This window comes from Christiangramia sp. 3-2217-3z (assembly GCF_051195275.1).
In the GTDB taxonomy this organism is placed as follows: Bacteria; Bacteroidota; Bacteroidia; order Flavobacteriales; family Flavobacteriaceae; genus Christiangramia; species Christiangramia marina.
This window is the reverse complement of the sequence record NZ_JBNJLI010000008.1, coordinates 1-57,671: the sequence shown is the minus strand read 5'-3', so window position 1 is coordinate 57,671 and position 57,671 is coordinate 1. Positions and strand designations below refer to the sequence as shown.

Genomic DNA, 57,671 nt, shown 5'->3' with positions numbered 1-57,671 from the left:
ATAATGAAGAGGAATTAAAGGCTCAGCTGGAATTCAATCCTTATTCATTTCTACATATCATAAATCCCGGGTATAAATTTCAGCATGAGATTGGCGGTGAAAAGCGATTTGGAATGGTCAAGAACCGTTACCTCGAGTTTCGCGAAGACTGTACTTTTATACAGGATGAACTTCCCTCCTATTATATCTATAAGATACATACCCGCGATGGCGATTGCTGCGGAATCATTGCAGCGGCGAGTGTTCAAGATTACGAAAACAATGTAATCAAACGGCATGAAGATACCATCGCGCACAGGGAAGAATTATTTAAGGAATATCTGAAGGTCGTTGGCTTTAATACAGAACCGGTACTGCTTACCTATCCAGATGATCCCGTGATCAATGAGTTGCTGGAAGAAAGAATGAGATCAAGACCTGAATATGAATTTGCCACGGCGAATAAAGAAATACATTCGCTATGGCTTATCGACGAGCCAGAGAACATCGAGAGGATCAGGCAACAATTCGCTGCGATAGAACAATTATATATCGCAGATGGTCATCATCGTAGTGCATCCTCCTGGTTACTGGCGAAGGAAAGCAGAGATCAAAACCCTGATCATACAGGAAAAGAAGCCTATAATTTCTTTATGAGCTACCTCATCTCTGAAAGCAACCTTCGAATTTTCGAATTCAGCCGACTTATAAAAGACCTGAACGGACATTCAAAAGAAGAATTCCTGATCCTGCTGGATGAATGGTTCAGAATAGAAAATCGCGGAATCGATATTTACAAACCTTCCAAAAAACATCATTTTAATATGTATCTGGATGGCGAGTTCTATTCTTTATACCTTCGGAAGCATAACGCCGAGTTTACAGATTCCTTGAGTGAGCTGGATTCCTATATTTTGTATGAGAAGATTCTGAAGCCTATTTTGGGAATCGAAGATCTTCGTTACGACAAACGTATCGCGTATATTCATGGCCGCAATGATCTAATAGAATTAAAAACAAGGGTAGATAGCGGGGAATTTGAAGTCGGATTTGGGATGTTACCTGCCGGTATCGAAGAAATCAAGCAAATTGCCGATGAAAATTTGACCATGCCGCCAAAAAGTACTTATATTGAGCCGAAATTGCGAAGTGGTCTTACCATTTATGAATTTTGACTTCAGCGCGATAACCAACCTGCCCTACCAGGGATTTTATATCCTTAATTAAAGTTATAAAGGATGAGTGTTTCAGAAAATATAAAAAAATACAGAAGTGAACTTCCTGAGGATGTAAAGCTGGTCGCTATTTCAAAGACCAAGCCTAACGAGGATCTTATGGAAGCTTACGAAGCTGGTCAACGAATTTTTGGAGAGAACAAGATCCAGGAGATGACCGATAAGTGGGAAGAACTTCCCAAAGATATTGAATGGCATATGGTTGGTCACGTACAGCGCAATAAAGTGAAGTACATGGCACCTTATGTAAATTTAATTCACGCGGTGGATAGTCTCAAATTATTAAAGGAGATCAACAAACGCGCGAAACAGAATGAACGTTCCATCGATTGTTTATTACAGATAAAGATCGCTGAAGAGGATTCAAAATTCGGGATAAGCAGGCAGGAAGCTCGTGAGATTCTGGAATCTGAAGCTTATGCTGAAATGAAACATGTCAATATTGTTGGATTGATGGGAATGGCAACATTTACTGAAGATGAGAAACAGGTTCGCGAAGAATTTGATCGTTTAAAGTCCGCTTTTGATGATTTCAGCCAGGATTTCCCTGAACTCAAAGAGATCTCTATGGGCATGAGTAGCGATTACAAAATTGCCGTGGAATGTGGTTCTACTATGGTGAGAATTGGCAGCAGCATCTTTGGTGAACGCAACTATAATTAAAACTAGAGGAGAGAGTATTTGTACGCTATACTAGACATAGAAACCACCGGTGGGAAATACAACGAGGAAGGCATCACCGAAATAGCAATTTATAAGTTCGATGGCCTTAAGATCGTGGATCAATTCATTAGCCTGGTAAATCCAGAACAGCCTATTCAGCCGTTCGTGGTTAATCTAACCGGGATCAATAATGATATGCTTCGGAATGCTCCTAAGTTTTATGAAGTAGCTAAACGAATCGTAGAAATTACCAAGGACTGTATCCTGGTCGCGCATAATGCCAAATTTGACTACCGAATTTTAAGAACTGAATTTAGAAGACTCGGTTTCGAATACGAACGCAAAAGTCTTTGCACCGTGGAGCTTTCTCAAAAATTAATTCCCGGTCAGCCTTCTTATAGCCTAGGTAAGCTGGTAAGATCCCTGGGGATTCCTTTGAGTGATCGTCACAGAGCTTCAGGCGATGCACAGGCGACTATCAAATTATTTAAGATGCTACTTGCGAAAGATGTTGAAAAAGACATTATGAAGGAGCATGTTCGAAAAGAACCTAAAAAGTACCTCGATACAAAGCTGGTTTTTATCCTGGAAGAACTTCCTTCAGAAACCGGTGTTTATTATTTCCATAATGAGAATGGAGATATCATCTACGTTGGGAAGTCTAGAAATATCAGAAAAAGAGTAAATCAGCATTTTACCAATGACAATCCAAAGTCGCGGGAAATGCAGAAAAAGGTAGCTTCAGTATCCTTTGAACTTACCGGCAATGAGCTCATTGCGCTATTAAAAGAGAACCAGGAAATAAAACAGATCAAACCTAAATATAACCGGGCTCTAAAAAGAGATATTTTCAGCCATGCATTATATCATTCAGTAGACGAAAAGGGTTATATTAATTTAAAGATTGGCAAGGCAGTAAGTTCCAGGGATCGCATCACCACCTTCAGTTCTTTGCGTTCTGCGAAAAATTCTTTAACCAAATGGGTTGAGGAATATGAATTATGCGAAAGATTATCTGGATTACACGGGGGCAAAGGAAATTGCTTTGCCTATACTATCAAGAGTTGCCACGGTGCCTGCGTGGAAGCTGAACAACCTGAAACCTATAATGAACGAGTGCGTGAACTTATTGATCGCTATTCTTATGAAAATAAGGATATGCTCTTGGTTGGTCGTGGAAGAGAAGTAGATGAAAAGAGCGCTTTATTGATCGAGGATGGCAAATTTAAAGGCGTAGGTTATTTCAATTTAAATCACCAGATCAACAATATGGACATCATCAGGTCCATTATTACACCCATGAATAATAACCGTGATGCTGAACATATAATCCAAAGCTTTTTAAGAAAAAAGCATCAATTTAAAATCATCCAATTATCCATTCATGAGTAAATTTTTTACGCTGGTATTTTTATTATGTATCAGCTTTGTTCCTGCACAGAATTCTAACTATTCTACTGAAGAATTTGATGTATCAAGAGAAGACCTATTAGCAACTAATTACACGCTGGATACCACTGCCCATGCTGTTTATATCTACGAGTCAGGTTTTACTGAATTTGATCCAGACGAAGATTACGAGGTGGTGACAGATTATAAGGCGAAGATCAAGATCCTGGATAAGCAGGGAATTGATTATGCTACTATTAAAGTGCCATTAGGTAAGAACAGAGATAGCGACAAGGTTATGGAATTGCAAGATCTCAAAGCCCATACCTTCAAATTAGTTGACGGTCGTATCGTTAAGAAAAAAGTAGAAACATCGGCTACTTTCGAAAGCGAGCACAAGTTCTACAACGAATTTTCCTTTGCGTTTCCAGATGTAGAACCGGGAGATGTCATTCAGTTTTCATATAAGATCGTTTCTCCTTTTACTTTCGATTTCAGAACATGGGAATTTCAGGAGGATATTCCGAAGATGCATTCACAGTTCACGTCGAAGATCCCGGGAAATTACGAATATCACACCACGCTTACCGGAGGCAGGAAGCTTCACAAACATGAAGATAAAGTGATCGAACATTGTATAAGTTTCGGTATTACTTCTTCCATGGCAGGTTGCGTAGAGACTTTGTTTGTGATGAAAGATATTCCTGCATTTATCGAGGAAGACTACATGACCAGCGAAGACAATTATATTGCCAAAATCGAGTACGAATTGAAGCAGGTTACCAGAACCGATGGTTTTGAACGTAAATACACCCTAACCTGGGATGATGCAGATAAAGAGATTAGAACTTCCAGCAATTGGGGAAAACAATGGAAAAAAGACAATGCCGTAGAAGATGTACTTCCTGATGCAATTAGCAGTCTTCCAAATACTTTGGATAAAGCAAAAAAGATCTATTATTTTATTCAGGAAAATTATAAATGGAATGGCGAATATGATATCCATGGTGATATGAACATCAAGGATATCGTAGACAGTAAATCTGGAAGCGTTCTTGCGATCAATAGCCTGTTGCATAATGTCTATGCTTCCGAAGAATTTAATGTGTCTCCTGTCCTGGCTTCTACTCGAAGAAACGGTTTCGCTCCAAGGGTTCATCCGGCGATTTCAGAATATAATTATTTCTTCATTCAGCTAAATCTGGATGGAAAGGAATACAATCTTGATGTAACTGATGAGCAGCTGGATTTTGGCCGACTTCCATTTCGCGCTCTGAATACTTATGCGCGTAAAATAAACCTGGATGGTTCCAGTGACTGGATGGCGATCGAACCAAACGACTTCAGCAATTACGCATTTAGAGATTCTTTAAAAGTGCACAAGGATGGGACGGCTTCAGGAACATCTAATCAGCATTTAAGCGGATACCATGCAGTGAACTTCAGAAATAAGATCAGGGAAAACGGTAAAGACAAGATATTCCAGGAACTTTCTAAAGCACAGCAATTTACAAGATCTACAGATATCGCGGTAGAAAACCTTGATGACGTTGAAAACGGACTCCAGATCGAATACACGCTTGAAAATGTGAGTCAGAAAATCAATGATCTTATCTATCTGAACCCCTTCAGCTTTCAGTTTTTCGAAAAGAATCCTTTCAACCTGGATGAACGCAGCTATCCTATCGACTTCGGATATAAGAATGCTTTTAGCTATTCCGCAGAAATTCATATTCCCGAAGGCTATTCAGTAAAAGAACTTCCGGAGCAAAAGGCCATCAGGTTACCGGGGAACGGAGGAGCTTTGATCTTTAATGCCGTTAGTTTTTCAGAAAATGTAGTGATGGTTCAATGCCGTATGACGCTTTCTCAAACGCTCTATACGCCAGAATACTACGACGGACTCAAAAAATTCTTTAATGAATTACTGACAGTTCAAAGTCAGTCGCTCATTGTACTCGAGGAAAATAGTTAAATTAGAACCTTTGAATCTTAGATTTTGAACAATAAAGAGACACTTCCAGATTGGAAACGCAAACTGCATGAGGTAATTTACGAAGCCGATACTCCGGCTGGTAAAACCTTCGATGTGGCTATTTTGCTGGTTATTCTTATTAGCGTCGCTTTAGTAATGATGGAAAGCGTCTCATGGATGCTGGCTAAATATGCAACCGAATTCTATATTGCTGAATGGGTGATCACGGTGATTTTTACTATCGAGTATGTCTTAAGAATCATTACGATCAATAAACCGAAGCGATATATTTTTAGTTTCTTCGGAATGGTGGACCTGCTTTCTACCTTACCTAGTTATATCGGGTTCCTGTTTGGAGGCGCCAACCTTTTGTTTGCCATTAGAGCATTACGGTTGCTAAGGGTTTTCAGGGTGCTAAAAATTACACGTTATGTTGGAGAGTCTCAGAAACTGATCTCTGCGCTGAAAAATTCCAAAGCTAAAATTCTCGTTTTTTTATTCGCAGTACTAATCATTTGTATCATCGCCGGAACTTTAATGCACCTTGTGGAAGGTGAGAATGGCGGATTTAATAATATCCCTCTTTCAATTTACTGGTGTATTGTAACTTTAACTACGGTTGGTTTTGGTGATATTGCTCCGGTCACGCCAGTGGGAAGATTGATCGCTTCACTGATTATGATCACGGGTTACGGAATTATCGCCGTTCCTACAGGTATCGTAAGTGCAGAATATAGCAAGGCAACTGATGCTCCAAAAAATACACAGGCTTGCCCAAATTGCAATGAAACAAAGCATCTGGACAATGCTGAATACTGCCATCGTTGTGGATACGAATTGAATGACTAAGAAACTTATCAATATCGTTGGTCCAACTGCCATAGGAAAAACTGCGCTCTCAATTCAAGTTGCGAATCTTTACAAAACTGAAATTCTATCGGCAGATTCCCGGCAATTTTATAAAGAAATGGCGATTGGAACGGCAGTTCCCGAACCGGAAGAGCTCGCGGCAGCTAATCACCATTTTATTCAGCACAAATCAATTACAGAAGATTACAATGTTGGGGATTTCGAGAAAGAAGCCCTGGCAAAACTGGATGAACTTTTCGAAGAACACGATGTCATGGTGATGGTAGGCGGCAGCGGACTCTATACCAAAGCTGTGGTGGAAGGTCTCGATCATTTTCCCGAAATAGATGGCAATATTCGTTTGGAACTGAATGAAGAACTGTCACAACACGGTTTGCAATCACTTCAGCAAAAATTACGGCAAATGGATCCGGAATATTACGCGGTAGCCGATGTTCAAAATCCACATCGCCTTATTCGTGCTTTAGAAATATGTATAGCCACCGGAAAAGCCTTTTCATCATTTCTGAAAAAGAAAAAAAATGCCAGGAATTTCGAAACAGTCTCCATAGGTCTTACTGCGGAAAGGGAAGAAATATATGACCGCATCAACCGAAGGGTAGATCTAATGATCGAAAACGGACTATTAGAAGAAGCCCGCCAATTATATTCTTTCAGGAAATACAATGCGTTGAATACGGTTGGCTACAAAGAGCTGTTTGCCTACTTTGATGAGCAATGGGATATGGAAACTGCTATTGCTGAGATCAAGAAAAATACGCGCAGGTTTGCCAAAAGACAATTAACCTGGTTTAGAAAAGATGAAATTATTCCCTGGTTTGATCGCACTACAAATTTTGAATTGATTGCCGCACACCTGCAGGAAAAGATCAATTCTTAATAATAAATCGCTTAGTTTTTTCACCCTCGTTGGTAATCATTTTGACCACGTACACCGCTTCCTGCAATGGCCCGGTACTAATTGCATACTCCAGTTCATTAGCCGGAAAATCCTTACCGGTAATAAATCTACCACGGTGATCGAAAACTTCAATTCTGGAAATAGTGACATCGGCAGGGGTTGCTACTTTAAAACTACCTTGGTTTGGATTGGGATAAATAAAGATATATTCTGAACCTTCAACAGTACCATTGCAAATTTCGCTTTCAGCAAAAACCTGTACTTCTACAGAAGTTGTAGTGGAGTTTCCGCTGGCATCGGTTGCAATCACGTTGATCTCGTTCCATCCTAGATCCTTGCAGCTAAAAGTACTTCGGCTTAGTTCATAGCTAAGGTCGTTGTCACAGTTATCACTAAAACTCACGATTACATCCTGCGAAGTAATTGTTGCATTCCCTGAAAGATCAAGATCGACTCCAATGTTCTGAACTTCAATTTCGGGGTTGATTCGGTCAACCACTTCGATACTTATCTCACAGGAACCATTTTCCACTCCTGTATAGCTTAGAGTAACCTGATTAGTTCCAAGGTCATCACAGTCGAAATTCTCCTGATCAAGGCTGAAAGTGACTTCTGAAGCGTCACCAGTGTACAATTCAGTAATCTGGAGCTGTGCTGTACCATTTTCATCCAGTTCGAGAACATAAGCCTCTACGCACTGAAATCCTCCAGTATCTACCGGCACTACACTAATGGTAACCGTCGTTTCAACTTCAGTAAAACCATCAAAAACATAGTACTTAAAAAAGTCATTGCCAATGAATCCGTCATTTGGAGTATAGACAAAAGACCCATCAGATTCGAACTCAAGAGTTCCATTGGTAACATTTTCAACAAGCGTGGCGGTTAGTTCATCACCATCTGCATCCATATCATTGGCCAGAACTCCATCTTCCACAGAAATATTCAAGGTTGTATTGACGGGTGTGGAATAGAAATCTTCATTCGCAATAGGAATATCGTTTCCTTCTGTATCGACAACTAAGGTCAGCATAAAACTACATTCTGAAGCATTGTTAGTGTTAGAGGTATCGAAGGCTATAAAACTCACCTCGGTATCTTCTGAAATTAGCGTCCCAGGTGCCGGATCCTGAATGATCTCTGCCAATCCGCAATTGTCACTTACCTCCAATTCCCCTCGAAAGTCCGGGATTTCAACACTTTCACCCTCTGCAACTACTATCATTCGATCATCAGGACAACTAAGCACGGGTGATGTATTGTCTTTTAAAACGAGTTCGAAAGTACAGGAGTCTGATTCTCCGTCAAAACTTGCGGTAATTTCAATATTAGTTGACTGTTCTATTCTCGTTCCTGCTGGTATAGATTGGGAGAAATTCGCATTAGCAGGTGAGTAAATGATAGTATTTGAAAAATCAGGTACTATATATTCACAGTTATCATCAGCTCTAAGAACACTTTCATTCTGCGGACAATTGAGCGCAAATTCTTCGGACTCTTCATCCAGGGTCAATCTGTAAGTTACCTGGCACTCTTCAGTATTTCCAGCAGAATCGGTAGCCGTGATTATCACTATATAATCCCCTGCTTCTGAATATGCAGTACCCGCCTGTGGATTCTGAACGATTTCCAGATCTTCAAAAGCGTCACAATTATCGGTAACAGTAAAGCGATCGGTTACCTGAGGTAATACGAAATCACCTCCTGCAGGTATTTCCCGTTGCTGAATATCTGCCGGACATATAATAAGTGGTGCGCCAACATCCTTGACGGTTACTTCCACAGTACAGGAATACTCCTCTCCAGTCTCTCTATCTGTAGATCGAATGGGCAGGTCAAAAGTTCCGATATCCTCGCAGGTGAACTGCTGAACATTTAGTTCAAAATCAAGATTAGAGCTATCTGAAAGAATAAATTCTGAGGTTGGTATTTCTGTGACTGAAGAATTCTGAGCATCTTCTCCAAGATTTACGGTAATTGATTCGATACATTGATAGGTCGCTGTCCGTCGGAGTAGATTAACTGAAAAGGAGCACTGGTCCACCACCGTGTTATTAACTCGTAACTCAAATCGGACTTCAGTTTCACCAAGCTCAAAAAACTCTCCAGATGAAGGACCTGCGGTTTGGAACAATTCTGCTTCTGAACAGTTATCCTCATATTGCGGTACATCAAAAAATATAATCTTACCAGATTCTGAAACACTTAATAATTCCGTCATATTTTCCGGACATGAGGAGAACTGGGGCTGCTCCGTATTTTCTACTGTGATCGTGAAGTCACAGGAGACTGGCGGATTAATTCCGTCGGAAACCTGGTAAACGACTGTGGTAGTTCCTACCGGAAATATATCGCCTGAATTTAAACCTGAATCATCTCTCCGGGTAATTGTAAGATCATCATCTTCAGGATCTGTCACAGTTGGATCAGCAAATTCTACCAGGGCGCCACAAATTCCGCTGTCATTGGGAACAGATATATCAGCAGGACATGCTATTGAAAGTGCGTAATTAGGAGGAAGAATATTGACATTTAAAGTACAGTAACCAACATTACCGTTGGAATCGGTTGCCTCAAAAACTACATCAGTAGAACCAATTGGAAAATTACTCCCAGAAACCAGATTTCCCTCGGAAACCCTGGATTGTAAAACGCCATCACAATTATCACGGGCTGTAGGAAGCGAGAAATTTATTGATCTTGAATCATTCCCAGGTGACGCCTGAGCAGTTATGTCCGGCACGCAAGTTAATATTGGAGCTTCAGTATCCTGAACTACGATATCAAAACTGCAGGTAACCGGATCGTTAGTTCCATCATCTGCCTGGAAGGTAATCGTTGTGGTTCCAACGGGGAATACACTTCCGGAAACCAAATCTGTATTTGCGTCTATTCTAGTGACTTCAAGATTTCCATTTTCATCGGAAGCTGTTGGACTAACAAATGTTACTACGGCTCCGCATTCTCCGGGATCGTTGTCTTTGATTATAGTTGTCGTCGAGCAATTTTCAAATTCTGGTGGTAATTTGGGAGCCAATACTGTAATCTGAAGTGTACAATATCCAGTATTATTTGCTTGATCGGTAGCTTCAAACACAATATTGGTAGTTCCTATTGGGAACCTGGACCCTGATGCCATACTTCCCTCAGAAATACGAGTTGGTAATATTCCATCACAACCATCGCGTGCGGGTGGTAATACAAAATTGACCACTGCTGAAGTTTCGCCTGGTTCCGCCTCCACTATTCTGGTTTCCTCACAGGTTAACACTGGAGCTTCAGTATCCTGAACAATAACTTCAAAGCTACATTGGACCGGCTCGTTTGTTTCATCATCTGCCTGAAAAGTAATCGTTGTAGTTCCAACGGGGAATAAACTTCCTGAAACCAAGTCTGTATTTTCGTCGACTCTTGTGACTTCAACATTTCCACTTTCATCACTTGCCGTTGGAAAATCAAATGTTACTAAGGCTCCACATTCCCCGGGATCGTTGTCTTTGATTATAGTTGTCGTCGAGCAATTTTCAAATTCTGGTGGCGAGTCTTCTGCTTCCTCAGTGATCGTAACTGTAAAACTACAAGTCTCAGTTTTCCCATTCGCATCTGTGATTACGAAAGTATTTGTAGTAGTCCCTATTGGAAACTTTGAACCTGAAGGAAAACCTTCAGGTTGTGTCATAGTCGTTCCGGAACAATTATCATCAAAGGTCGGATTATCGTAATTAATAACTTTTCCCGTCTCTCCAAATGGTACAGATTCATTGAAATTTGATGGACAATTTAGAAATTTAGGGTTCTCTGTATCCTGAACTATTATATCGAAGCTGCAAGTAACCGGATCGTTTGTTCCATCATCTGCCTGGAAGGTAATCGATGTGGTTCCAACAGGGAATAGATCTCCGGAATTCAATTCAGAATTATCAATCCTTTTTACAGTTAAAAATCCATTCTCATCAATCGCGGAAGGAGTAGGAAAATTAACTTTAGCCCCGCATTGATTAGTATCATTCTCGATGGTTCTGTTGGAAGGACAATCGGTAAATACAGGTGGTTCATCGGTAACGCCTTCTGTAACAACAGTTACCAGAACTATGCATGAAGATTGATTTCCTGCAGTATCTCTCACTGTCATAGTCACAGTATTTTCACCAACATCAGCAACTGTAAAACTAGTTTTGGAAAGACTGACATCTGCTATCCCACAATTATCCGTAGAACCATCATTTATATCTTCTACACTTATAGATGCTAAACCGTTTATAAGTTGTAAATCGAAATCACCTACACATTTAGCAACCGGATCTTCAGTATCGGTACTTGGTGTTTTGTTATAAATTAAAAGGTTAAAGTCTATTTGAACAGCAGGTGGAATTAATCTTAAGCGAGAAATATTTGCATTGTCTACATAGAACTTACTGGTGCATGACCCAAACGTAAAATCTACAGGAAATTTAATCTGCTTATTGGCATCATCGTAAAAGCTTGTCAAGAGTGATAAATCAGTATTAAAAATCTTTACATTAAACTCTCTATTTTCTATTCCTGATTTAATGCTGGAAGCTAAGAAATACGCCGATAATGCATCTAAGTTCTCATAATCCAAAAATTGAGAAAAATCAATCCGATCACGGTAATCACTAACATGTATTAATCCAGATGGATCAATAGAAATACTTCCTGGGGAACCAACATCTGTTAATGTCGTTTTATATGTAAGATCTTTATTGAAAACTAACACTTCTCCATTCGAATCTGCATGGCTAATAAAAATATAATCATCATTGGCAGCGACTCTATAAGGGTTAACTAGAGGATGATTTGCGGTTCCTTGAAAGCTCCGGAAAAGTCCATTTGCATAATAAATTTTTAAAAAATATCTTTCTATCACCGCATTATTATCACCTCTATAAGCATCTACTATAAATAAGTTATCTTCTTCATCGAACTCTAGACCAGTAGGTTGCCAAAATTCATCTCTACCATCTCCAGGTACACCATCTCCTATAAAACCTTGAGAATTTCCTAATACATCAAACTTCTTAATAAGCTTAGAGCCTCCATCAGCGATGTGCAAAATATCATTAGAGTCAAAGGCAAGATCTAGAGGAGATTCTAATTGATTGCTTTGAATAATTCTGTCAGGGTTGTTCCCACTCGGATCATATTTGATAACTCCATCTCCAAATGTTAATCTATAGATATTATCCAGAGAATCTGTGGCTATCGCGATAGTCAGTCCACTCGTTTCAGCGATAGATACTGTTGCTAAAAAATTTTCTTTATCAAAATCGTATTTTACCAGAGGAGTAGCAGGATCCTGTCCAAAACTATTAACACTAAAAAATAAAATTAAGAATAAGCTAATGCAGACTTTTCTAAGAAAAGAACTCCTGTAGGTAGGTATATCTGCTGCATTTATCAATCTAGGGCATTTTATGGAATGCCGTAAAGATACATATTGTAAGAAAACCGCTCTTATTTTCGTGTTAAGAATGCGGCGGTAAGTAAAATTCCGTAGTTAAAGAAACTTTTCGATAGCTCGAAAAAGCCTACAACGAGAAATGATACCGCATCATAACGAGCGTTATGATGCAGCACCTCCCGGAAACTGAATTATTTTATTATGCTTCGGTCTCTTCCTTGTTCTTGATCACAAGTCTAAAACCTTCACCGTGGATATTCAGAATTTCCACGTTCTCATCTTTCTTAAGATACTTTCTCAATTTGGCGATATACACATCCATACTTCTTGAAGTAAAGTAGTTATCGTCTCTCCATATCTTAGTTAAGGCTAACTCTCTAGGCATCAAATCATTTTCATGCAAAGCAAGTAGTCTTAATAATTCGTTTTCTTTTGGAGACAGCTTTTGTGGCTCTTCATCTCTAAAAGTCAGGAATCTAAGTTTTGAATTCAGGTGGAAACCACCAATTTCAAATTCAAATTGCTTAGAATCTGCAACACTATCTGTAGCTTTACGCTGCATGATCGCTTTGATCTTCATTAAAAGTACTTCAGAATCAAAAGGCTTATTCAGGTAATCATCTGCTCCAACCTTGTAACCTTTCAATACATCTTCTTTCATGGCTTTAGCCGTTAAGAAGATGATTGGCACTTCTTCATTTTTCTCACGAATCTCCTTAGCAAGAGTAAAACCATCTTTATAAGGCATCATCACATCCAGAATACAAAGATCGAAATCATCTTTTTTGAATTTTTCGAATCCTTCCATACCATTTTTGGCGTGAGTCACCTCGTAATCGTTCATCGCAAGGTAATCTTTAAGGACAGTTCCAAAATTTGGATCATCCTCTACTAATAGAATTTTTTTGTTTTCAGTTTCCATATTTTAAGATATTAGTGGTAATTTAATGATGAAGGTACTACCCTTCCCTTTTTCGCTGGTTACGGTGATCTGTCCATGATGGTCATCTACGATCTGTCTGGCATAAGCCAATCCAAGTCCGTGACCCTTTACATTATGAATATCCCCGGTATGTTCGCGATAAAATTTTTCAAATATTTTCTTTTGAACCAGTTTGGTCATCCCAACTCCCTGATCTCGTATTTCACAATAGATATAATTCTTAACATTCGTTGTATAAATATCGATCTTCGGCGCTTCTTCTGAATATTTGATCGCATTATCAAGAATATTCACAATAACATTCGTAAAGTGATCCTGGTTTGCAAGAACCGACGAACGTAAAGCACCAAAATGAGTCTGAACATAACCTCCACGGTCTTCTATAATCAATTCTACGTGCGTAATAGCGTCAAGAATAATATCATGCAACTGGTGTCTTTCCTTTTTAAGATCCAGCTCGTTTTTCTCCAGTTTCGAAATCCTTAGAACATTTTCAACCTGGGCGTGCATTCTCTTATTCTCATCCCTGATCATCTGCAAGTACCTATTCACCTTGGAACGATCTTCAATTACTTTAGGATTCTTTATCGCGTCAAGGGCCAGGTTTATCGTCGCAATAGGGGTCTTAAACTCATGCGTCATATTGTTGATAAAGTCCGTCTTGATCTGCGAAATCTGTCTCTGTTTGATCAACTGTGATAATGCACTTGAATAGGCGATCACAATGATCAATGTAAAAATGATAGACAAACAAGCCATTAATATAACCGAAGAAAGAACTGCTTCTTTTCTGTTCGTAAGGTTTACCAGTAACTGATAACCGCTTCTTCCTGCAGAATCAACAAAAAGTGGAACTGCATAAGTTGCCGGGTGATCCAGACTGAAATTCTCTGAATGTACCGTAGTAGCTATGGAATTATTAAAGATCCCAAATTCAAATGCGGTCTTTAAATTTCTCTCTGCAAGCTGCTCTTCCAGTAATTCCCTGATCTTGTCTTCTGAAACCCTGTTATGAATAGGAATTCTCACTACCAGTTCTGAAATTGCAGATCGAAGAATATCCTTCTCTACCTCTTCCATTCTGGAAAGCCTCTCGATATGTTCAATTCTCTGCCTTGCACTCAAATTCCCACCTTCGAGATTATTCTCCTGAACAATATCTGTCACCTTTTTATTGATCATTTTGGTAAACTTGATACTATCTTCAGCAAACTGTAAAAAACCTGAGGAAACCTTATAATCTTCTTCTAAAATGGTTTCAGAATTAAAATAAGTTTCATTCCTGTTTTCGTCTTTGTTTGTGTAGAAATATTCAGTAAGCGTACGGTCACTTAAGGTGCTATTGATACTATCTGGATTCTTGAACTGAAAGTAATAACGCTCAAATTCGGAATTCTGAATTTCTTCGGAAACCTTTATAAGTGCCTGTTTCGCGTTATAGGAGAATTGTTCTTCTCTGTCATCGATCGTACTCTTAATCCAATATCCCTGAACGAATATGATGCCTATTAAAGACAAGCTCATCAGCGCTACGAGAAGGACAAAAAGCTTCTTATTCATGCGGTCAAAAGTAATATTTTAACATTTAGAGGTTAAGCTGTTTAACCAAATGTTAACAGAACTTCCTTCAATTTTCGCGTGCTTTTAAGATTTGGATATGTATATCTCTAACCTGTAGTTTGGTTTGCTGCAAATCCTTGTTTTCAATAAGAAAATCGGCAAGTTCTGCTTTCTTTTCATCGGGCCACTGGTGACCCATTCTGGCTTCGATTTCTTCTACTGTACTATCATCTCTTTTCTGAAGTCTTCCAATTTTTAACTTATGTGGAGCTGTCACCAGAATGCTGAGATCGCATTTCTTATATCCTCCAGCTTCAAATAGAATAGCTGCTTCGTAAATGATATATTCTGAAGTTTGCTTCGAGACCCAATCCTGAAAGTCGCTAGCAACTGCTGGATGTATAATTGCGTTCAGTTTTTCAAGCTGGTCCTTATCATTAAAAACCTGATTTGCAATATACTTTCTATCGGGTACTTGTTCGTTGTATGCAGCTGCACCTAACAATTCGCTAACTTTTTCTCTGATATCTGGACTTTCTGCCAGCAATCTTTTACCTGCATCATCTGCGATATAGACCGGGATGCCCAGATCTTTAAAAAAGCCCGCCACCGTAGTTTTCCCACTTCCAATACCTCCGGTAAGTCCTACTATTTTCATCGTTTGATCACAAATTGAATTCTACGTTCATTCAACCGAATGTTGTTTACAAATTTCGGCTTGGTTTTGATCTGTGCGATCATATAATCATCACCATCCTTCACACTTTTATAATCGCAAACTACGGAAAAGTCGGAAGCTCCAACTTTTTCAAATTCTTCAAGATTTACCTGGTAATACACTACGACCGACTTCGGAAAATATGCCAGGTTGAGATTATCTGGAACATTAATGACTTCTACCGGGATTTCAGCTTTGCCCTCAGTGAATTTTTCAACTTTCTGCGTATACCGTACACTATTTTCGTAAAAACTTAATTCACCATAGCCCGTAGTGTCCAGTTTAACACTCCCGTCAAGATCTGAATTTACATTTTCCAGTTTTTTCTTTAAAGTCGGTATCGAACTCAATTTGGCGATCACTTCCTCGGGGCCACTAACTTTTACGGAATCGGGAACCAGTTGAAGGGGTTCGTCTGCCGAATAACCTACGGCATAACTCACCTCAACATTTGAGATGATCTTTAGCATTTTTTCTTTCTTAAATTGAAACGGGATCACGATCTCATCTTGGATGATCCTTGAATCTTCCAGGGTCACCTTCAGTTGTTGTTCAATCACCGTGATATGATTTGCAATAGAATAGATCAGGTTCTTATCATTTTCAGTAGCTTCGGAAAGATCTATATTAAGCTTCGGATTGAATATTTTATAGTAATAAATACTGAAGCCATTATCCTGAAGCTGAAGATCCACGTGATCCGGACGTTCTTCAGAAATACTTTTATCCAGGGGAACATTGAGATAGTTTACCGGAACTTCGATCACCTGAGTATACGTTTTGGAAAACTGTACCAGAACCCACACGATCGCAGAAAAGATCAGAAAAAAACCGAATGTCTTTATGCTTGATTTCTTGAACCTTCTTCTTCTATTCCTGGTTGCCATGCTTTTTGAAAAATAATTGTGGAAATGCCACTTCCGGTTGTTTCTTCTGAATATTTATATGATAATTGGACACTATAAAACCATAGCCATATCCTGAAAACTGGATGATCACCGCTTTTACAGCCAACAATCCAATATATAGAGTTTTATTTCGTATCGCTGCATCCACAGCAATAATTAGGAAATAAATAAGATAACAGCTTATAAAGAAACTAAAACCAGCAAATAAAAAGATGATGGAGAGTATGAGTCCGATCATGAATAATGAAGGAAACCAATAAGTGATCTTCGCAGACCCAGGATGCCATTTGTTCAAAATGGGGCGTACCATCCCGAACTTCTTAACCTGTAAAAAGAACTTTTTCCAGTCTATTCGTCGCTTATGAAAAACCCGTGCCTTGGGAATCAAACAACTTTTAATTCCTGATCTCTTTAATCTCAAACTCAAATCCGGATCTTCTCCGGGATGTATCCTTCCAAATCCGCCGCTGAGTTCAAATGCTTTTTTGCTTAAACCCATATTAAAGCTGCGTGGCTGGAATTCATCAACTGCTTTCTTACCTCCACGTATTCCACCAGTGGTAAACAAAGATGTCATACTGTAATCTATCGACTTCTGGGTGTTCGAAAAAGACTCGTGAGCAGCGTCTGGCCCTCCAAAACAATCATATAAACTACCTGATAAAAATTGATGAACCTCTTCGAGGTAATCTTCAGGCATTAAAACGTCTGAATCAAGAATCAAGAAGTAGGAAGCCAGGGCTTTTCTCATCCCGTAGTTCCTGCTATCGCCTGGGCCGGAATTTTTCTTGAAGTAATAACTAATAAATAATCGTTCCTGAAATTCAGCAACAACAGCTTCAGAAGAATTTGTAGAGCCATCCTCGACGATCACCACTTCAAATGGAACCGGCGCACGCATCTTTATCATGCTCTGCAATAACTCCCTGATCTCGTCAGGTCTGTTATAAACAGGGATCACAAATGAATATTCTGGCTGCATCTTGATTATATAAAATAGAACTGCCGGAAGCCGAACATAGTGTTCAGGTTCCGGCAGTTTATATATGTACTTTTATTATTCTGAATCTTCAACAAAATTTTCCATCACCTCCTGGCTAACTCCCGTATTCGAGAATCCACCATCGTGAAATAGATTTTGAAGAGTTACTTTTCTGGTAAGATCTGAGAATAAAGTCAGGGTGTAATCTGCACATTCTAAAGCCGTAGCATTTCCAAGCGGAGACATCTTCTCTGCAAAAGCAATAAAACCATCGAAGCCTTTAACTCCAGTTCCTGCTGTAGTTGGCGTTGGAGATTGTGAAATAGTATTCACTCTTACTTTTTTATCCTTTCCGAAGAAATAACCGAAACTACGGGCAATAGACTCCAGATATGCCTTGTTATCTGCCATATCATTATAGTCTGGGAATACACGTTGAGCCGCCATATAACTTAGCGCTACGATACTTCCCCACTCGTTCATTGCATCTTTCTTATACAATACTTGCATGGTTTTATGGAAAGAAACAGCTGAAACATCCCAACCTTTGGTCGTGAAGTCGTAGTTCATATCTGTATAATGTTTTCCTTTACGAACATTCACAGACATCCCGATAGAATGAAGAACGAAATCGATCTTCCCTCCAAGGATCTCCATAGACTTCTCTACAAGGTTTTCAAGATCTTCTACTTTGGTAGCATCTGCAGGAATGATCTCAGAACCGGTTTTTTCAGCCAGTTGTTTAATACTTCCCATTCTCATTGCGATTGGAGCATTCGTTAGCACAAAAGTTCCACCTTCTTCGTGAACTCTTTCCGCTGTTTTCCAGGCAATTGAATTTTCGTCCAATGCACCAAATATGATTCCTCTTTTACCTTTTAGCAGGTTATATGACATGTGATTTATTTTTTGTGGTTGTTAAGCCTGTAAATATAGCAAAGTTGAAATAAATCCGCCGCCTTTTGGGCTTCAGATGATAGGGTATTAATTCAACAGGGCTTTTGCATGCGCACGTGCAGAATCACTTCCGCCAGTACCTCCAAGCATCATCGCCAGTTCATCGATTCTTTGATCCTTTTCCAGCTTTATGATCTTGGTTTGAGTTGCAACCTCACTATCTTCTTTAAATATCTTAAAATGTGAACTTCCCTTTCCGGCTATTTGCGGTAAATGAGTGATCGCGATCACCTGCATGTTAGCACCCATTCTGGCAAGAATCTCACCCATTTTATGGGCGATATCTCCAGAAACACCAGTATCAATTTCATCAAATATGATCGTTGGCAGTTTACTTTGTGCTGCAAGTATACTTTTTACCGCCAGCATAATTCTGGAAAGTTCTCCACCCGATGCTGCTTTCTTGATCTCTTTAAAACTTCCACCTTTATTCGCCGCCAGGACCCATTCGAGCTTATCGCTCCCATTACTCAGGAATTCTGTGGTAGTACTAAGTTCAATATTAAGCCTCGCATTCGGCATTCCCAGGTCTTTGAGTATGATTTCCGTTTGCTCTATAAAGGCCGGGATAATTTTTAAACGATTCTTATGTAGTTTTTCTGCAGTTGCAGATATAATGCTGAATTGCTTTTTGATCGCTTTCTCCGCTTCTTCCAAGGCGGCTTCCGCATTTTCTGTGACTGAAACTTTCTCCTGAAGATCTTCCGCTATTTGCAGTAGTTCTTCTACACTTTCAGCATTATGCTTTTTTTGTAAATTATAGATCACCTGCAATTGCTGATTCACCTTTTCCAGCTCCTCAGGATTTGCTTCCACAGCTTCCAGGGCATCTGTCATTTCAGCTTCAAGGTCGTCTAGTTCTATGATCGCGCTATATAGTCTTTCATGAAAATCATCATAAATTTCGGAGAATTTGGCGATTCTGGAAATATGGGATCGAGCCGACTTCAATGTCTCCAGACTCCCTATTTCTTCTTGCTGAATTGAGCTTAAAGCAGCACTAAGATTTTCGGTAAGTTCTTCTACATTGTTTAAAGACTCATATCTTTCTTCAAGATCCTCCAGCATTCCTGATTTTAACCCTGCTTCTTGCAGTTCATTCAGAAGAAAAAGATTGTAATCGTATTCCTTTGATGCCTGCGCCTGTTCTTCTTTCAGCTCTTCAAATCTCTTCTGAAATTTACGATACTCCTTCAATTCTGCTTTATACTGAAGTATACTTGCTTCATTTTTCGCGATCGTATCAATAACATTAAATTGATAATCTGCATTTCCCAGGCTAAGAGTCTCATGCTGACTATGAATATCGATAAGGGAAGTTCCAAGCTTCTGCAAAGAAGTAATCTTTACCGGCGTATCATTGATAAAAGCACGGGATTTCCCGGAAGGTAAAATTTCACGCCGAATGATACTGGTCTGCTCATAATCCAGGTCCTCCTTTTCAAAGAATTGCTGTAACTCATAATCTTTGATACTAAAATGACCTTCGATAACGCATTTCTTCTCAGTATTTCTAATACTACTGAAGTCTGCGCGATCACCCAGCAATAACCCAAGTGCACCAAGCATGATAGATTTCCCGGCGCCGGTTTCCCCGGTAATGATCGTAAAACCAGATTGAAGATCCATAGTAATATCTTCAATAAGCGCGTAATTCTTTATGGAAAGAGATGTAAGCAATTCGGTTAAAATTTGTGCTAAATATACGAGAGAAAATACTCGTAATCAACCAAAATTCCTACTGAATATTTCGCCAGCTACGGGCATACCTGGCTGCGATATTATTCAGTGTTCGGATAAGTTCATTCTTAGCAGGATAAGCAGGCCCTCCGGTATAGACAGAAGCGATCTCATCTGCCTTGGAGTCGAAAAAAGCACGGAGCAACAGGGAGTTATTTCTACGATTGTTCATCACTTCCAGCTTATTCAAAGATTCGGCAATTGCGGTTTTCCCAGCCATTACATCAGCATGCATGACATCAAGACCTAACCTATGATAATCGTAAAGTGCTTCACGGTATTCCGCATAGGTGTTCGCCAGTAAATCTGCATTAAGCCTGAAACGCGAACGTTGACCGTCTGATCCTCTCCAACCCTGCGAGTTTCCCTGCTGGGCGGTTGTAACGATCCTGTTGGCTTCCTCGAAGAAAGCTGTTCCACCTTCCGGAGCAAAGGTATCCGCATCAAGTCCAAGAATGGTGTATACGTAAAAGGAAATAACAGATACGAGATTATTGGTGTAAGTATTCTGACTATAATTCAAAGGTTGATATTCCCGGTAACTAAAACTGAATTGTTCGTCATTAAAATTAAATACCGGAGTGATCATACTGGTTCCATAAACCGGTCTGGAAGATTGGATCTGGATAGTGCCATTAAAGCTCTCTCCTTCAAAACTATTAATCGTAATAAACATACTACAGTTAATACGTTCATGATCCTGCAAACGCCTGTCTGTCCACGTAGTCTGGTTAATAAACTCATTAAGAGATCTTTCCAGTGTCTTAAATACAGAAAGATTTGCCTGCCCTGTTTGTTCTGCGTTGACCACTACCTCGCAACTTAATTGCTGTGCAATTCCTGAATAGGAACATATAGTGAACAGTACTAGAAAGGCAATTCTACGCATGAAACATTTTGATTACTTCTGAAATGATATCCCGGGCAACTTCGGTTTTACTTTTAAGGTCAAATTCCAGTTTTCTATCTGGATAAATGATCCTGATCTTATTGGTATCTCCTTTAAAACCTGCACCAGTATCCTGAAGGGAATTTAAGACAATAAAATCTAGATTTTTCTTTTCCAGCTTTTTTCTTGCATTCTCTTCCTCATTATTGGTCTCTAAAGCGAAACCTACCAACTTCTGATCTTTCTTAATAGCTCCCAGGGAGGCAAGAATATCTTCAGTTTTGGTTAATTCCAAGTTTAATGATGGATCGTTCTTTTTGATCTTTTGATTTGCAACCGTCTTAGGTCTGTAATCGGCTACAGCTGCCGCAGCAATAAAAACATCGGTGTTTTCAAACTCCGCATGAGCAGCTTCGTACATATCCCGTGTGCTCACCACTCTTCTGAGTTCAATATTAGCATGAGAGATATCAAGATGTGTAGGACCTGCAATTAAGACAACTTCAGCGCCAGCTTCTGCCGCCTTTAAGGCAATTGCGAAGCCCATTTTACCACTGGAATGATTACCTATAAATCGTACCGGGTCTATGGCTTCATAAGTTGGTCCTGCAGTAATAACAATTTTCTTATTCCGAAGTGGAAGATCTTTAGACAGATGATCTTCAATAAAGCTAATGATCTCTTCAGGCTCTGCCATTCTTCCTTTTCCCGAAAGTCCGCTCGCTAGCTCGCCCGTTCCCGAAGGAATCATGATATTCCCATATCCCTGGAGCGTTTCGAAACTTTTGGTAGTAGATGGATGCTTATACATGTCAAGATCCATTGCCGGAGCAAAGAAAACTTCACATTTAGCTGAAAGATAAGTAGCAAGCAATATGTTATCGCTGTTCCCCGAAGCCATTTTAGAGAGAGTGCTCGCTGTGGCTGGGGCTAAAAGCATGAAATCGGCCCATAGGCCGAGTTCCACGTGATTATTCCATTGTTCATTCTCATCCTCTTCGCTCGTAAATGAAGAATAGACTTCATTCTTGGAAAGAGTTGAAAGTGTAAGCGGAGTGATAAATTCTTTTGCAGCCTGGGTCATAACAACCCTCACCTCTGCACCAGACTTCACAAATAGCCGTACCAGTGAAGCAGTTTTGTAGGCAGCAATACCTCCGGTAATGCCGAGTAAAACTTTTTTGCCTTGAAGTACAGACATATCAGTTAACCGATTCTATTCTTCGGTTTCCATAGTGTTTCTCCAGTAGATCTTGTCATCAAGCCACTCCTGGATCGCAAGTGATTGCGGTTTTGGTAGTTTTTCGTAGAATTTTGAAACCTCGATCTGCTCTTTGTTTTCAAAAATCTCGTCAAGAGAATCGTTATAAGTAGCGAACTCATCAAGCTTTTCTAAAAGCTCTTTTTTGATTTCACCATTAATCTGTCCAGCTCTTTTCGCTACGATAGATATCGCCTCGTAAATGTTTCCGGTAGGTGCATCTACTTCATTTTTGTTGATAGTAGTTGTGTTAACCGGGGCATCAATTTTTTTAAAATCCATCATTCCTTTATTAAAAATTCTCTAACCTTTTATCAATTTCCATCATGGAAGTCTCAGAGTCCTGAGTAAACTCTCCTTCTGGATAGTATTTATTGTAGGAATTATAAAATTCCCTGGCATTTTCAAGTCTTTCCTGCATCAAAACTTCAAAACTATTGATCGCCAGCTGGTAAGCTGAATCGTATCGATAGTAATATGCAGCTTCTCTAAACGGGGATCCAGGATATTCTGCAATGAAGTTATTGAAAGAGGCGATTGCCGCCTTATAATATCTGGTCTTGTGATACTGCTTTGCGATCTCGTATGCTTTCTTCTCCAGCTTCACTCGCAACTCTGTCGCGTAATCATTTGCTGAATCTACAAATTCTCCTTCCGGATACTTATTTAGATAAACCTGAAGTTCTTCGATCGCTTTTCTGGTATCGGTTTGGTCCAGGTTAAAGCGCGGAGAACGATTGTAATAGCTAACCGCCGATTTATACTCGGCCTCTTCTACCTTCTGGCTATTTGGATACAATTGTACAAAACGTTCAAAATTGAAAGGTGCATTATAATAATCACCTAATTGGTAATACGTATCTCCAAGAATGTAAACAAGGCGTTCACCCTGAGGTTTTCCTCGATACTCAGGCTCGATCTGCTCTAATAATCGCAAAGCTTTACGTAGCTTTCCATTATCGTCTTCTTCTTTACCTTCGGTATATAATTCCTCTGCAGCCGTATATTTAGGCGCAGTTTCCTCATTTTTAAGCAATGACTGATATTCACTACAAGATATAGTGACCATCAATAGGCCTAGAGCGAGAATTCCTTTTTTCATGATACGTAAAAACATCTGGCAAAAATACATTTTTTGTTAGTATAAAAAAAACTTTCCTAGTCTACTCAAATAACCCTATTTACGGGCAATTATTGTATCAGGAAAGTCTTTTAAAATTTATTTTTACTTCAGTTTAGACTAGAAACTTTCAACGAAGGCTGAAATTCTAGCATAAAGAACATCGGTCGCTTCTACTAAAGGTAGTCGCAAATTATTTTTAACCAGAGATCTTTTATGTAGCATAGCTTTGATTCCAGCTGGATTGCCTTCAGCAAAGATCATGTCTATGGAAGGTGCTATGCGGTAATGTAATTTGTAAGCTTCTCTAACTTCTCCTTTTAATCCCAGACGTACCATTTCTGAAAATTCTTTGGGCAAGCCCTGACCAATTACAGAGATCACACCTTTCCCGCCTGCAAGTGTCATTGGTAAAGTGATCATATCATCTCCTGAAATAACCAGGAAATCTTCAGGAACAAGTGAGATCAATTTCATAGCCTGCACCATATCTCCAGCGGCTTCCTTTACACCGATCACGTTTTTGAAATCTCTGGCGATCCTGTTGACGGTTTCCGGCAGGATGTTACTCGCAGTTCTACCCGGTACATTGTATAGAATAACCGGTAGTGGTGAAGCTTCAGCTACTGCCTTAAAGTGACGGTAGATTCCTTCCTGTGTTGGTTTGTTGTAGAATGGAGATACTGAAAGTATTGCATCAAAACCTTCCAGATCTTCTGAGATAAGGTCTTCCACCAGTCCGGCGGTATCATTACTTCCCATACCAAGAACTAAAGGTAGTTTACCCTGGTTTGCCTCTTTGATCACAGTTTTTACAAGCTCCTTTTCTTTCTTACTAAGGGTTGCACTCTCTGCAGTAGTTCCTAAAACCACCAGGTATTCGATGCCGTTATCTATCTGATCCTTCACTAATGCTGAAAGAGCATTTGTATCTACACTAAGATCTTCTTTAAAAGGAGTAACCAGTGCTACTCCGGTACCAATAAAAGCTTCCATTACTTTTTATTTTTTAATATTTTATAATATCTGATCAATTCTGCTTCAAGAAGAGAAGGATCATTTTCAAAAATTTCTACATCCAGGATCGAAAAAGGATCCGCGGATTTACCAATCAAAAATGTTGCCCCAGATCTTAAAGCCACATAATTTGAAAGCAAAGTTTCTTCGCCGCTTATAACGATCGCTGATCCAAATTCATATTCCAAAAGCGCCAGCAGATCCTTGTTTTTAATTTCGCCATCAAGACCTAAGTCTTTAAAACTAATTTGCAACAGATCTTTATCATCTATATTACGAACACTTCCGCAGATCACGACATCATAAGCATTTGCAGACAGGCCTAAACTTTTCCAGAGATTCTGAAGATTCTTATAGACTTCAAAATTATCTTCAGAAATAACCAGCAATACCCGGTTTGAAGTATTCGTAGCAAATTGCCTCTTCTTCTTCAGTTTATCAATGGCTTTCTTTAGCTGAACCGATTTTATTTTATTCGTGATCATTCAATGATTTCGGAGGGCAAATGTAAATAATTTCTATAAGCAAACTATGTCTTGAGGTGGCTTCCGAAGACAAGATTCTGCAGATTAAACAGCTTTCTATAATTTGTAAAATTTTAAACCAATGATGCAAAGCCTGAGAAGCTATTTTCCATGGCAGAAGAAAAGAAAGCAAGGAATAATGATGGATAGGTTTACACGCACTCTTTGAGTAAAGTCATAACTTAAGAATGAAGGTCTTGGAAATTCAACAGCACTAACTACAAACCAAATCTTTATAATTTTTCGCTTATAAATAACCTGAACACATGACTCACCGGCTAATCTTGTTATATTTGAAAAGTAATGCGAAATGGAATGAAACACCTTACCACGATCATATTTGCTTCAGTACTAATGCTGAGCTCCTGTAAAACTGAATTCAAACATTTAGAGCAGGTAGATGGAAAAAGAATTGCTGTGGACAATAGTATTGAAGAAGATTCAGAGATTGCTGAATTTATCGCTCCATACAAGGAACACCTTAACGAAACTCTTGATTCACCTCTTAGCTACAACCCTTCATTTCTTTCCAAAAGCGACGGAGACCTCAATACGGCTATTGGCAACCTGATGGCAGATGCACTGATGGAACAGGTGAACCCTGTATTCGAAAAAAATACCGGAAACAGTATAGATATGGTTTTACTGAATCATGGTGGAATACGTGCAGAAATTCCTGTTGGAAATGTTAGCACCCGGACTGCGTACCAGATAATGCCCTTTGAAAATGAAGTGGTCATCGCTGAGCTGAAAGGTGAAAAAATGCTGGAGATGATGGATTACCTCAGCAAAGCCAAAACTGCACATCCGGTAAGCGGAATCAGGATTATCGCTGACGGCAGTTATATGATCAAAAATGTGACGATCAACGAACAGCAGATTTCGAAAGACAGCACCTATTTTGTTGCGACATCAGATTATCTAGTTGGTGGCGGTGATAATATGAAATTCTTCGCTAATCCTGTAAGTATTCATTCCAGTGAATACAAGATTCGCAATGTGATGATAGACTACTTTAGTAAAACCGATACCATTAGAAGTGTGATCGATGATCGCTATATAAGACAGTAATATGAAGAGAAGAGATTTTATTCAGAATACGGCAGCCGCTACAGCTTTAGTAAGCCTGGGAGGACTTTCAGCTTTATCATTTAAACCTGAAAGACAACAGATCACGATCCTGCACACGAATGATGTACATAGCCATATCGAGGCATTTGGTCCAGAGGCAGGTAGAAATGCAAATCTTGGAGGCGTTGCCAGAAGAGCTACCCTGGTAGAGAAAATACGCAGAGAAAACCCTAATACCCTGTTGCTGGATGCCGGAGATATTTTCCAGGGCACGCCTTACTTCAATTTTTACGGTGGTGAACTGGAATTCAAGTTAATGAGCATGCTAAAGTATGATGCTGCAACCCTTGGAAACCATGATTTTGATAATGGTATCGATGGATTATATGCCCAGCTACCACATGCGGAGTTTCCATTTGTAATATCAAATTACGACTTCAGCAATACCATCATGGATGGAAAAACTGATAAGTTCCGCACTTTCACTAAAGATGGTATAAAGATCGGCGTATTTGGTGTTGGGATCGAATTGCAGGGATTGGTAAGCAACAAACTGTACAAGGAGACTGAATATTTAGACCCAATCGAGATCGCTACCGATATGAGCCGGATTCTTAAAGATGAAGAAAATTGTGACCTGGTAATTTGTTTGTCACATCTTGGATATAAATATTCATCTCAAAAGATCGGGGATATTAAACTGGCGAAATCTACAGAAAATATTGACCTCATCATTGGAGGACATACGCATACGTTTCTTGACAAACCAACGGTGGAAACCAACAAGGCAGGAAATCCTGTACTGGTAAACCAGGTTGGCTGCTATGGTGTCTATCTGGGCAGAGTAGATTTCTTTTTTCAAAATGGGAAAAAATCTTCCGCAGACGGTGTAAAGCTTGCGGTATAATTACTTTATTGGAAAGTCGAAATATTGATAAGGAAAGGGTTCGGCATTTAGGGTATAATGCCACCATTCTTCAGAATAACTTCGGAAACCATTTTTAAGCATAACTGTTCTTAAAAGTTCCCTGTTTTTCTTTTGTTCTGAAGTGACCGAAGCTGAACGATGGTGAGATATTTCTCCGAAAAAATCGTAAGCTCCACCCATATCCAATTCCTTACAGGTGTTCGCGTTTACCAAAGTAAGATCAATAGTACCACCCCTGGAATGTCCAGATTTTGACGCGATATAACCGAGTTCAAACAGCCTGCTTTTTTCAACATCAGGATAAAATTCGTTTTTTGCCAGGGTGTCTCCGGGTTTTCGAGCCCATGCTACAAACTCATTAACAGCAGTCTGAGGTCGGTAAGCATCGAAAACCTTTAACATCAAATCCTTCTGAATAAGTTCTTGCTGTACTTTTTTTAAGGCTTCCGCAGCTTTTTTAGTCAGAATGATCTGCTCCGACTCATATCCGGGAACTGGTCTGCCTGTAAAATTATGCTCCCCTGCATAGCGAACTTCCTCGATCGCAAATGGCACCACATCTTTCAGGTACACAAAATCTTCAGGAATGGCCTGTGCTCTGGACAAGAAACCAGTTTGCATAATAATCAGAAGAAAGAAAAACTTTTTCACAGCATTCTATTTATCCAACATAGCCAGAAATTCGTCTTCGCTCAACATTTGAGTACCCAGCTTTTCTGCCTTGGCAAGCTTACTTGGGCCCATGTTTTCACCGGCTACCAGATAGTTAGTTTTGGAAGAGATCGAACTGGAAACTTTTCCGCCGTTATCTTCAATGAGTTTTTTTAGATCATTTCTGGAAACCTTGTTGAATACTCCGGAAATCACGAATGTGTTTCCATCCAGGATACTGGTTTGATTCGCCAGTTTCTCTGCGGAAATTTCCATTTGTATTCCATATTCCCGAAGCCGCTCCACATTCTTCCTGTTTTCAGCGTTACTGAAGAAATCACCAACGCTCCAGGCAATACGTTCTCCAATTTCATCAATATTCTCCAGCTCTTCTTTGCTGGCAGCCATCAATGCTTCAACCGACTTAAAATGTTTGGCCAGTTTCTTAGCTACCGTTTCTCCTACGTATCTAATCCCTAGTCCGAATAAGACTCTTTCAAATGGTATCTCTCTGGATCTTTCTATACCGGTAATAAGATTCTCTGCCGACTTTTCCGCCATTCTTTCCAGGGGAAGAATGTCCGCTTTAGTGAGCGTATAAAGGTCTGCATAATTATGTATGAGCCCTGCGGTAACCAGCAAAGCGACAGTTTCTCCTCCGAGACCTTCTATATCCATTGCCTTTCGCGATATATAATGCTGAATTCTACCTATGATTTGCGGAGGACATCCATTGGTATTTGGACAATAATGCTGCGCTTCCCCTTCATTCCGTACAAGTTCTGTATCACACTCAGGACAGCGAGAAGCATATTCTGTAGGACTGGAATCCGGGTCGCGCTGCGAAAAATCAACACCTACGATCTTCGGAATAATTTCTCCACCTTTTTCTACGTAAACGGTATCTCCTTCCCTGATGTCCAGCTTTTCAATTTGATCTGCGTTATGCAAGGAAGCACGACGTACTACCGTCCCGGCAAGTTGGACAGGCTGCAGGTTTGCCACAGGTGTGATCGCGCCGGTTCTTCCAACCTGGTAAGTAATTTTATCTAGTATGGTGGATTCCTGTTCTGCCTTAAATTTGTATGCAATTGCCCAACGCGGAGATTTAGCCGTATGACCCAGCTCATCCTGTTGATGGAGATCATTTACTTTAATTACTACTCCATCTGTTTCATAAGGAAGATCGTGACGGTGCTTATCCCAGTAATTTATATATTCAAAAACTTCCTCTATAGATGATTTCAATTCTGATTCTGCTGGAGCTTTAAAACCCCATTTCCTGGCCATTTCCAGACCTTCGTATTGTGATTTGATATTCAGATTATTTCCAACAATGCTGTAAAGCAAACATTCCAGCGGGCGACGAGCTACCTCGGCACTATCCTGTAGTTTTAAACTTCCGGAAGCTGTATTTCTAGGATTTGCGTAGGGTTCTTCCCCGGCTTCCACTCTCTCTGCATTCATTTTCGCAAAACCTTCATAAGGCAAAACGATCTCTCCCCGAATATCGAAACGTTCCGGGAAATCACCCTTCAGTTTTAATGGAACCGAGCGAATCGTTCGAACATTACTGGTTACCTCATCACCCTGAAATCCATCACCACGTGTTACCGCACGGGATAATTTACCGTTTTCATAAGTAAGGCTTATGGAGGCACCATCATATTTTAACTCGCAGACATAAGATATATCGCCATCCACACTTTTACGAATACGTTTCTCCCAATCTTCCAGCTCTTCTTTTGAATAGGAATTTGAAAGCGAATACATACGCTGATCATGCACAATGGTTTCAAAATTTTTAGTAACCGTACCACCCACGCGTTGAGTAGGCGAATTTTCATCGAATAAATCTGGATTTTGATCTTCCAGCTGCTGCAATTCCTTCAGCTTCATGTCAAAATCATAGTCACTAATTTGAGGCTTGTCCAGCACATAGTAATTGTAATTATGCTGTTGTAATTCTTCTCTTAAAGCCTTTATTTTTTTTTCCGCGTCCATATTCTCTTTTTCTTATTCGGAAATTTTTAATGTGTCATTCTCGAACTTCAGCTGAAATTGCTTGTTTTCGTGCTCGAAGTTCAGCTTAAAATCTGAAGGATCTGCATTATCGTTTGTGGGAAACCATTCCTTGTTGTGCTTGTTTACAACAATAAATAAACCTGAATCTTCTCCAATTGCGCAAAAATGTTCGTAATCTCCATCATATTTATGCAGATTATTCTCGACATTCAATTGCTTGAAAGTTTCTTTGATGTTAGATGTTGCCAGACCTATTTCTGCAATTCCTATGATATTTTCCGCAGTAAAAATGCCTTGCTCAGGTTTGCTGAAAATTCTGCGAGAAATAAACTCCACAATGTTTCGATCTTTATCATAAAAATACACCGACTTCGCATTCCAGTTACTAAAGTCGATGATCTGCTCATCATTATACTTTAGAACCGGAACTACAGTTTTCAACCAGTTAAGCGCCTCCTGTTCCTGCTCATCAGGTATGTGAAAAGCAAAATGCGTTGGCACGCTATTTTCCTTAAATTCGAATCGTAAAATTGAAAATCCGCATTGTACTTCAAAACTATCTTCTTCATAGTTGATGATTTCCATTCCAAGATCATCCTTGTAAAATGAGTATTGCCGTCTAACATCTGAAGTGTACAGACAAAGTTTATGGATCTTCATATCAGGTTTGGTTTTTATTCATCCATTTTGGGACTGGTCTGGCTTTATAATTATGCATCAGCTTCAGTAATTCTTCCATATTATCAGCCACCAGTAAGATCTCCAAATTTTCCTCTTTCAGCAGACCCTTGGCGGTCATTTTTTTCAACATACTAAGAAGGTCGTCATAGAATCCGTTAATATTCAGCAAGCCAATGGGCTTACGATGCAAACCAAGCTGAGCCCAGGTAACAATCTCGAATAACTCCTCCAGCGTACCAAAACCACCGGGCAAGGTGATAAAAGCGTCGCTAAGTTCGTTCATGGTCAATTTACGCTCGTGCATATCCTTGGTAGTGATTAGCCGGTTCAGCCCTGTATGCACGACCTCTTTGGTTTTTAGAAACTCGGGAATAACACCGGTCGCGAACCCTCCATTTTCCATAACTCCATCGGCAACCTGACCCATTAATCCTAATTTACTACCGCCATAGATAAGCCGAATATTCCTCTTTGCGAGCTCTTCACCTACAACGCGGGCGGTTTTGAAAATTTCAGGATCTACTCCGTCACTGCTTGCGCAAAAGACCGCTACATTTTCAATAATATTATAATTCTCCTCCATGAATTCTAATTGCTTTTAGCATTCGGTCGTTCCCAAAAATATCCTTTTTTAATTCTGCTTCAAAACCAAATCCTTGCACTAGCCTTAAAGTCTCTTTACCCAGATACTGGTTGATCTCAAAATATAAATTCCCACCAGTTTTCAGGTTTTTTGCAGCCAGTTCGCTAATTTTCCGGTAAAATATAAGTGCATCTTCATCGTCCACATATAATGCAAGTTCGGGTTCGTGATCAAGCACATTGGAATGCATCTCTTTCTTCTCCAGATTACGCACATAGGGCGGGTTGGAAACGATGAGATCATATTGCTGCTCCAGATCTTCAGTTTTCAGAATATCCTTCAGTTGAAAATCAACGTTTACGTTATTAATCTTAGCATTGAAAATAGCAATTTTTAAAGCTTCTTCTGAAACGTCCCAGGAATGCACTTCCGCAGTATTTAAATTTTTAGCCAGGCTCACAGGAATACAACCACTACCCGATCCAATATCCAAAATCCTGATGGATTTCTCTTCCGAAGCAAGGTCCTCAAGAATCCATGACACCAGCTCTTCAGTTTCCGGTCTGGGTATAAGTACATTCTTGCTCACTTTGAACCTGAGTCCGTAGAATTCTGTCTCTTCCAGAATATGCTGAACAGGCTCATATTTCTTTAGCCTCAACAATGCCTTCTGAAATTGTGCTCTTTGCTCCTCTAAAAGCTCATACTTAGGTTCGAGCGCCAGGTCCAATCTTGTTTTTCCCAGGTAATGCTGCGTTAATAAAAAATAAAAGGACTGCACTTCAGTTTCAGGATAGAAATCTGAAAGTTTTGCGAAGAATACTTTTTTAAAATCTGATAAATGCATCAATTTTCTGGCTTTACAGATCTCTAAGCATATAAACTGTACAATTGTAATGACCGGTATCACCTACAGGCTTTTCTACAGTTTCGAATCCGCTTTTATGGTAAAGTTTACGGGCACTTTCCATGTAAGGAAGTGTTTCAATGTAGCATTTTTCAAAAAAATGCTGCCTGCCAAAATCCATACAGGTATTGATCATTTTCGTCCCAATCCCTCTACCTCGCGCTGCAGGCAGGAAATACATTTTCTGAAGCTCACAAATGGGCTCTTCAGTTCCTCTTAATGCAGCAATGCCAGCTCCTCCAATAACCTTATTGTTCTCCTCGACGATAAAATATGTCTTCCTATCTCCATCATATTCCGCAGTCATATCCTCTAATGCTTTGTCCTCATAAGCAGTCCCAACTTTGGGAACTCCCATTTCCACTAATACACTTTGGATTAAATGCTTAACCTGCTGATTATCTTCGGCTTTGATTTCCCGAATTTTCCATGTATCCATTCTGCCTAATTAATTCTATTTTTGTGCTGTGAATATACACGAAAAATACATTAAACGCTGTATAGAACTAGCCGAAAACGGGCTCGGAAGCACCTATCCTAATCCAATGGTAGGCAGTGTGATCGTTCATAAAAACAGGATCATTGGCGAAGGGTGGCACCAGAAAGCGGGACAGGCTCATGCCGAGGTAAATGCTATTAATTCGGTTCAGGATCAGGAGCTGTTAAAAGATTCCACTATTTACGTAAGCCTGGAACCTTGCAGCCATTTTGGAAAAACCCCACCCTGCAGTGATCTTATCATTGATCGGGGAATCCCCAAGGTTGTGATAGGTACAATGGATCCATTTGCAAAAGTTGCCGGCCGCGGAATCAAGAAATTACTGGAGGCAGGAAAAGAAGTTCAGGTTGGGATTCTTGAAGAGGAGTGTAATGCGCTCAACAAGCGGTTTTTCACTTGCCACAAAAAACACAGACCTTATATTATTCTGAAATGGGCCCAAACCCGTGACCTGTTCTTAGCTCCAGAAACTAAGGACACCAATCGACCGGTATGGATTTCAAATCGGTACAGCAAACAGCTGGTTCATAAATGGCGTAGTGAAGAAAGCGGAATCCTGGTAGGTACAGGAACTGCAAAGGCAGATGATCCTCGTTTAGATGTTAGAAACTGGTCTGGAAATCCGCCTGTTCGACTGGTTATTGACCGGGAATTGAAACTCCCCCAAGATCTGGCACTTTTCGATCTGTCAAATAGAACGATCGTTCTAAACGAAAAACTGACTGAGAAGAAGCACGAAAACCTTGTTTACCAGAAGATTGAATTTTCAGAAAATATCGCTAAGGCAATTTGCAGGATCTGCTTCGAACAGGAGCTTCAATCACTAATTGTGGAAGGTGGAGCTAATATTTTAAAGCAATTCATTACTTCAAACCTTTGGGATGAGGCACGGGTTTTTACGGGTGACAACTACTTTGGTGATGGAGTTGAAGCTCCGAAACTAGATTTGAAACCAGCTTCTGCATATCAAGTTGAAGCAGATCTTTTAGAAATCTTTAGAAATAACGACAATGATTAAGACCATCATATTTGATTTTGGTGATGTGTTTATCAATCTCGATAAAGATGCAACTCAGCAAAACCTAGAGAAGATACAGATAAAAGAATTACCTGAACACATCCATAGTCGCAACCGGGATTACGAGCAAGGATTTGTAACTTCAGATGAAATATCAGACATCTACCGAACTGAATTTCCACAATTACAGCATAGAGATTTTATAGATTCCTGGAATTCAATTTTACTGGATTTCCCGGAATACCGACTTCAGTTTCTTCAGAAATTAGCAGAAAAAAAGAAATTCGAACTCATTTTACTGAGCAACACCAATGAAAATCATATTGAAAACATAAAGTCTAGGATTCCATTTTACGAGGAGTTTAAAAGCTGTTTTGATGCATTTTATCTATCGCACGAAATAGGCATGCGCAAGCCAAATCCTGAGATATTTGAGTTTGTGTTAGAGCAACATGAGCTCAATGCAGAGGAATGCCTGTTTATAGATGATACTGCTGAGAATACTGAGGCTGCGGCCGCATTGGGAATGCATGTATGGAATCTTGAACCAACCCGCGAGGATGTGATCGATCTATTCACCACTAAAAAAGAATTATTTTGATCTACCTGCTTTTAAGCGTTCTTTCTTCCACGATCATTTTTATCGTATTCAGACTTTACAAAAAATACGAGGTAAATACTTTGCAGGCGATTGTGATCAATTATTTTATAGCCTGTACTGTAGGATTTTTCGGATTTATTGAAGGCTCAGATTTTGCTGCTGTTCCTTCTGAAAAATGGTTTCCCGGCGCTTTAATGCTGGGAGTGCTATTTATCACTGTTTTTAACCTGGCAGCGATCACCACCCAGAAAAGCGGACTATCAGTAGTAGCTGTAGCCACAAAAATGTCGGTCGCTATTCCTGTTTTCTGCGGAATCTTTCTCTACAATGAAAGTACCGGAGTACTGAAGATTGCCGGAATATTGCTGGCATTAGTGGCAGTGTACCTAACATCAATAAAAACCAAAGATGGAATAAGCATAAAATGGCAAAATCTTATTTTTCCACTGCTCGTATTTTTGGGAAGCGGAATTATTGATACCAGTTTAAAATTCCTCGAAACCAGTTATGTTTCGAAAACCGATGTAGGCTTGTTTAGTTCGACCATCTTCGCAACGGCTGGACTGCTTGGGGTGCTGGTGATGATCTACCAGGCGATTCGGGGCGAGTTAAAACTTCAGTTTAAAAATTTACTTGGCGGCATAGCTTTGGGCGTACCAAATTACTTCTCGATTTACTTCCTTGTTCTGGCATTGCGCAGTGAAGGATACGAGAGCTCAACTATATTTACGATCAATCACGTGAGTATAGTCGCGCTTTCAACAATTGTAGGAATCGTGCTTTTTAAAGAACAGCTTATTCGGAAAAACTGGATAGGTCTTATTCTAGCTATGATTAGTATAATTCTAGTAGCGAATTCAGCCATATGAAAGACACGTATCAAACTATTACTGAAGCCTCCCCGGAAGTATTGTTCAAGGATCGTAATTCTAAATTCTACGGATATGCATTTCCAATTAAAACTGAAGAAGAGGCGGCCAAACATCTGGAAGAATTACGTGCATCCCACCACAAAGCGAGACACTGGTGTTACGCCTGGCAAACAGGTAAGGCCGAAGAAGACCATCACTATCGTGCAAATGATGACGGAGAGCCTTCAAACTCGGCAGGAATGCCAATCTATGGACAAATACAAAGCTTTGATGTTACCAATATCCTTATAGTCGTAGTTCGATATTTTGGCGGAGTAAAGTTAGGAGTTGGCGGGCTCATTAATGCCTATAAAACTGCCGCGCAAATGGCTCTGGAAGCTTCAAATATCCTGAAGCGAACAATCGATGAGGTTTTCGTAATAAAATTTGATTATCCTGAAATGAACAAAGTCATGCAGGTGATCAAAAAGAACAATTTGAACGTGATCGATCAAAAACTTGAACTGGATTGCAGAATCTGCATTGCAGTTCGAAAAAGTGACGTCGAAAGCATTTATACAAAGTTCGACAATACCTATAAAGTTGAGATTTCAAGATTGGAAGATCAATAACCTAATGCCTCTAACATATATTTTGGACACCTAACCGGCTTCCTCGTTTTGGCATCCATAAACACGAGTACAGTGTAGCCGGTAGTTACCAGATTTCCCTGTTCATTGTAGAGAGAATAATCAAAGATAATTTTAACATTTGGCTCTTCTCGAAGGCGCGTTTCTATCCTGATTTTTTCATCAAAAGTAACCGGTTTGTGATATTTTAAATTTAATTCGAATACCGGCAACATTATCCCTTCCTCTTCCATACTTTTGTAAGAGATACCAAGTGTATCTAGCCAGTTAAGTCTCGCAATTTCAAGGTATTGCGGATAAATACTATGATGTACCACTCCCATTTGATCGGTTTCGGCATATCGTACTTTAACAGAAGTTTCGTGTGATTTCATGTGATTTTTGTCGCCTTTCACAGAAAGGTTTTTTATATTCAGGCTCAGAATCAAGTATGCAATAATTTTACTTAAAATTCAACCCAAATTTGGTTTTTTTATTAGATAATTTGTTCACATATTTGCTTTGCTCAAGTTGGAGATCTGTATGCTTCATAGGCCACTTTAGAACTTTCTAGTAACCAAAAATAACGTCTAACTAATAATGTCAAAAACTGCGCAATCGGTTTGGAATAACTGTCTGTCTTTTATTCAGGATAACATTACACCTCAAGCTTACAAAACATGGTTTGAACCTATCCAAGCAGTGAAACTAACGGATTGTGCCCTGAGTATCCAGGTGCCATCTAAATTTTTCTACGAATGGCTGGAAGAACATTATGTGAAATTATTAAAGGTTTCTCTTACGCGTGAACTAGGAGATAAGGCGAAATTGGTTTATGTGATCAAAATGGAGAATACCTATGGTAATAAGCTCCCATTTACAGAGAAGATCCCAAGTACTCAAAGATCGCATATGGCTTCTCAGGAGGTAGATGTACCAGTAAAGAACAAAAGCCCGGAACTTAAGAATCCTTTTATTATTCCTGGAATTCGTAATGTCAAGATCGAATCCCAGCTGAATCCTAATTATAATTTTGATAATTTTCTTGAAGGTGAGTCAAATAGGCTTGCCCGATCCGCTGGACTCGCCGTTGCGAATAAGCCGGGAGGCACCTCTTTTAACCCATTACTGATATTTGGTGGTGTAGGACTGGGGAAAACGCATTTAGCGCATGCTATAGGCGTTGAGATCAAAGATAAATACCCGGAAAAAACAGTTCTATATATTTCTGCGGAAAAATTTACCCAGCAATACATTGAATCTGTTAAGAAAAATAATCGTAATGATTTCATTCACTTCTACCAGATCATAGATGTACTGGTGGTCGATGATATTCAGTTATTATCCGGGAAAGCAGGAACGCAGGATGTATTCTTCCATATTTTCAACCATTTGCATCAAAACGGGAAACAGGTCATTTTAACCAGTGACAAGGCTCCGGTAGACATGCAGGATATTGAACAACGCCTGCTGTCAAGATTTAAATGGGGACTATCTGCTGAACTTCAAAATCCAGATTTTGAAACTCGCGTTTCCATTATTAAAAATAAACTTTATCGTGATGGTGTAGAGATGCCTGAAGATATCGTGGAATTCCTGGCTAATAATATCAAAACCAATATCAGGGAACTGGAAGGTGCAATCATTTCATTAATTGCTCACTCTTCTTTCAATAAGAAAGACATCACTCTGGAACTGGCGAAAAAGATCGTAGATAACTACGTGAAAAACACCAAGCGCGAAGTTTCCATAGATTATATTCAGAAGGTTGTAAGTGATTACTTCCAAATGGATGTAGATACTTTACAATCGAAAACGAGAAAACGCCATATTGTACAAGCCAGACAACTGGCAATGTTCTTTGCAAAGAAATTCACCAAAGCATCACTGGCGAGTATAGGTTCTCAAATTGGAAGCAGGGATCATGCTACCGTTTTACACGCGTGTAAGACTGTAGATAATCTTGCCGCCACAGATAAGCAATTCAAGAAATTTGTTGAAGACCTCAACAAAAAGCTCACTCTATAAATTACATCTTTATGAAAACCAGGGTATTGATGGTGTGTCTCGGGAATATCTGCAGATCGCCGCTAGCCGAGGGTATTCTTAAATCCAAAGTTGATCCTGAAAAAGTTTTTGTAGATTCCGCAGGAACCGGAGACTGGCATGTTGATTCTGAACCAGACAAAAGATCGATCGCCATTGCTAGCAAAAATGGTCTCGATATTTCTCAGCAAAGAGGAAGACAATTCAGCAAAAAAGATTTCCAGGACTTCGATCATATTTTCGTAATGGATAATTCCAATTTTAAGGATGTGATCGCCATGGCAGAAACTGACGAAGAACGCCAGAAAGTACATTTGATACTTGATGAAATATTCCCTTCAGAAAATGTGGACGTTCCAGATCCATATCATGGAGGCGATCAGGGTTTTGAAAATGTATATATGATGCTTGATGAAGCAACAGATGAAATAAAAAGAAAACTTGAATCTGGAGAATTATGAGATCTGAAGCTTCAAATTCCGGTAAACTCTACCTGATACCCGTTGGTCTGGGCGCTTCAGACGCAGATAAAGTTTTCCCGGGTATCAATGCTGAAATCATTTCCAATATCGATGATTTTATTGTTGAGAATGAAAAGACTGCCAGAAGATTCATCAAAGATATCCTTCCTGAAAAACCACAAGCCTCACTTAAACTTTCAGCTTTAAATAAATTTACAGTAGCCACAGAAATTCCTACGTTTCTTGATGCTGCGAAAGCCGGAAGAGACATGGGATTAATGAGTGAAGCGGGTTGTCCCGGCGTGGCAGATCCAGGCGCCGAGATCGTAAGACTGGCCCATGACGCCAACATTAAAGTGATTCCTATGGTAGGCCCCAGTTCTATTCTACTTGCGATGATGGCTAGCGGAATGAATGGTCAAAGCTTTACATTTCACGGCTATCTTCCTATCGATAAAAAAGAAAAGAAGAACGAACTCAAAAACCTGGAAAGAATTTCAGCTGAAAAAAATCAGGCTCAGATATTTATAGAAACGCCGTACAGGAATAATAAGTTTCTGGAAGATCTAGTTCAAACACTACATCCAACTACCAGGATCTGCGTTGCCTGCGATCTTACCCTAAGCACTGAATTCATTAAAACGGCAACAGCAGCAGATTGGAAAAAAATAAAAGCCGACCTCCATAAAAGACCGGCTATTTTTATTATCCAAAAGGATCTGTAATTTTTAAGCTTCGTTCAAATTGTCGAAATCTACCCTGGCATTTTTGGTAGTCGTCACAAAAGATGTATCGTAACCACCAAAACGTTTCATGTAAGTTTTGATCGTAGTACCAAATGCGTCACTGAAAGCCTGTGCTCCCCAGCTACGCAAATACTTTTTGACACTTCCAGGTCCCGCTAAATGCGCTGCCGCAAGAATCCCAGATTCGGTTACTATTACACCATTGATGTTTTTACCTACAAACCGCTTGATATCACGCTGCAAGATCCACTTATTTCTGGATGCATTAGCATAGAAGGCAGCTTCCTGCAAAGCTGGTGAATTCAAAAATCCCATGGTATCGTAAACACCAACCAATTCTAAGGTTCCTTTACCAAACTGATACTTTCCCAGATAACCAAACTCATTTATGGATTTGTAATCACCACGTGATTCTTTGAAAGCCAGAGCTTCCTTAAAACCAACATAAGATTTTCCAAGAAACGGAGAAGTGGTTGAAAGTTGAAATTCGGGTTCGATCTCTTCACGTACATCTGGGACTGTATAATCAAGTTCCAGATCATAAGTTGAGTAGTCTTCCAAATCAAGATTTGCAGCTTTTTTCGTTGAAAAACTAAAAAAAATAGAGCCTGCTGCAAGAGGCAAGATTGAAAATTTTGCAATTTTCTTTCTCATTACATGTGTTTTTGAGAAGTTAATGGTGGTTCAATTATTTGAAATTCACCCTCCTCATATTCGCGGCGCAAATGTACGACATTTTTTAATAAACTGATTTACAGTATGTTAAAGCTTATTTAAAGTATTAATGGAATTAACATTTAAACAACTTATTGTGGATCAATAAGTTAAACAATCCGTTAGAAATTAGCTACTAACGTCTTATTCCCTGTTTGTTGATCCAACGCACATATTCGTGCTTATTTCGGTTATGTTGCGCTAAATTTTTAGCGAATTTATGGTAACCGAAATTTTCAACATTTGCTACGAAATAGAAATAATCATGATCCTCGTAATTTAGTACCGCATTAATAGATGAGATATCCGGCATCCAGATTGGTCCCGGCGGCAGCGTAGAATATTTATACGTATTGTAAGGTGAATCTATTTCAAGATCTTTATAAAGAACCCGTTTTATGATCGTGTCAAAATTCTGAGTTTGTCTCTTGATAGCATAAATGACAGTAGGATCAGCATCCAGCTTCCATCCATTTTTGAATCGGTTCATATAAACTCCGGCCACTCTAGGACGCTCATCAACCTTTGCTGTTTCTTTTTGAACGATTGAAGCAATGGTGATCACTTCAGAAGGAGTTAAACCAATTTGTTTAGCCTTTTCCAACTTTTCAGCAGTCCAGAACCTGTCATATTCCTTTTTCATTCGTTGCTGAAATTCTTCCGCAGAAGTATTCCAGTAGAACTCATACTGGTTAGGTATATACATTCCTAAAGCTGTATTCTGATCTAAATCATTTTCTGCCAGAAATTCAGGATCTTTAAAGGCTTTCAGCAACTCCACACTATCTGCTTCAATTTGCTGAGATATCCTGCCCGCCAGATTTTCCAGACGTTCCTGGTTATTGAAAATTACCTTTACAGGATCGTTTCCAACTCTCAACCTGTTGACCAGATCATTATTATTCATCCCCTTTTCTATAGTGTATCTTCCAGGTCTGACTTTCGTAGCGTAACCTTTTTTCTCTGCCACCAGTCTAAAGGACTCTTTGTCTTTTATATAAGGTTCCAGTGTGTCAAGAACCGATTGGAATGTAGCGCCCGTTGGAATATAAACTACTTTCTCTGAGTCCTCCATTGAAATATTTGAGGTGAAAATGCTATTGTATATATAGTAACTAAAAATACCTGCGCCAATTAAACCCAGAATGGCAATTGCCAGAATAACTTTCTTAATGTACATCGTTGATCAATTGATAAAGTAATTCATCTTTATATTCTCCTTTATGCAAGCTCCATTCTTTCTTTAAGCCTACTTTTCTGAAGCCATTCTTTTCGAAGACTTTCTTACTGTCCTCATTGCCTTCGGTTACATTTGCGTAAACCTGGTGTAATCCCAGGTGCGTAAAACAGAAATCGCATAACAACGAAAGACTTTCTCTTCCGTAGCCTTTTTTACGATCTTTAGGATCTGCGATCAGGATACCAAGTGCAGCACGCTGATCCTTAATATCAAGATCGAAAACGTCAATAAGGCCTACAGCTCTACCCCTTTTAGTACATATAACAAGTCTTAATTGTTTGATATCATAGATATCGCGGTGTGCGTTCTCGATATATTGTCGAATCAAGAATTTCGAATATGGAGTTTGCGTTGAACTTACTTCCCAGAAATTCTCATTATTTTCGATTTCATGAACAAAATCCAGATCTTCCGGCTCCAGCGCTCTCAGGAATATTTTCTTTCCAATTAATGTTAACATACAATTTCTCCTTTAAAAACCTGAACAGCCGGCCCTGTTAGCCAGATATTTTCAAATCCTGAACCTGTTTTTTCAAACTTTACTTCCAAGGAACCTCCAGGTGTTTCTAGCTTTATTTGCTTATTCTGGATCTTACCAGTTTGGTAGGCCGCAATCGCCACTGCCGTCACCCCGGTACCACAGGAAAAAGTCTCATCCTCTACTCCGCGTTCATATGTCCGCACCTTCAAAACCTCATCATTGATTTGCTGCACAAAATTTACGTTTGTACCATTATTATCTTTATACAATTCAGAATATCGAATTTCTGAACCCTTCTGCTGAACGTCTTCAGATTGGACATCTTTCACAAAGATCACGTGATGTGGCGAACCGGTATCCAGGAAACTATATTCTTCCTTAAGCTTGACATCTGCGACATTCTGCATTTTCAAACTGACAACACCCTCACTAATCGTAGCCTCATGTGGTCCATCTACTGCTGTGAACCGGGCGGTTTTTTCAACAATTCCCAGATAATTTGCAAAGGCTACCAAGCAGCGTCCTCCATTACCGCACATGCTACTTGGATAACCGTCTGCATTGAAATAGACCATCTTAAAATCATCTTCAGCAACATCAGGATTCTCGAGTAAGATGAGTCCGTCACCTCCAATCCCGAATCTTCTGTCACACAGCTGTTTGATCAATTTGGTATTATTTTTGGATACTTTAAGATTACGGTTATCGATCATGACAAAATCGTTCCCGGTGCCCTGGTATTTATAGAATTCTAGATTCATTTCTTCATTTTCAAGAGGCGCGAATATACGATTTTGAACAGAAATCATAGCCTGTTAAATGGTCGTTAAAAATCGCAATTTGAATACTAAGTTGGAAAAATTAAAGGTTAAATAATCAAATAACATCCGAAAATGAAAAAAATAGCAAATCTAATTCTGGCCTCTGCCCTTGGTGGCGCCATGACCCTGGGAAGTTATAAGTATTTGGTAGAAGATGACAATACTACTTCCTACGAAAACAAGAGTGAATCTGCGGAAAGTTTTCTTCCTGTTAGCAATACGCCAATTTACGGGACGAATGTTGATTTTACAGATGCTGCTGAAAAAACCATCCATGCTGTGGTTCATGTAAAGAACGTAGCGGTATTTAAAGGAGGACCAAGAAGTATCTGGGAATACAATCCTTATGGCACTGAAGGTGGTCGTGCCTTACAGGGTGCGGGCTCTGGAGTTATTATTACTCCAGATGGATATATCGTTACGAACAACCATGTTATTAAGGGAGCAAGTGAAATAGAGGTTACTCTGAATAATAATAAGACTTACACTGCCAAAGTGATTGGTAGTGATCCTGCTTTTGACATTGCACTTATAAAAGTTGAGCCGGAAGGTGAACTGGATTATATTCCGTTTGGAGACTCTGATAATGCTGAAATTGGAGAATGGGTACTTGCTGTTGGAAACCCTTTCAATCTAAAGTCAACGGTTACTGCAGGAATCGTAAGTGCAAAAGCAAGAGATCTGAATGTTAATGACAGCTCGCCTCAATCGTTTATACAAACCGACGCCGCCATTAACCCTGGTAACAGCGGTGGAGCTCTCGTTAATATTAACGGTGAATTAATTGGTATTAATACAGCGATCACCTCTCCTAGCGGCAGCTACATTGGATATGCTTTTGCGGTGCCTTCCAATAATGCCAGAAAGATCGTTGAAGACATTATGGAATACGGAGACGTTCAAAAAGGAATCCTCGGAATTAGAGGCGGGACCATAAATGAACAAATTTCTAATGACCGTAATCTCAATATTTCGCAGGGTGTAATCGTTGGAGCAGTTACTCCTGGAAGTGGTGCAGAAAAATCTGGTATCCAGGAATTCGACGTTATTAGAAAGATCGATGATATTAACATTGCAAAGTTCTCAGATCTTACCGGTTACATTAATTCGAAGAGACCCGGAGATATAGTAAAGGTACAATTGATACGAAATGGTGAATCTAAAACCGTTGATATCGAGCTTACCAAACTTGAAACTTATTCGCTTCCTACTCTTGGCTTTGAAGTTGCAAATACTACCAAAGAAGAGCTGGAAAGGTATAATGCACCCAACGGTGTTCGTATTAGTAGAATGCTCACCGATGATCTTCCTTCTTCCGAATTAATTGGCGGGATCATTTCTGAAATCAATAATAAGAAAGTCAATTCTATTGGAGATGTGGAACAAATCATGGAAAATCGAAAAAAGCCAAATCCTATCGTTATTACGTATCATAATTTAAAAGGTGAAAAGCAACGTATGATCTGGAGATAATCGATATTCCAGAACAGTCAAAAAGCCCTTCAGAATTGAAGGGTTTTTTTATGTCAAAAACCTTTACGAAAACGTTTGAAATATATACTTTTGCCGAAAATTATAACATCACAACACAAAATGGACTTTAATAAAGTTTACGAAAAAGAACTTTCATTCCAGGCAGATCGTCGCAAAGCAACGGTTGAATTTATTAATATCGTTAGCGACCTGTGGTATGACAAATCAATCGAACTCGTTTTATTCAGAAATCAGTTAATAAACAAAAATGTTAGCGATATTCTGGACCTCCATGAATATGCAGGAGAATTTGTAGGTAAACCTATATCTATTTTTGATTCGGTAGAGATCGCAAAGGCAATTCAGGGATTGAATCTTCCACCAGCAAAACTGGATATTGGAAAACTTACCTACGAATATCATCTTGACGGTCAAACTCATAATAATGCGATGGCATTTGTGAGCAGCAAACTGAGTGATGCTAAACTGAACGAGGTGGTTACTCCAAAAGATGTCGTATTATATGGCTTCGGAAGAATTGGAAGGCTGGTTGCTCGTGAGTTAATGACCAGAACCGGGAAAGGAAACCAGCTTAGACTTAGAGCAATCGTAACCCGGGGAAGTGTAGACCAGAGTGTTCTGGAAAAACGTGCTTCATTACTGAAGAGCGATTCTGTTCACGGACCCTTCAGCGGAACTGTAAATGTAGACGTTGAAAATTCAGCATTGATCATCAACGGGACTACCGTTCATATGATCTCAGCTAACCAGCCGGAAGATATAGATTATACTCATTACGGTATCAATCATGCTCTGGTGATCGATAATACTGGTGCTTTTAGAGATAAGGAAGCGCTTACGAGACATTTGAGTTCTAAAGGAGCTGCAAAAGTTCTATTAACTGCACCTGGAAAAGGAATCCCAAATATTGTTCATGGTGTAAACCAGAAAGAACATGATCCAGATAGCGTTGATATCTTCTCTGCTGCATCCTGTACCACTAATGCTATTACTCCCGTTCTAAAAGCTGTTCAGGATTCATTTGGTGTGGTACATGGACATCTTGAAACTATTCACGCTTATACGAATGACCAGAACCTGGTCGATAATATGCATAATAAATACCGCCGTGGAAGAGCTGCAGGACTTAACATGGTGATTACTGAAACCGGAGCAGGGAAAGCAGTTTCAAAAGCACTGCCTGTGTTTGAAGGAAAACTGACTTCAAATGCGATAAGAGTGCCTGTACCTAATGGTTCACTTGCAATCCTGAATCTTGAAGTTGAAAAAGAAACCAGCCTTGAGGAAGTTAATTCGATCTTGAAAAAATACGCACTGGAAGGGGAACTTGTTGAGCAAATCCAATATTCTGTAGACAATGAACTGGTGTCTTCAGACATTATAGGATCTTCTGCCCCGGCGATCTATGATAGCAATGCTACCATTGTATCTGCAGATGGTAAAAATGTGATCCTATATATATGGTATGACAACGAATACGGATACAGCCACCAGGTAATCAGACTGGCAAAATATATTGCAAAAGTTAGAAGATTCACCTATTACTAGAATCTCAAAATTTTTAAACATTTAGACCCTGCCATTGGCAGGGTTTTTTTATTTTTGCGGCGGTTTAATTCAAATAATAAACTGACTCAAAAGAATTTAAAATCACGAATAGGCGAATTTCTGTCCGAAAATCTGAAATATACTAACTCTATTTTTCGCCCGTTGAAGTGTATTAACCCAAACAATTTCAATTACCTAAAAGATGAGTAACAAAATTTACATTGTAGCTGCTTTTGTTATTGCTAGTGTATTTCAGATGAATGCCCAGACAGACAGCCTTAAAACAGACACGCCCATTCAGGACGAGTTTACAAGCCTTATCAAGGAATCCAACAACTATCAGGGTTATAAGGTTGTGGATTATGATAAGCTTATAGAACTTAGAAATACGACCCGGAGTTATATCACCGAATTAAAAGAAGAGATCGTAGTTCATAAAAATACTGTAGATCAACAAAACGATGAGATTCAGCAATTAAAAGCAGATCTGGATTCTACGCAACAAGACCTGCAAAGAGTAACCGAAGAAAAGGATGCTTTGATGTTTTTGGGAATGCCATTTTCTAAAGGTGGATACAAGGCGATGATGTGGGGAATCGTAGGTGCTCTGGTTGTAATTCTTCTTATTATATTTTTCAGATATAAAAGCTCACACGCGGCAACAAAAGATGCTCAGCAAAAACTGGATGAAACTGAAAAAGAATTCGATACCTATAGAAGTAAAGCTCTTGAAAAGGAACAGCGCCTTGGAAGAATGCTACAGGATGAAAGAAATAAATCGAATAACACAAACATCTAATAAGGATTCAGTTCTACAAAAATGCGTATAGATATCATTACCGTGGTACCAGAAATTTTAAAGAGTCCTTTTGAGGCTTCTATCCTGGAACGGGCAATTAAAAAAGGTCTCGTAGAGATCCACCTGCATAATTTAAGAGATTACGTTAGTGATAACTATAAGCAAATTGATGACTATCAATTTGGCGGTGGCGCAGGAATGGTGATGATGATCGAACCTATAGACAAATGCATTTCAAAACTAAAGTCTGAGAGAGCATACCAGGAAGTGATCTATATGACTCCAGATGGAGAAAGACTCGAGCAGAGAACTGCGAACAGTTTATCTCTACATGAAAACCTAATTATTTTATGTGGTCATTATAAAGGAGTAGATCAACGAGTACGCGATCAGTTCATTACTAAAGAGATCAGTATTGGAGATTACGTATTATCTGGTGGTGAATTAGGTGCGGCGGTGCTTTGTGATTCCATCATTCGGCTGATTCCGGGAGTATTGGGAAATGAAACTTCTGCATTAACAGATTCTTTTCAGGATGATTTGCTTGCTCCCCCTGTTTACACCAGACCTGCTGAATATAAGGGCTGGAAAGTACCGGAAATCCTTACCAGTGGTAATTTTCCGAAGATAGAAGCATGGCGTGAGGATCAGGCTTATAAACGTACAAAAGCGCTTCGGCCTGATCTTTTGAAGGAAGATTAATTTTTTCAAATTCAGGCTTGTAGAATAATATTATTTAATTAATTTTGCACTCATTCTAAAATAACCTCTGGCGAGAAACGTGCATGTTGTTTTTGAATTTACTTTAAACTATTAAGAATGGAATCGTTAGTAAAATTTGTTCAGGACGAATTCGTATCAAGAAAAGATCTACCTGAATTTTCAGCAGGAGATACAATTACTGTTTATTACGAAATTACAGAGGGTCAGAAAACAAGAACACAGTTCTTTAGAGGTGTTGTTATCCAGTTAAGAGGAACAGGATCATCTCAAACCTTCACTATTAGAAAGATGAGTGGAACTGTTGGAGTGGAAAGAATTTTCCCAATAAACCTTCCGGCGATTCAAAAAATTGAGATCAATAAGAAAGGTAAAGTTAGAAGAGCTAGAATTTTCTACTTTAGAGAACTTACTGGTAAGAAAGCTCGTATCAAAGAAGCTATCAGAAGATAATTCTTTCTTGTACAAATATTTAAAAGCCCCGGTTCTTCCGGGGCTTTTTTGTTTAATATAATGCAAGTAATGCCTTAGCATATTGTTAAATCGCCAACGATTAATCAGTTATAGTGGACTGTTTACATATAATAATTAACCCTTTTAAAATAAAACCTATTATTTAACAATTAACTTTTTATTAACTGAAAGTTTCCACTTAAATTCCACCGAAATTCAAACTAAAATAAACTTATGAAAAGATCGATTACTAGCGTGTGGAAGCTAATGGGCTTAATGTTGTTTGCCGGCGCTACACTTGTTTCGTGTGAAAAAAATGAAGATGGATTTGAGGAAGCAGAGGTTGTTTCTGCAGAACTTGCTGAACCTTCTTTTACTAACTATCTAATTATTAGCAAAGAAGATGAAACTTCTAAAAAAGCTGCTCTCAATTTTCTAAAGAATGCTGAAAATATAAGTATTGTACGAGCTCTTCCTGAGATTGGAATGACCGTAATAAACACTAAAGATGCCTCACTTCTAACCAAAGCAAGAGAACAAAATCTTACGGTAATCCCAGATTATGAAATTAAATGGATTCCAACTGCAGAAGCTACTCAAGCAAGTTTAGCCGATGGTGAATACTTTTATGATATTGGCTATATGTGGGGACTTGACGCTATTAGCGCACCAGCAGCGTGGGACCTTGGTTTTACAGGTAAAGGAGCCAGTGTTTATGTGCTAGATTCCGGAATCGATCCAGATCATTACGATCTTGCTCCGAACGTAAATACTGAACTTTCCATTTCTTTTATTGCTAATGAAAGCTATGTTGTAAGTGATGATATAGGTTTCAATCACGGTACTCACGTCGCTGGAACTATCGCAGCTGCAGATACCAATTATGGTATTATTGGCGTTGCTCCGGAAGCCGAGCTGGTAGCTGTAAAAGTTTTAAGTGAAAGAACTGGAAGCGGACCGTTTAGCGCGATTAATGCCGGTCTTATGTACGCTGGAGATATGGGTGCCGATGTTGTGAATATGAGTCTTGGTGCTACTTTTAGAAAAAGTGGTTGGTTAACTGATGCTGATGGTAACGATTATCATATTCCTGCAGTATACATTCGTGACATTATCGCTGCACAACAAAGAGCGGTTAATTATGCAGTTTCTAAAGGAACTACGGTTATCGCTTCAGCAGGAAATGATTCGCAGAATTATGATGGACTTAGTTCTTATATCAAATTACCTGGTGGTTTAAACAACGTAGTAACTGTGAGCGCTACCGCACCTCAAGCTTACTATCCAGGTCTTCCAGATCAAAACTTTGATATTCCTTCCAGCTATACCACTCATGGTAGATCTTTAGTTGATGTTGCTGCTCCGGGCGGGGATTTTGATGGACCTAGTTATGGTCTTGATGGAATCTTAAGTGCAGGTAATAACAATGGTTTCTATTTTAGCTCTGGTACTAGTATGGCTGCTCCACATGTTTCTGGTGTTGCTGCTTTGATTATTGCGAAGAATGGAAAAATGTCACCGAAAGAAGTTCAGAGACAACTTGAAAATTCTGCTGATAAGGTTGATGGTAATGGAAAAAGTGTATTTCTGGGACAGGGAAGAATTAACGCTCTTCGCGCTGTAACTGAATAATAGATTTCAATAATTCAAAAAAGCCCCGGTTCTTCCGGGGCGTTTTTTGTTTAAATCATTTACTATCAAAAAGTTAAAGTCTTTTCAGAATAGGATAATATTACTTAACTTTAAATAAGAGATTTAGAATGACAAAAGGATTTTTAGATCTTGAAGGAAATAAAGAGTTTTTTTATTTCTAGAGTTTGAAATTTTCTATATAACATTAGTGTTTTGGACATCAAAACCAGTTTGAAAGATTTCTTATTCGGTCATATTTTCTTTTAGAATTTATGATTTTCTGGAAGCAGTGATGATTCGATTGAGTTTTAGCTTAGTTTAAAAATGGATCAATTACGGTTTCTGAAGCCATTTCATTTTAGTTATAAGATGAAATGGCTTTTTTTATGCTCTAAATTAAGATCTCTTAACAGCGCATCATCCGCTGACTTCTAGGAAAAAAGAGTGAAAATCTGTATATTGCGCGTATGACGATACCCTGGAATGTTCCAGGGTTTTCTTTGAACTTATTGCAATCAAAAACAAAATAAATGTCTCAGAAAGAAAAAATTATTTATACCAAAACTGATGAAGCTCCAATGTTGGCAACTTACTCTTTCCTGCCAATCGTTGAAGCATTCACCAAAGCAGCAGGCGTAAGTCTCGAAACCCGTGATATCTCACTTGCAGGTAGAATACTATCTCAATTTCCAGATTATCTAAAGGATGATCAAAAAGTAGCAGATGACCTCTCAGAACTTGGTGAACTGGCAAAACAACCGGAGGCAAATATTATCAAGCTTCCAAATATTAGTGCTTCAGTTCCTCAATTGAAAAATGCCATCTCTGAATTACAATCGAAAGGTTTTGCTATTCCAGACTACCCGGATGAAGCTACCAATGATGAAGAAAAAGATATTAAATCCAGATACGATAAAGTTAAAGGTAGTGCCGTAAATCCGGTGCTTAGAGAGGGAAATTCTGACAGACGTGCTCCTAAAGCCGTTAAGAATTTCGCTAAAAAGAATCCGCACCGAATGGGAGAATGGAGTTCAGATTCTAAAACTCACGTTTCTACTATGAGTGAAGGTGACTTCAGAGCGAACGAACGTTCTGTTACCTTATCGAAAGATGATACGCTTAAAATCGAATTTATTTCAGAAGATGGATCAGTTAAAACTCTAAAAGAAGGATTAAAAGTTCTGGATGGTGAGGTGATCGATGCTACGAAAATGAGCAAGAAGGCACTTTTAAAGTTTCTTCGTGAGCAGGTAAAAGATGCACAGGATAAAGGTGTGCTTTTCTCTCTGCACATGAAAGCTACTATGATGAAAGTATCTGACCCTATTATTTTTGGTCATGCTGTAAAAGTATTTTTTGAAGATGTATTCGATAAATATGGAGCTGAACTTGAAAAAGCTGGTGCAGATGTTACCAGTGGTTTAGGAGATGTTCTTCAGGCCGTTGAAAGTCTTCCGAAGGACAAACAGGACGAGATCAATTCTGCTATTGCTAAAGATCTTAAGGATGGTCCGGATATCGCCATGGTAAATTCAGATGAAGGAATCACCAATCTTCACGTTCCTAGTGATGTGATCATTGATGCTTCTATGCCAGCGATGATTAGAACAAGTGGCCAGATGTGGAACAAAGAAGGTAAGACTCAGGACACAAAGGCTGTGATCCCTGACAGTTCTTATGCGGGTTTATACCAGGCTACTATAGACTTCTGTAAGGAGCATGGAGCTTTTGATCCTACAACAATGGGAACAGTTCCTAATGTCGGATTAATGGCTCAGAAAGCTGAAGAGTATGGATCTCACGACAAAACTTTTGAGATATCAGGTAACGGTTCAGTAAAAGTTATCAATTCAGCTGGAGAAACTATTCTTGAACATGATGTTGAAGAAGGTGATATCTGGAGAATGTGTCAGGTGAAAGATGCGCCGATTCAGGACTGGATCAAGCTTGCTATTTCAAGGGCTAAAGCTACAGGAATGCCTGCAGTTTTCTGGTTAGATGAAAATAGAGCTCATGATGCTGAACTTATCAAAAAAGTAAACAAATATCTTCCAAACCACCATACTGATGGTTTAGAGATCAAAATCATGGCTCCTACTGAGGCTACTAAATATACACTTGAGAGAGTAAAAGATGGTAAGGATACTATCTCGGTTACTGGAAATGTACTTAGAGATTATCTAACCGACCTCTTCCCTATTCTGGAACTTGGAACCAGTGCGAAGATGCTTTCTATTGTTCCTTTGATGAATGGAGGTGGACTTTTCGAAACCGGTGCTGGTGGATCTGCTCCAAAGCATGTTCAGCAATTTGTAAAAGAAGGTCACCTGCGTTGGGATTCTCTCGGAGAATTTCTTGCGCTTGCGGTTTCTCTGGAACATCTTGGTGAGAAATATAATAATTCGAAAGCTCTTACTCTTGCTGAAGCATTAGATGATGCGACAGAGAGATTCCTTAATGAAGGTAGATCTCCATCACGTAAGGTAAATGAGCTGGATAACCGTGGAAGTCACTTCTACCTGGCGTTATACTGGGCTGAAGCACTTTCTACGCAAACCAGCAATAAGGATTTGAACGTTTACTTCGGAAGAGTGGCAGATATGCTTAAAGAGAATAAGGATCAAATCCTTAAAGATCTTATCGATGCTCAGGGAAAACCTGTAGACATTGGAGGTTACTACGAACCGAATGAGGAAATGACTAAAAAAGCCATGCGTCCTAGTAACAAATTGAATGAAATTCTGGCGACTGAAGTATAAGTAACCAGATTATAATTTATATTAAAGCCTCGTCATGGACGGGGCTTTTTTTTATTTCATTTTGATGATTTGAGCACGGTCCATAAATTGTTCCTGCAACCGCTCCATTTTCGGTTCCATCGTTTCTCCGAAAACAAGATATTGGCATTTCGATATACTTAGTGGAATTCTGAGAATATGATTTAAATGACCTCCGCGCGAAATAAATTCAGCATCTTCAATAATAAACATTTTGAGCTGACCCAGGTGTATTCCCGTCATAGAAAACAACTTGCTCAACCTTTGAGGAGTGGCTATCACAATATCAACACCGTAATAGATAGCATCTTTTTGATCATCGATATTCTGTTCGTCATAAGCAGAATAAACCCTAAGATCAGTTTCAGATGTAAAATCTTTGAACCTCTCTTCCAGACTCAATGCAGCTTCCTTGTTCTTTACAAAGATCAAAGCTCTGGGAGAATCTTCAAATGCTTCAGCATTTAATTGCTGAATCACACTTATAATAAGTGCTGTTGTTTTACCGCTACCCTTGGGAGCTAGCATGTACAGATCTGCTCCACTTTTAATTTTAGGTAATGCCTTCTTCTGAAAAGCGTTAGCAGATTCCAATCCCATTTCCTGTAAAGTGGATTTTAGAACAGGGTTCAGTTTTTTAAATGACATACTTAAAATTTTGTTAGTTCAAGATCAGCCTTAGCTGATGGCAAAGTTCGACATTTTGCTCAAATAGTAGGCCACGAAAGCAAAAAGCTTTAATTGCCTTCAATAAGCTATTTAATCTTACGTTAAAGCTATCCGGAAATTAGAACAGGCTATTCACTTTGCTGAAATTTGCAGAATGCAGAACATTTCAGAAGAGCGAGACAAAAAACAGGAGTTTATGATACTTCTTGTTTTGGGAACACTAATCGCTTTAGGCCCTTTCTCGATCGATGCGTACTTACCTGGTTTTGAAAGTATAGCCCAGGATTTTAATACTACGATTAGCCAGATTGGATTAACACTTACCAGTTACTTTATAGGAATCTCTCTTGGACAATTGGCCTACGGCCCGATTATGGACAAATACGGCAGGAAAAGGCCACTACTTATTGGCCTTGGTATTTATTTCCTCGCCGCATTAAGCTGTATGTATTCACCAGATCTAACCTGGCTCGTTGTATCACGATTCTTTCTAGCACTTGGAGCTGCAGGTGGTATGGTGGCAGCGAAAGCCATTGTTCGTGATGTTTTTCCGGTAAACGAAGTAGCAGGTGCGATTTCTATACTGATGTTGATCATGGGTGGTGCACCAATCATTGCCCCTACGGTTGGAAGTTTTATCATAGATGCTATGGGATGGGAAATGATCTTTCTCTTTTTAGCCATTTTTAGTGTGTTGATGATCTTCAGTGTAACCAAACTTCTACCGGAAAGTAAAACGCCAGACAGGGCAGTTAATCTAAGACCAAAACAGGTCGCAGTTAATTACTTTAAAATACTTACCCATCACAAGTTCTGGAGTTTTTCAATGGCAGGGAGTTTCGCTATTGGAGCGATGTTCGCATATATTTCGGGAGCTCCGAAACTGTTTATGGAAAATTTTGATCTCACTCAGAAGGAATTTGGAATTCTGTTTGGTATCAATGCGGCAGGTCTTATCCTCGGAAGTCAGATCAACCGACTTTTTCTCAAAAAATACACTCCTTTCCAAATCACGATATTTAATAGTGTGATCCTTTTAGTCCTCTCTGTGTTATTTCTTTTGAATACAATAGCAGGATTTGGACTGGTATTCACCGCAATTTTACTATTCCTCATGCTGTTTTTACTGGGTTTTCAGAATCCGAATACTACAGCTTTGTCGTTGGAACCTTTCGAAGCTAAGGCTGGTAGAGCTTCGGCATTGATAGGTAGTTTAAAAATGATTCTGGGTGCATTGACATCTTTCGCTATCAGTCAGTTTCACACTTCAAGTACTTTACCTCTGGCAATCATTCTATTAGTTTGTTTCGCAATCAGTTTCGCACTTCTTTTTAAATTTTCGAATCAGGAGAAAAAAGCATTGAAGTTCAGTGAAGTATAATTTTTGGGTTTCCACGGTATAGCCTATTTTTATTGAAAAATTGAAATTGCGACTTTTAAGTTTTCTACTATTAGTCATCCTACCTTTTAGTGCGTTCTCACAAGAGTATACTTTAAGCGGTAGAGTGATCGACAAAAGCAGTAACGAAACCCTTATTGGGGTCAATCTTATTTTCCCAGATCTTGCAACCGGCGTGGTCACGAATGATTATGGTTATTATTCGATCAAACTTCCAGCTGGAAAGCACCGGGTTATTCTCACCTATATTGGTTACGCAAATGCTGAAGATGAAGTGAACATTTCAGATGATAAGCAACAGAATTTTCAACTTTCAGAAGCTTCGGAAAGTCTGGATGAAGTAGTCATAACAAGCGATATAGAAGCCCTTAATATCAAGAAACCAGAGATGAGTGTCAACCGACTCTCCATTGGTACTATTAAAAAGATCCCGGTAGTGTTCGGAGAAGTAGATGTGGTAAGAAGTCTGTTATTGTTACCTGGTGTCTCCAATGCTGGTGAAGGCTCTTCCGGGTTCAATGTGCGTGGAGGTGCAGTAGACCAGAATCTTATTTTACTCGATGAAGCAACCATTTATAATTCCTCGCATTTATTCGGATTGTTTTCCGTGTTCAATCCAGATGCGATCAAGGATTTAAAATTATATAAAGGCGGAATTCCTGCGGAATATGGTGGCAGGGTTTCCTCGGTTCTGGATATTTATCAGCGTGATGGTAATAGCAGGGAATTTAAAATGCAGGGAGGAATTGGTGCGATTTCGAGCCGTCTTCTAGCTGAAGGTCCTATAGTGAAAGATAAAGGAAGTTTTCTAGTTGGAGCGAGAAGTTCTTATGCCCATTTATTTCTGAAGCTAACCGATAATGATAATTCGGCTTACTTTTATGATCTGAACACCAAATTAAGTTATGAGCTGGACGAAAGCAATAAGCTGCTTTTAAGTGGTTATTTTGGTCGGGATGTTTTCAATATTAGTCAAAATTTTGAGAATACCTACGGGAATGCGGTACTTAACCTGAGATGGAACCATGTATTCTCAGATAATATTTTCACAAATCTCTCTGCTATTTATAGTGATTACTACTATGGACTCAATCTGAACTTTGTTGGATTTAACTGGGATAGTGGCATTAGAAATCTTAATCTCAAGTATGATTTCAACCATTATATCTCAGAGAATTTTGAGCTGAAGTACGGGATGCATAATACTTATTACAAGTTCAATCCCGGGGAAATAGAACCTATCGATGAGACTTCAGGAATCAATTACTTCAAATTGAATGATAAATACGCTCTTGAAAATGCCTTTTACATTTCAGCTGAACATAAATTTTCAGAAAAGCTTTCCGCAGAATATGGATTGAGACTGAGTAACTTTTTCAGATTGGGTCAGAATGAATTTAATACGTACGCCAATGATGAACCAGTTGCATATAATCCCAGAACAAGTACTTATAGCGAAGCCGATATTCTTGAAAGCAGAGATGTTTCCCGTGGAGAATCACTTGAAACTTTTACCAATTTACAACCAAGACTGGCTATTGCCTATAATTTCGCTGAGGACCAGTCTGTAAAAGTTTCATATAACCGGATGGCTCAATATTTACATTTGATATCAAACACCAGCAGTCCCACGCCATTAGATGTCTGGACTCCTAGTGGTCCTTATATAAAGCCACAATTACTGGATCAATACGCAATTGGCTACTTCAGGAATTTCAATGATGGGGATTATACTTTGGAAATTGAAAGTTTTTATAAGGATATACAAAACAGAATAGATTACATAGACGGTGCGAACTTAATCGCCAACAATGCTATTGAGCGAGTAGTTCTTAACGGAGAAGCAAGAGCTTACGGGCTCGAGCTACTTTTGCGCAAGAACGAGGGGCGTTTCACAGGATGGCTGGCTTACACCCTATCGAGATCTGAGCAGAGAACGCCGGGCAGAAACTCCCAGGAAATAGGAATAAACAATGGCGACTGGTACAAGACGAATTTTGATAAGCCGCATGATGTGACTATTACCGGCAGCTATGATCTAAATGAGAACTGGGATCTTAACGCCAATTTTATTTATCAGACCGGGCTTGCTACTACTTTTCCAAATGCACAGTACGAATATGAAGATGTGAATATTCCCGTTTATGGTGCACGAAATGAGGATAGACTTCCTTCCTATCACCGTTTGGATCTTTCGGCAACCTATTACCCTAAGAAAAACAAGGGTCGGAAACTACAGAGCTCATGGAATTTTGGAATCTATAACGTGTACAACCGCCAGAATGCTTATTCGATTTCGTTCCGTGAAAACATGGATACGGGGAGAAATGAAGCTGTAAGACTGACACTCTTCGGGATCAACCCATCGGTAACTTATAATTTTAAATTTTAGAAATGAGATTCAATAAATCATTTTTGGCCGTGATTCTATTTCTGGGATTCATCTCCTGCGAAGAAGTCGTAGATATCGACCTGGAAGAGTCTGAACCAAAATTAGTAGTAGAAGCTTCTATTGTCTGGATCAAGGGAACAGATGGCAATCGTCAGGAAATCAGGTTAAGTACAACGAGTCCTTTCTTTGAAGAAGAACTACGGCCTGTGGCAACAGCTTCAATAGTGGTTACTTCTGAAAATGGTAGTACATATGAATTTACTCATGAACAGAATGGCATATATATTAATGAAGACTTTCAACCTGTTCTTGATCTGGAATATGAACTCGAATTAATTTATAATGATCAGGTTTATACTGCAACTGAAAGTTTTAAGTCAGTCTCGGGAATAGATTATGTGGAGCAATTAGATGGTGGTGGCTTTGCTGGGGATGAAATTGAGATAAAGGCATTTTATACAGATCCGGCAGATCAAGAAAATTACTACTTATTCAAGTTCACAGATGAGGACGTCTTTTTGGAATTGTATGAAGATGAGTTTACAAATGGTAACCAGATTTTCGGATATTTTTCTAATGAAGATATAGAAGCGGGTGATGTAATTTCCATACAAATGGAAGGAATAAGCAGAGAATATTATGATTATATGTTCGTGCTGCGATCACAAGTTGGGACGAATCAGGGCGGCCCTTTTGAAACAATGCCAGCAGTAGTAAGAGGCAATATCGTAAATGAAACAAACAGGGATAACTTCCCATTTGGTTATTTCAGGCTTTCGGAAGCAGATTCAATAACCTATAGCGTAGAATGATGAAACATACAGATAAAAAAACCTTATCAAAAGGAGTGAAATATCTCGCAGGTTCCTTGCCCCTCGTTATGATTGGACCTTCAGTGTTGTATAATGCTTTTAATAACCAGAATCATCCCTGGTATATTCCTGTCCTGATTTTTGGTATCATCGCAACCTTCGCTGCGATCTTTCTAATGTTTAAGGGTATTATGACCATGGTTAATTCTTTCTTCGGAAAACGCTCCTAAGTCATTCCAATTCCTGGCAGTTTAATACATGATTTGATTAATTTCAGTTGGTAGTAAGAAAAATTAGATCAATTAACTGGATTAGATTGATATTCTTCGGAATAGAGTATAGTTAAACTATATGATCAGGATCCAGCTCTAGTAAATTAAGCTATTGATATATAAACTATAGTAGAAATTATAGATTCCGTCTTCAAGCACTTCGTTTTGAAACGAGGTTTTCCAGTTCTCATTTGATCATTCTGATCACCTGTAAATTCCTGTTCTGATATTAGCCAATACAGCCTTGCCATTTAGTTACACTTATGATTATCATATATTAATAATAACTACGTCTATGCTAAATTCCGAATGATCCCAGTCCTGGATTCCTCCCGGATAAAAGTTTGCTGCCATATAGTAGTAAAAAAAAAGGGAATCTTACCGAGGATATAGATGATGATCAATTGTAATATTGAAGGCTGGAAGAAGTAGAAATGCGGATTACGAAATGTTAGGTTATTCACAAGTAAGGTAGGAAAGATAGTAACAGACACCAATTATGTTTACTGATTGAAGTCATTAAAGGACTTCGAAAACATCAAGCAACATGGTTTTCGATAGCAATTAGCGCCAAAAGCAATTTCACTCCTTGACATTATGGTATAAAAAAACCCTTCATCGATATGATGAAGGGTTCTTAAGAAGAAGGCGACGACATACTCTCCCACAATACAGCAGTACCATCTGCGCTAACGGGC

52 protein-coding genes (1 of these 52 running past the window's edge) are annotated in these 57,671 nt (G+C 39.2%); 26 read left to right on the top strand and 26 right to left on the bottom strand.

The window, feature by feature from the left end; translation table 11 throughout:
* The 6 genes from ACSHZO_RS13620 to miaA all read left to right on the top strand — a co-directional run.
* Positions 1–1,154, top strand: the 3' portion of a protein-coding gene (locus ACSHZO_RS13620) for a DUF1015 domain-containing protein (protein ID WP_298247881.1). It extends 82 nt beyond the left edge of the window; the window shows 1,154 of its 1,236 coding nt (coding positions 83–1,236); the start codon falls outside the window, past its left edge; it ends in the stop codon at positions 1,152–1,154.
* Positions 1,155–1,217: 63 nt separating this feature from the next.
* Entirely contained in the window at positions 1,218–1,877 is a 660-nt protein-coding gene (locus ACSHZO_RS13615; protein ID WP_298247880.1) for a YggS family pyridoxal phosphate-dependent enzyme, read from the top strand.
* Positions 1,878–1,895: 18 nt separating this feature from the next.
* A complete protein-coding gene (locus ACSHZO_RS13610; RefSeq protein WP_298247879.1) occupies positions 1,896–3,269 on the top strand; it encodes an exonuclease domain-containing protein in 1,374 nt (457 codons plus the stop codon).
* Positions 3,262–5,241 carry a DUF3857 domain-containing protein gene (locus ACSHZO_RS13605; RefSeq protein WP_298247878.1) on the top strand — a complete coding sequence of 660 codons (1,980 nt, stop codon included), beginning with the start codon at positions 3,262–3,264 and terminating at the stop codon, positions 5,239–5,241. Before ACSHZO_RS13610 ends, ACSHZO_RS13605 begins: the two co-directional genes overlap by 8 nt.
* Before the next feature lie 24 nt (positions 5,242–5,265).
* The gene (locus ACSHZO_RS13600; protein ID WP_298247877.1) at positions 5,266–6,090 is read left to right on the top strand and encodes an ion transporter; all 825 of its coding nucleotides are present in this window, start codon (positions 5,266–5,268) and stop codon (positions 6,088–6,090) included.
* Entirely contained in the window at positions 6,083–6,991 is a 909-nt protein-coding gene (miaA, locus tag ACSHZO_RS13595; protein ID WP_298247876.1) for a tRNA (adenosine(37)-N6)-dimethylallyltransferase MiaA, read from the top strand. The genes ACSHZO_RS13600 and miaA overlap by 8 nt, the downstream gene beginning before the upstream one ends.
* On the opposite strand, the gene ACSHZO_RS13590 is transcribed toward miaA, so the two are convergent.
* The 14 genes from ACSHZO_RS13590 to ACSHZO_RS13525 all read right to left on the bottom strand — a co-directional run bounded on the left by ACSHZO_RS13590 (position 6,981) and on the right by ACSHZO_RS13525 (position 25,014).
* Entirely contained in the window at positions 6,981–12,434 is a 5,454-nt protein-coding gene (locus ACSHZO_RS13590; protein ID WP_298247875.1) for an HYR domain-containing protein, read from the bottom strand. The two genes, miaA and ACSHZO_RS13590, sit on opposite strands and share 11 nt — an antisense overlap.
* A gap of 199 nt (positions 12,435–12,633) precedes the next feature.
* On the bottom strand, positions 12,634–13,356 hold the full coding sequence (locus ACSHZO_RS13585) for a response regulator transcription factor (RefSeq protein ID WP_026914972.1): 723 nt from the start codon (positions 13,354–13,356) through the stop codon (positions 12,634–12,636).
* Positions 13,357–13,359: 3 nt separating this feature from the next.
* The gene (locus ACSHZO_RS13580; protein ID WP_298247874.1) at positions 13,360–14,937 is read right to left on the bottom strand and encodes a sensor histidine kinase; all 1,578 of its coding nucleotides are present in this window, start codon (positions 14,935–14,937) and stop codon (positions 13,360–13,362) included.
* Positions 14,938–15,004: 67 nt separating this feature from the next.
* Positions 15,005–15,595: a dephospho-CoA kinase gene (gene coaE / locus ACSHZO_RS13575; RefSeq protein WP_298247873.1), complete on the bottom strand. Its 591-nt coding sequence runs from the start codon at positions 15,593–15,595 to the stop codon at positions 15,005–15,007.
* Positions 15,592–16,542, bottom strand: coding sequence for a YbbR-like domain-containing protein (locus ACSHZO_RS13570; RefSeq protein ID WP_298247872.1), 951 nt, complete (start codon positions 16,540–16,542; stop codon positions 15,592–15,594). Before ACSHZO_RS13570 ends, coaE begins: the two co-directional genes overlap by 4 nt.
* Positions 16,526–17,545, bottom strand: coding sequence for a glycosyltransferase (locus ACSHZO_RS13565; RefSeq protein ID WP_298247871.1), 1,020 nt, complete (start codon positions 17,543–17,545; stop codon positions 16,526–16,528). The genes ACSHZO_RS13570 and ACSHZO_RS13565 overlap by 17 nt, the downstream gene beginning before the upstream one ends.
* A gap of 75 nt (positions 17,546–17,620) precedes the next feature.
* Positions 17,621–18,442 carry an enoyl-ACP reductase FabI gene (locus tag ACSHZO_RS13560; protein ID WP_298247870.1) on the bottom strand — a complete coding sequence of 274 codons (822 nt, stop codon included), beginning with the start codon at positions 18,440–18,442 and terminating at the stop codon, positions 17,621–17,623.
* A gap of 87 nt (positions 18,443–18,529) precedes the next feature.
* Positions 18,530–20,182, bottom strand: a complete 1,653-nt coding sequence (recN, locus tag ACSHZO_RS13555) for a DNA repair protein RecN (RefSeq protein WP_298247869.1) — start codon at positions 20,180–20,182, stop codon at positions 18,530–18,532.
* A gap of 58 nt (positions 20,183–20,240) precedes the next feature.
* Positions 20,241–21,131, bottom strand: coding sequence for a DUF4835 family protein (locus ACSHZO_RS13550; RefSeq protein ID WP_298247868.1), 891 nt, complete (start codon positions 21,129–21,131; stop codon positions 20,241–20,243).
* Positions 21,124–22,332, bottom strand: a complete 1,209-nt coding sequence (coaBC, locus tag ACSHZO_RS13545; RefSeq protein WP_298247867.1) for a bifunctional phosphopantothenoylcysteine decarboxylase/phosphopantothenate--cysteine ligase CoaBC — start codon at positions 22,330–22,332, stop codon at positions 21,124–21,126. Before coaBC ends, ACSHZO_RS13550 begins: the two co-directional genes overlap by 8 nt.
* A 15-nt stretch (positions 22,333–22,347) precedes the next feature.
* Positions 22,348–22,674, bottom strand: coding sequence for a DNA-directed RNA polymerase subunit omega (locus ACSHZO_RS13540; RefSeq protein WP_141879238.1), 327 nt, complete (start codon positions 22,672–22,674; stop codon positions 22,348–22,350).
* A 10-nt stretch (positions 22,675–22,684) separates the two neighbouring features.
* Positions 22,685–23,494 carry an outer membrane protein assembly factor BamD gene (locus tag ACSHZO_RS13535; RefSeq protein WP_260443426.1) on the bottom strand — a complete coding sequence of 270 codons (810 nt, stop codon included), beginning with the start codon at positions 23,492–23,494 and terminating at the stop codon, positions 22,685–22,687.
* 138 nt (positions 23,495–23,632) lie between these two features.
* Complete coding sequence (gene dapA / locus ACSHZO_RS13530) at positions 23,633–24,508, bottom strand: 4-hydroxy-tetrahydrodipicolinate synthase (RefSeq protein WP_298247866.1); 876 nt, start codon at positions 24,506–24,508, stop codon at positions 23,633–23,635.
* Positions 24,508–25,014, bottom strand: a complete 507-nt coding sequence (locus ACSHZO_RS13525) for a DUF6913 domain-containing protein (protein WP_298247865.1) — start codon at positions 25,012–25,014, stop codon at positions 24,508–24,510. Before ACSHZO_RS13525 ends, dapA begins: the two co-directional genes overlap by 1 nt.
* A 354-nt stretch (positions 25,015–25,368) precedes the next feature.
* Here ACSHZO_RS13525 and ACSHZO_RS13520 point away from each other — a divergent pair, with 354 nt between their 5' ends.
* Positions 25,369–26,124, top strand: coding sequence for a 5'-nucleotidase C-terminal domain-containing protein (locus tag ACSHZO_RS13520; protein ID WP_298247864.1), 756 nt, complete (start codon positions 25,369–25,371; stop codon positions 26,122–26,124).
* A 1-nt stretch (position 26,125) separates the two neighbouring features.
* A complete protein-coding gene (locus ACSHZO_RS13515) occupies positions 26,126–27,031 on the top strand; it encodes a metallophosphoesterase (protein ID WP_298247863.1) in 906 nt (301 codons plus the stop codon).
* Here the strand turns inward: ACSHZO_RS13515 and ACSHZO_RS13510 are convergent, their stop codons facing one another.
* The 6 genes from ACSHZO_RS13510 to ACSHZO_RS13485 are packed head-to-tail and all read right to left on the bottom strand — an operon-like array spanning position 27,032 to position 32,338.
* Positions 27,032–27,703, bottom strand: a complete 672-nt coding sequence (locus ACSHZO_RS13510) for a M15 family metallopeptidase (protein WP_298247862.1) — start codon at positions 27,701–27,703, stop codon at positions 27,032–27,034.
* Between the two features lie 6 nt (positions 27,704–27,709).
* A complete protein-coding gene (gene ligA / locus ACSHZO_RS13505; protein WP_298247861.1) occupies positions 27,710–29,707 on the bottom strand; it encodes an NAD-dependent DNA ligase LigA in 1,998 nt (665 codons plus the stop codon).
* Positions 29,708–29,719: 12 nt separating this feature from the next.
* Positions 29,720–30,388: a VOC family protein gene (locus tag ACSHZO_RS13500; RefSeq protein ID WP_298247860.1), complete on the bottom strand. Its 669-nt coding sequence runs from the start codon at positions 30,386–30,388 to the stop codon at positions 29,720–29,722.
* Between the two features lies 1 nt (position 30,389).
* Positions 30,390–30,992: a TIGR00730 family Rossman fold protein gene (locus ACSHZO_RS13495; protein ID WP_298247859.1), complete on the bottom strand. Its 603-nt coding sequence runs from the start codon at positions 30,990–30,992 to the stop codon at positions 30,390–30,392.
* Positions 30,976–31,839: a peptide chain release factor N(5)-glutamine methyltransferase gene (gene prmC / locus ACSHZO_RS13490; protein ID WP_298247858.1), complete on the bottom strand. Its 864-nt coding sequence runs from the start codon at positions 31,837–31,839 to the stop codon at positions 30,976–30,978. The genes ACSHZO_RS13495 and prmC overlap by 17 nt, the downstream gene beginning before the upstream one ends.
* Before the next feature lie 13 nt (positions 31,840–31,852).
* Positions 31,853–32,338 (bottom strand): GNAT family N-acetyltransferase, encoded by a 486-nt coding sequence (locus ACSHZO_RS13485; protein ID WP_298247857.1) that lies wholly within the window; start codon positions 32,336–32,338, stop codon positions 31,853–31,855.
* A gap of 28 nt (positions 32,339–32,366) precedes the next feature.
* Between ACSHZO_RS13485 and ribD the strand changes: the two genes are divergently transcribed.
* Genes ribD through ACSHZO_RS13465 form a run of 4 tightly spaced genes read left to right on the top strand, consistent with a single transcriptional unit; the run spans position 32,367 to position 35,500 of the window.
* The gene (ribD, locus tag ACSHZO_RS13480; RefSeq protein WP_298247856.1) at positions 32,367–33,416 is read left to right on the top strand and encodes a bifunctional diaminohydroxyphosphoribosylaminopyrimidine deaminase/5-amino-6-(5-phosphoribosylamino)uracil reductase RibD; all 1,050 of its coding nucleotides are present in this window, start codon (positions 32,367–32,369) and stop codon (positions 33,414–33,416) included.
* Positions 33,409–34,017, top strand: coding sequence for an HAD-IA family hydrolase (locus ACSHZO_RS13475; RefSeq protein ID WP_298247855.1), 609 nt, complete (start codon positions 33,409–33,411; stop codon positions 34,015–34,017). Before ribD ends, ACSHZO_RS13475 begins: the two co-directional genes overlap by 8 nt.
* Positions 34,014–34,886 (top strand): EamA family transporter, encoded by an 873-nt coding sequence (locus ACSHZO_RS13470; protein ID WP_298247854.1) that lies wholly within the window; start codon positions 34,014–34,016, stop codon positions 34,884–34,886. The genes ACSHZO_RS13475 and ACSHZO_RS13470 overlap by 4 nt, the downstream gene beginning before the upstream one ends.
* Positions 34,883–35,500 carry an IMPACT family protein gene (locus ACSHZO_RS13465; RefSeq protein ID WP_298247853.1) on the top strand — a complete coding sequence of 206 codons (618 nt, stop codon included), beginning with the start codon at positions 34,883–34,885 and terminating at the stop codon, positions 35,498–35,500. The genes ACSHZO_RS13470 and ACSHZO_RS13465 overlap by 4 nt, the downstream gene beginning before the upstream one ends.
* Here the strand turns inward: ACSHZO_RS13465 and ACSHZO_RS13460 are convergent.
* Entirely contained in the window at positions 35,494–35,892 is a 399-nt protein-coding gene (locus tag ACSHZO_RS13460) for an acyl-CoA thioesterase (protein ID WP_298247852.1), read from the bottom strand. The genes ACSHZO_RS13465 and ACSHZO_RS13460 overlap by 7 nt on opposite strands.
* Before the next feature lie 205 nt (positions 35,893–36,097).
* Between ACSHZO_RS13460 and dnaA the strand changes: the two genes are divergently transcribed.
* Genes dnaA through ACSHZO_RS13445 form a run of 3 tightly spaced genes read left to right on the top strand, consistent with a single transcriptional unit; the run spans position 36,098 to position 38,729 of the window.
* Positions 36,098–37,525 (top strand): chromosomal replication initiator protein DnaA, encoded by a 1,428-nt coding sequence (dnaA, locus tag ACSHZO_RS13455; protein ID WP_295180827.1) that lies wholly within the window; start codon positions 36,098–36,100, stop codon positions 37,523–37,525.
* A gap of 11 nt (positions 37,526–37,536) precedes the next feature.
* Complete coding sequence (locus ACSHZO_RS13450) at positions 37,537–38,004, top strand: low molecular weight protein-tyrosine-phosphatase (RefSeq protein WP_298247851.1); 468 nt, start codon at positions 37,537–37,539, stop codon at positions 38,002–38,004.
* Positions 38,001–38,729: an SAM-dependent methyltransferase gene (locus ACSHZO_RS13445; RefSeq protein WP_298247850.1), complete on the top strand. Its 729-nt coding sequence runs from the start codon at positions 38,001–38,003 to the stop codon at positions 38,727–38,729. The genes ACSHZO_RS13450 and ACSHZO_RS13445 overlap by 4 nt, the downstream gene beginning before the upstream one ends.
* 3 nt (positions 38,730–38,732) lie before the next feature.
* Here the strand turns inward: ACSHZO_RS13445 and ACSHZO_RS13440 are convergent, their stop codons facing one another.
* The 4 genes from ACSHZO_RS13440 to dapF all read right to left on the bottom strand — a co-directional run bounded on the left by ACSHZO_RS13440 (position 38,733) and on the right by dapF (position 41,946).
* Entirely contained in the window at positions 38,733–39,404 is a 672-nt protein-coding gene (locus ACSHZO_RS13440) for a peptidoglycan-binding protein LysM (RefSeq protein WP_295180823.1), read from the bottom strand.
* A gap of 196 nt (positions 39,405–39,600) precedes the next feature.
* Positions 39,601–40,644 (bottom strand): endolytic transglycosylase MltG, encoded by a 1,044-nt coding sequence (mltG, locus tag ACSHZO_RS13435; RefSeq protein ID WP_298247849.1) that lies wholly within the window; start codon positions 40,642–40,644, stop codon positions 39,601–39,603.
* A complete protein-coding gene (locus tag ACSHZO_RS13430) occupies positions 40,634–41,164 on the bottom strand; it encodes a GNAT family N-acetyltransferase (RefSeq protein ID WP_298247848.1) in 531 nt (176 codons plus the stop codon). Before ACSHZO_RS13430 ends, mltG begins: the two co-directional genes overlap by 11 nt.
* The gene (gene dapF, locus ACSHZO_RS13425; protein ID WP_298247847.1) at positions 41,158–41,946 is read right to left on the bottom strand and encodes a diaminopimelate epimerase; all 789 of its coding nucleotides are present in this window, start codon (positions 41,944–41,946) and stop codon (positions 41,158–41,160) included. The genes ACSHZO_RS13430 and dapF overlap by 7 nt, the downstream gene beginning before the upstream one ends.
* A 132-nt stretch (positions 41,947–42,078) precedes the next feature.
* On the opposite strand from dapF, the gene ACSHZO_RS13420 reads away from it, so the two are divergent.
* From ACSHZO_RS13420 to ACSHZO_RS13390, 7 genes are all read left to right on the top strand, one after another.
* A complete protein-coding gene (locus ACSHZO_RS13420; RefSeq protein ID WP_298247846.1) occupies positions 42,079–43,479 on the top strand; it encodes a trypsin-like peptidase domain-containing protein in 1,401 nt (466 codons plus the stop codon).
* A 120-nt stretch (positions 43,480–43,599) separates the two neighbouring features.
* Positions 43,600–45,048, top strand: coding sequence for a glyceraldehyde-3-phosphate dehydrogenase (locus tag ACSHZO_RS13415; protein ID WP_298247845.1), 1,449 nt, complete (start codon positions 43,600–43,602; stop codon positions 45,046–45,048).
* 202 nt (positions 45,049–45,250) lie between these two features.
* The gene (locus ACSHZO_RS13410) at positions 45,251–45,847 is read left to right on the top strand and encodes a hypothetical protein (protein WP_298247844.1); all 597 of its coding nucleotides are present in this window, start codon (positions 45,251–45,253) and stop codon (positions 45,845–45,847) included.
* Between the two features lie 21 nt (positions 45,848–45,868).
* Positions 45,869–46,549: a tRNA (guanosine(37)-N1)-methyltransferase TrmD gene (gene trmD, locus ACSHZO_RS13405; protein ID WP_298247843.1), complete on the top strand. Its 681-nt coding sequence runs from the start codon at positions 45,869–45,871 to the stop codon at positions 46,547–46,549.
* Positions 46,550–46,666: 117 nt separating this feature from the next.
* Complete coding sequence (gene rplS, locus ACSHZO_RS13400; RefSeq protein WP_141878372.1) at positions 46,667–47,020, top strand: 50S ribosomal protein L19; 354 nt, start codon at positions 46,667–46,669, stop codon at positions 47,018–47,020.
* Positions 47,021–47,254: 234 nt separating this feature from the next.
* Positions 47,255–48,652 carry a S8 family peptidase gene (locus tag ACSHZO_RS13395; RefSeq protein WP_298247842.1) on the top strand — a complete coding sequence of 466 codons (1,398 nt, stop codon included), beginning with the start codon at positions 47,255–47,257 and terminating at the stop codon, positions 48,650–48,652.
* 530 nt (positions 48,653–49,182) lie between these two features.
* Positions 49,183–51,411, top strand: a complete 2,229-nt coding sequence (locus ACSHZO_RS13390) for an NADP-dependent isocitrate dehydrogenase (protein ID WP_298247841.1) — start codon at positions 49,183–49,185, stop codon at positions 51,409–51,411.
* Between the two features lie 51 nt (positions 51,412–51,462).
* Here the strand turns inward: ACSHZO_RS13390 and ACSHZO_RS13385 are convergent, their stop codons facing one another.
* Entirely contained in the window at positions 51,463–52,077 is a 615-nt protein-coding gene (locus ACSHZO_RS13385) for a DEAD/DEAH box helicase (protein ID WP_295182009.1), read from the bottom strand.
* A 175-nt stretch (positions 52,078–52,252) separates the two neighbouring features.
* Here ACSHZO_RS13385 and ACSHZO_RS13380 point away from each other — a divergent pair, with 175 nt between their 5' ends.
* The 4 genes from ACSHZO_RS13380 to ACSHZO_RS13365 are packed head-to-tail and all read left to right on the top strand — an operon-like array spanning position 52,253 to position 56,931.
* A complete protein-coding gene (locus ACSHZO_RS13380) occupies positions 52,253–53,479 on the top strand; it encodes a multidrug effflux MFS transporter (protein ID WP_298247840.1) in 1,227 nt (408 codons plus the stop codon).
* A gap of 40 nt (positions 53,480–53,519) precedes the next feature.
* Complete coding sequence (locus tag ACSHZO_RS13375) at positions 53,520–55,889, top strand: TonB-dependent receptor (protein WP_435067273.1); 2,370 nt, start codon at positions 53,520–53,522, stop codon at positions 55,887–55,889.
* A 2-nt stretch (positions 55,890–55,891) separates the two neighbouring features.
* Positions 55,892–56,701, top strand: a complete 810-nt coding sequence (locus ACSHZO_RS13370) for a DUF4249 domain-containing protein (RefSeq protein WP_298247839.1) — start codon at positions 55,892–55,894, stop codon at positions 56,699–56,701.
* Positions 56,698–56,931: a DUF6095 family protein gene (locus ACSHZO_RS13365; protein ID WP_435067271.1), complete on the top strand. Its 234-nt coding sequence runs from the start codon at positions 56,698–56,700 to the stop codon at positions 56,929–56,931. The genes ACSHZO_RS13370 and ACSHZO_RS13365 overlap by 4 nt, the downstream gene beginning before the upstream one ends.
* The last annotated feature ends 740 nt before the right edge of the window (positions 56,932–57,671 follow it).

Coding starts and splice junctions, on each gene's coding strand:
- ACSHZO_RS13550 (WP_298247868.1), bottom strand. CDS start 21,131: ATGCGTAGAATTGCCTTTCTAGTACTGTTCACTATATGTTCCTATTCA.
- mltG (WP_298247849.1), bottom strand. CDS start 40,644: ATGTACATTAAGAAAGTTATTCTGGCAATTGCCATTCTGGGTTTAATT.
- ACSHZO_RS13605 (WP_298247878.1), top strand. CDS start 3,262: ATGAGTAAATTTTTTACGCTGGTATTTTTATTATGTATCAGCTTTGTT.
- ACSHZO_RS13385 (WP_295182009.1), bottom strand. CDS start 52,077: ATGTCATTTAAAAAACTGAACCCTGTTCTAAAATCCACTTTACAGGAA.
- ACSHZO_RS13525 (WP_298247865.1), bottom strand. CDS start 25,014: ATGATCACGAATAAAATAAAATCGGTTCAGCTAAAGAAAGCCATTGAT.
- ACSHZO_RS13500 (WP_298247860.1), bottom strand. CDS start 30,388: ATGAAGATCCATAAACTTTGTCTGTACACTTCAGATGTTAGACGGCAA.
- ACSHZO_RS13565 (WP_298247871.1), bottom strand. CDS start 17,545: ATGCAGCCAGAATATTCATTTGTGATCCCTGTTTATAACAGACCTGAC.
- ACSHZO_RS13380 (WP_298247840.1), top strand. CDS start 52,253: ATGCAGAACATTTCAGAAGAGCGAGACAAAAAACAGGAGTTTATGATA.
- ACSHZO_RS13485 (WP_298247857.1), bottom strand. CDS start 32,338: ATGGATACATGGAAAATTCGGGAAATCAAAGCCGAAGATAATCAGCAG.
- ACSHZO_RS13475 (WP_298247855.1), top strand. CDS start 33,409: ATGATTAAGACCATCATATTTGATTTTGGTGATGTGTTTATCAATCTC.
- ACSHZO_RS13520 (WP_298247864.1), top strand. CDS start 25,369: ATGAAACACCTTACCACGATCATATTTGCTTCAGTACTAATGCTGAGC.
- ACSHZO_RS13420 (WP_298247846.1), top strand. CDS start 42,079: ATGAAAAAAATAGCAAATCTAATTCTGGCCTCTGCCCTTGGTGGCGCC.
- ACSHZO_RS13535 (WP_260443426.1), bottom strand. CDS start 23,494: ATGAAAAAAGGAATTCTCGCTCTAGGCCTATTGATGGTCACTATATCT.
- prmC (WP_298247858.1), bottom strand. CDS start 31,839: ATGCATTTATCAGATTTTAAAAAAGTATTCTTCGCAAAACTTTCAGAT.
- ACSHZO_RS13430 (WP_298247848.1), bottom strand. CDS start 41,164: ATGTTAACATTAATTGGAAAGAAAATATTCCTGAGAGCGCTGGAGCCG.
- ACSHZO_RS13440 (WP_295180823.1), bottom strand. CDS start 39,404: ATGAGAAAGAAAATTGCAAAATTTTCAATCTTGCCTCTTGCAGCAGGC.
- miaA (WP_298247876.1), top strand. CDS start 6,083: ATGACTAAGAAACTTATCAATATCGTTGGTCCAACTGCCATAGGAAAA.
- ACSHZO_RS13445 (WP_298247850.1), top strand. CDS start 38,001: ATGAGATCTGAAGCTTCAAATTCCGGTAAACTCTACCTGATACCCGTT.
- ACSHZO_RS13540 (WP_141879238.1), bottom strand. CDS start 22,674: ATGGATTTTAAAAAAATTGATGCCCCGGTTAACACAACTACTATCAAC.
- ACSHZO_RS13570 (WP_298247872.1), bottom strand. CDS start 16,542: ATGGCAACCAGGAATAGAAGAAGAAGGTTCAAGAAATCAAGCATAAAG.
- dapF (WP_298247847.1), bottom strand. CDS start 41,946: ATGAATCTAGAATTCTATAAATACCAGGGCACCGGGAACGATTTTGTC.
- ACSHZO_RS13460 (WP_298247852.1), bottom strand. CDS start 35,892: ATGAAATCACACGAAACTTCTGTTAAAGTACGATATGCCGAAACCGAT.
- ACSHZO_RS13410 (WP_298247844.1), top strand. CDS start 45,251: ATGAGTAACAAAATTTACATTGTAGCTGCTTTTGTTATTGCTAGTGTA.
- ACSHZO_RS13580 (WP_298247874.1), bottom strand. CDS start 14,937: ATGAATAAGAAGCTTTTTGTCCTTCTCGTAGCGCTGATGAGCTTGTCT.
- ACSHZO_RS13515 (WP_298247863.1), top strand. CDS start 26,126: ATGAAGAGAAGAGATTTTATTCAGAATACGGCAGCCGCTACAGCTTTA.
- ACSHZO_RS13465 (WP_298247853.1), top strand. CDS start 34,883: ATGAAAGACACGTATCAAACTATTACTGAAGCCTCCCCGGAAGTATTG.
- ACSHZO_RS13415 (WP_298247845.1), top strand. CDS start 43,600: ATGGACTTTAATAAAGTTTACGAAAAAGAACTTTCATTCCAGGCAGAT.
- ACSHZO_RS13395 (WP_298247842.1), top strand. CDS start 47,255: ATGAAAAGATCGATTACTAGCGTGTGGAAGCTAATGGGCTTAATGTTG.
- ACSHZO_RS13495 (WP_298247859.1), bottom strand. CDS start 30,992: ATGGAGGAGAATTATAATATTATTGAAAATGTAGCGGTCTTTTGCGCA.
- ACSHZO_RS13615 (WP_298247880.1), top strand. CDS start 1,218: ATGAGTGTTTCAGAAAATATAAAAAAATACAGAAGTGAACTTCCTGAG.
- ligA (WP_298247861.1), bottom strand. CDS start 29,707: ATGGACGCGGAAAAAAAAATAAAGGCTTTAAGAGAAGAATTACAACAG.
- ACSHZO_RS13370 (WP_298247839.1), top strand. CDS start 55,892: ATGAGATTCAATAAATCATTTTTGGCCGTGATTCTATTTCTGGGATTC.
- coaBC (WP_298247867.1), bottom strand. CDS start 22,332: ATGTCTGTACTTCAAGGCAAAAAAGTTTTACTCGGCATTACCGGAGGT.
- ACSHZO_RS13365 (WP_435067271.1), top strand. CDS start 56,698: ATGATGAAACATACAGATAAAAAAACCTTATCAAAAGGAGTGAAATAT.
- ACSHZO_RS13390 (WP_298247841.1), top strand. CDS start 49,183: ATGTCTCAGAAAGAAAAAATTATTTATACCAAAACTGATGAAGCTCCA.
- dnaA (WP_295180827.1), top strand. CDS start 36,098: ATGTCAAAAACTGCGCAATCGGTTTGGAATAACTGTCTGTCTTTTATT.
- ACSHZO_RS13585 (WP_026914972.1), bottom strand. CDS start 13,356: ATGGAAACTGAAAACAAAAAAATTCTATTAGTAGAGGATGATCCAAAT.
- trmD (WP_298247843.1), top strand. CDS start 45,869: ATGCGTATAGATATCATTACCGTGGTACCAGAAATTTTAAAGAGTCCT.
- coaE (WP_298247873.1), bottom strand. CDS start 15,595: ATGAAAATAGTAGGACTTACCGGAGGTATTGGAAGTGGGAAAACTACG.
- dapA (WP_298247866.1), bottom strand. CDS start 24,508: ATGGAAGCTTTTATTGGTACCGGAGTAGCACTGGTTACTCCTTTTAAA.
- ACSHZO_RS13560 (WP_298247870.1), bottom strand. CDS start 18,442: ATGTCATATAACCTGCTAAAAGGTAAAAGAGGAATCATATTTGGTGCA.
- rplS (WP_141878372.1), top strand. CDS start 46,667: ATGGAATCGTTAGTAAAATTTGTTCAGGACGAATTCGTATCAAGAAAA.
- ACSHZO_RS13450 (WP_298247851.1), top strand. CDS start 37,537: ATGAAAACCAGGGTATTGATGGTGTGTCTCGGGAATATCTGCAGATCG.